Below are 57,671 nucleotides of genomic sequence, written 5' to 3' on the forward strand. Positions count from 1 at the left end.
TTCTATGGCCCTGAACACTTTTATATGATCCAAGTCCGTCCTTGGCGTTGTCGAAGGGGTAGGAGAGGAGTGACATCGACACAGGAGAAGCATATAACACTATAACACAAAATAACTAGCGATGTATAAATATGAGTGGAAGGGTATTTTCTTTGAAAACGCTGAAAAACTAGAAGCGTTACCCTAATTTTGTGTTTAATATAATTTCAGAAACTTGTTAGAGAAAAGAAAACAATTACCCCAAGAACAATGTATAGATGCAGCAAATTTCATTTATTGTTTGGAAGCGGTTCATGAAATAGAAACGGAAAAGGTTACCGAAGCACAAGAAAGCTTGGAACAATTGGCCAAGAAATATGGCATAGCAAGCATATATAAAACCTGTGACACTATTGAGGGACTGGAAGATTGCCTAAATGCACTTGTTTTGGATGATCATAATTTTAAAGACTATGAAATCATCTACTTAGTTATAACCGGTGAATCAAATAGCATTTGCCTAAACGACTACTATTATAGTTTACAGGAAATTGCGGAAATTTTTGAAGGAAGGTTAAAAGGAAAGATCTTACATTTTTCGAATGCAAAAATCCTGGATTTAGACGAGGAGGAAGCACAATATTTTTTGGATATCACTGGTGCAAAAGGTATTTCTGGCTATGGAAATGCATTTAATGGAATAAGTAGTGCAAATCTTGATAAGGCATTCTTCAACTTATTCAAGGAAGATGATAATATGTTGGACGTTGTAGAAGAGTTGCACCAAAGACATTATAATGTCTGCAAATTGCTTGATTTTAGGTTGTATTATTAGAGCTAGGCAAAAAGGTTCTTCGCAAAAGGTAATGGAATACGCTGCCGCCCAGACGACGATAGGAGCGAAGAGTAATGTGTATGGAATGATTAAAATGCCTTTGCACAGCCATTGCATCTAGAATTTAATATATTACCACCTCATGATAATCCTGTCTTTCCTGAAATTATGCACCCACAGATGGTTTTATATTTCAGTGTAGGACTTATTATTAAACCATTTGGAAACGAAGACCACGATTAATTATGGAAACAATTGAACAATTTTTAGAATCAAAAAATATTCGTGTTACAGCCATGCGATTATTAATATATAAGTTTCTTTCCGAAAACAATGCAGCTGTAACACTAAGTAATATTGAAAATGCTTTTGAAAAGGCAGATAGAACTACCCTATACAGAACTATAAAAACCTTTGAGGAAAATGATATTGTACATCAGATTGATGATGGCACGGGAATAACCAAATATGCACTATGTGAACAAGGCTGTTACTGTGATATAAAAACCGATTTACACTTGCACTTCCATTGTAATAGTTGCAATGAAACCGTTTGCTTAACAGACCATAAGATACCTCAAATAAAAGTTCCTGAAGGCTTTGTTTCGGAAAATGTAAACTTGGTTGTAAAAGGTATTTGCGATAAGTGTAGTGGGCTATAAATGCACTTCCATTGCACTAGCTATTAAACTAATTTTATCCGAAAATTAAATTGGATATGAAGTTTAATACTAAAATACCTAAACATCTTAAGCAGGCATATAATGAAGAATTGATACAATACAGTTCCTGTTTAGAAAATAAGCAATATAGTAGTGCTTGGTATCATTTAGAGCGTAGTCATATCATAGGTCAATCTTACCCCATTGAACATACCTATTCACATTGGTTGATGCTAAAGTTTGGGGTGATGGACAAGAATACGAAAGAAGTATTTGGACAAATCCTTAGATTAATTGTTGGCGGTTGGAAATCGTTCATTAACCACATACCGCTAGGCAATACAGGAGGTACAAATGTACCACCATTAAGACCTATGCCTATTCCTGATGATATAAAAGAATTATTCAATACAAAATGAGAAAAAAGAAAGTCAATTTAAGAGATTTAAAACCAGATTCAGAAAAAGAGCATAGTCACGATGATGGGCATAATCATAATAGCACTGAGAGTGTTTCCAGATTAAAAACCTATATTCCTGCTATCATAAGTTTTATAATGCTTATCGTAGGTATTACCATTGATTATTTTGATGCTTTACCATTTTTTGAAGGTTGGGTGAGAATTATTTGGTATACCATTGCTTACATACCCGTTGGATTTCCAGTAATAAGTGAAGGTTGGAATAGTATTAAAAATGGAGAATTCTTCACGGAATTTTTTCTAATGTCCATAGCAACCTTGGGTGCTTTCGCCATAGGCGAATATCCAGAAGGTGTGGCTGTAATGTTGTTTTATGCCGTGGGCGAATTATTTCAACATGCAGCAGTCAATCGAGCAAAAGGAAATATAAAAGCATTGCTCGATGTTCGGCCTAATGAAGCGCTGGTGAATCGTAACGATGACTTTATTTCGGTTAACCCTGAAACTGTAGAAATAGGAGAAAAGATTCAGGTGCGTGTCGGGGAAAAAGTGCCATTAGATGGCATTTTACTTTCAGATAAAGGTTCTTTTAATACTGCTGCCCTTACGGGGGAAAGTAAACCTGATACTGTCCAGAAAGGAGCGTCTGTTTTTGCAGGAAGTATTAATCTTGATGGTGTTGTAGAAATTGAAACGACTAAAGAGTTCAAAAACAGCTCGATTGCTCGAATACTGGATATGGTTCAAAATGCCACAGCTCGAAAATCCAAAACAGAACTATTTATTAGAAAATTTGCACGTATTTACACGCCTATTGTGGTTTTTCTAGCTATAGGACTCACCTTGTTGCCTTATTTCTTTGTTGATGATTACGTTTTTAGAGACTGGCTCTATCGAGCTTTAATCTTTCTTGTAATCTCTTGTCCCTGTGCACTTGTTATTTCAATTCCCTTAGGATATTTCGGTGGACTTGGCGCAGCATCCCGTAACGGTATTTTATTCAAAGGAGCTTCTTTTCTTGATACTATGACCAAAGTTAATTCTATGGTTATGGATAAGACCGGAACGGTAACCAAGGGAGTTTTTAAAATAAAAGAGGTTGTAAATGATTCAGCTTACGAGAAAGCGGACTTTATGAAGTACCTAATGGCAATTGAAGAACAATCTACACATCCCATAGCAAAGGCCATTATGGAATACAAAGTAGAAGGAGCAGACTATGTTGCCAGCGAAGTATCTGAAATTGCAGGAAAGGGACTGAAAGGAACGATAAACGGAAAAACCGTGCTTGTAGGAAACAAAGCTTTAATGACTTCAAATGCTATTGCCGTTCCTTCGGAGACAGATACTATTGTTGAATCAATAGTTATGGTAGGAATAGACGGTAAATTTGCTGGCTATGTAACTATCGCAGATGAGTTGAAAGAAGATGCACAACAAGCTATCAAGGAAATCCGCAAATCAGGCATTTCTAAAATCATAATGCTTTCGGGCGATAAAGATTCCATTACGCAACAAGTTGCAAAAAAATTAGGTATCGATTGGGCAAAAGGCGGATTACTCCCAGAAGATAAGCTCAACGAAGTAGAAAAACTCAAAGCACAACCAGATACAAAAGTTGCTTTTATAGGTGATGGTATCAACGATGCACCTGTATTGGCTGCAAGTGATGTCGGCATAGCAATGGGAGGTCTAGGAAGTGATGTTGCCATAGAAACGGCAGATGTAATTATTCAAAATGACCAACCATCAAGGATTGCTCGTGCCATTAAAATAGGACGCTCTACAAGACGTATCGTTTGGCAAAATATCTCATTGGCTTTCGGAATAAAAATCATAGTTCTTATTCTTGGTGCTGGTGGACTTGCAACAATGTGGGAAGCTGTGTTTGCTGATGTGGGTGTAGCATTGTTAGCTATTTTGAATGCAGTTAGATTGCAGAGAATGAATTGGAGTTAGCACATACATCAATTAATAATTGGGTAAAAGATTAGTACTTTGTTTCAAATAGAATCTCGATGTTAAACTCGGTCTAAGAGAATTTTGGCAAAACACGCGAGAAAATAAATGCGACCCACGAAGTATTTATTTTTAGGCGAGACGGAGCGCTGGCAATTCAACTAAAAGTTCTCTTAAAACTATACCACTTAATAGAGTAGCCGAAAGGTTTCTTCCTAGGGTTTCTAAAAATTTGAAATTTTCGAAAATTTTTTTTCTGTATAGAAATATTGAAACTACGTAAATTAAAGTTGATGACCCGCTTGTAAGTTTTAATCGATTCTCAAAGCTTGAGGGATATTTTATATAATATAGAATTATAGCTTACACGTGACAATTGAAATTATCCTATGGATGATTTTAATTGGCGGCGAGATGGCGCGTTGGCAAAAGAACACTCCAGTAAAACGGCTTTGACATAATTATTGACGATATAGAACACTGGCGTGTCGCTATATCTATAATTATATCAAATACGCGGTATGCGCCGTTTAACGATATAAACATATTTGTACTATAATTTATATTATGTAAAATAGTATATTTTGGAACTTATGTGTAATACCGTTTATCGAATAACCGGGTATTCCACCGTTCAAACCTATTTACATCCCCTCCGACTGATTCTTATCAGTTCATATCACCCAATTCCAAAATAAATTTGTTTCCTAAATAATTAAATCATGAAAAATGTAAGTTCCCTTTCCTTCTTCGCATTACTTTGCGTTTTCCTAGTACTAAGTTGTAACGATGATGATGTTACCGAAGCCGTAATCCTCCAAAGTGTTGAATATCCCATTTATGATATTTCCGGCTCCAATATATCCGGCACGGCAACTTTTACCCAAGAAGATAACGGCTCTACTCATGTATTGATTGAGCTTGTGGGTGCCTATACCTCCGAAAATCCGGCCTATATCAGATATAACAGCGCTGCTGAGGGCGGTACTGTCGCTATAACCTTAATGACCTGTGAATGTGCCATTAGCAACACCACCATAACCCAATTAAATAATGGTAGTTCTATCTCCTATGACGGATTAACCCATCTCGACGGACATATTACCATTCATAACGGTCAAGGGTCCACTGCCCCTATCGTTGCCGTTGCCGATATCGGTGCCAATGCCAACTAACGATTTTTCCTTAAAATGGGCCGTAACATTCCATTGATATTGCCATCACATTTTATGAATTATAGGAAAGTGTTTTAAACCCATACTTTATACCTAAGATTGTGATTCAATGGTTTTGATGATTCCCAATTCTTGTTTTTTTGAATAAATTAACATTTAAAAAGTGTTCTACGTCGGAATTTTCCACCTTTTGGTAGAAAAGTCATATTCAAACACAATATCATTAAAACCTATTTTACATCTTTGATACAAATATTTAACACTTACTATATATGAAAATTAAAAGTTCCCTCGCAGTCTTAAGCTTGCTATGCCTATTGGTTTTTACTGGATGTAAAAAAGACAACGTAGCAGAAGCGGTTATTCTTCAAAGCGTTGAATACCAAATTTATGATGTCTCCGGTTCCGGTGTTACAGGAACTGCCACATTTACCCAAGAAGACAACGGTTCTACCCACGTTTTAATCGAATTGGATGGGGCGTCTACTGCCACCAATCCTGCTTACATTCGCTTTAACAGTGCTGCTGAAGGTGGCGATATTGCCATTACACTTGCTGTCTGTGAATGTTCTATAAGTAATACCACCATTACCCAGCTGAACAATGGAAACAGCCTTACTTATGAAGGTTTATTGGCCTTAAACGGACATATAACCATTCACGATACCAACAATAACATTGTAGCCGTAGCGGATATTGGTGCCAATGCCAATTCATAAGAGAGAACATAGTTATATATTTAAAAAGCCTGGAATATGATCCAGGCTTTTTTTATTCTTTCTGATTACCCTTCCTCAATGCGTATATTTTGAACGGGCCAATCCCATATACTCTTCCACTCCACTTTTTAGGGCATTGAATTCCGAATATTGATCCTTTACTTTTTTTATACAACCGTTCAAAGGTTCCGCTTGTTTTTTTATAGAGTCGATAATCTGCTTATTACGCTCCTTAAAAGTATCCAACCCATTTTTTAAAGCCTCTATACGGGTATATTCATTATAAGTTTGAGGTTCGCAATTGTAGGAATTCAAATTCTTTCGTAATTGGTTAACATCCCTTAAATTACGTTCCAATCGATGTACCAATGTGTTTTCTTTAGGTTCAAGACCTGCTGAACCCCTTGAATTTAATAATGTTCTCATAGGCTTTGATTTTTGGGGTTAAACAAAAACTATTTCAATTCCCTTAAATTACGAAATAATCAGTAATTCCATTGAATTTAAATTACTGATTATCAATATTTAACTGTTTTTTAGTATTCACTTAATATTCTCTAATAAAAAAGCATAAAAAAACCTTCTCGAAAGAAGGTTTTACATCCTGTTTGGTTAAAAGGTTTATTGATTGTCGGTTTCGTCCTCAAACTCAATATCGGCCATAGCCTTGTTCAATTCATTTGAAAACGGACTTTTGGAAAGGACTCGCAATAGTCGCTGTCTACGCCTCTCGGAAATATCCAGCGTGTCCAATACACTTTTCCTCTTGGCAATTAAATTTTTGTGTTTTTCCTTTAACTGTTCACGCTCATCTACACTTAAAATCATATCCGGCTCATATTGTTCCATGACCGTATGTTTTTTTACCAGTTCTTTGGTAGGTTCGTAATTCTGCGCTAACATTCCATTGGTTCCCAATACAAAGCACAGGAAACCCACTGCATTTAGTGTTCTTTTTTTCATTTTTATGTACATAGTGTCTCGCAGAACAAGTTACCAAAAATATGTTCTGCCGTTGAAACCCTTAGATTGTTTACAACGGAAATTAATGCCATACATCGATAAACTTCCTTAAAATAGGCCGAGTAAGAGTCTATATGACCGATCTTTCAATTAGGAATACAATCAAAATTGCATAAAAAAGCCGATACAATCGCTTCATTAATGAAACGGTTAATATCGGCACTTTATCCTAACCTAAAATACTTCTTATGGCTGCAACTTCATTTTGGCCTTCAAGTATTTTTTATATTGCCCTTTATGCAGTAAAGCGGCCATATCTTCATTTTCCTGACCGTTCAATTGCTTTAACATGACCGTTTTATCCGCTGGGGATAAGTTCATCTTTCCGATTTTGGATTTCTTCAATAAATATCCGGCAATGGTTTGTTCAAAATCGGCCATTTGTCCGGCTTCAAGTCCCAATTCCGCTGTATACTTTTTAGTCAATTCCTTTGCCTTGGCCTTAATAAGGCCTTCCCCATCTTGAGGTAGATTGTTGGCACTTCCCAATTGGGTCATCAATAAAGCGGTAAATAAAAAAATAACATGTTTCATTTTGCTGATTTTTATGGTATGTGTTTAATAATCCGTCATTTTATAGTGATGAAAAGGTATAAAAAAAACGGGTTATGATAGTGGCGATTCCACCATTTTTTATTCCAAGTACAATATTCACGCCAAAAATTGATAACTGCAAAGGTATTATTATCCAATTTGAAAAATACTACTTAACTTCGTCTCTTGTAAAAATTGAAATATTATGCTAGTTTGGGGATTGTTCATTGCCTTGGTTATCGTGTTTCTGGCACTTGACCTTGGTGTTTTCCATAAAACGGAACATGTTATAAAAAGTAAGGAAGCTGGTTTGTGGACAGCTGTTTGGGTTACCGTTGCTCTTGGCTTTAGTGGAGTGATCTACTGGTTGTTTTCCTCGGGAATGGTTGAAAACCCTACTGGTTTAACACCGAACAATGCGGTTCTTAAATACATTACCGGATACCTTATAGAATTATCATTGAGTATCGATAACGTTTTTGTCATTGCCGTAATCTTCCAGGCTTTTAAAATTCCGGCCCTCTATCAACATCGGGTCTTGTTCTGGGGTATTCTTGGGGCCATAGTCTTTCGCGGACTTATGATTCTGTTCGGGGTTGCATTGATCACTAAATTCGATTGGATCATCTACGTTTTCGGGGTCTTTCTACTTTATACGGCGTTTAAGATGTTGAAATCCGATGATTCACATTTTGATCCTAAAAATTCTTGGATATTCAGACAGATAAAAAAAATCTACCCGATAACTTCTACCATCAACAACCATGATTTCTTTGTGAAACGTATGGGAATCAATGCGGCCACTCCCCTATTCGTGGCCTTGATCATTATTGAGTTGACCGATGTTTTGTTTGCCTTGGATAGTATCCCGGCCATTCTAGCGATTACGGCAGACCCCTTTATCGTATTCAGTTCAAATATCTTGGCCATTTTAGGATTACGATCTATGTACTTCCTTATTTCCCGTATGTTGGAAAAATTCAGGTACATCAATTACAGTCTTGTTGTGATCCTGGCTTTTGTGGGACTTAAGATGTTGTTCTCTCACCATATCGAATTGCCCGAATGGGTTTCTTTGACCGTTATCTCGGTATCATTGGTTGCCGGTATCATTGCATCATTGGCAATCCCGGAGGAAAAGAAATAAAAAATCCCGACACTTTTGTGTCGGGATTTTTTATTATTTAAGTCCTTTACGTATTTACCCTTTGGTATTCTGTTGGGCCTCTTCCTTAAGTTCCTCACTGGCAACAATGGCCAATTCTACCCTACGGTTTTTAGATTTACCCTCTGCAGTGGTATTATCTGCCTTTGGTTGGTTTTCACCATACCATTTTGTGGTAAACCGTGTTGCACTTATTCCTTGCGCAATTAAGTAATTGGTAACCGATTCTGCACGTTGTTGCGAAAGTTTCATATTATAATCCTCTGGTCCGGCACTATCTGTATGGCCTTCTACCAAAATGTTACTTTTAGGATACTCTTTGAAAATTCCGGCCAATTTATCCAATGTCGCAGCGGATGTTCCTTTTACATTCGATTTATTCGTATCGAAATAAACCCCTGCATCCTCGGTAAAAGTTACATTGATTCCCTCTCCTACCCGAGTCACTTCCGCGCCTGGTATTTCTTCCTCGATTCGTTCGGCTTGGCGATCCATACGATCTCCGATATAACCTCCGGCAACACCACCGACTACAGCCCCGATAATGGCACCTAAAGCGGTATTGTTCCCTTTTCCTATATTATTACCTAAGACGCCACCTATTACAGCTCCTCCACTGGCACCGATTACGGCCCCTTTTTGCTTATTGTTCGCATTTCGGGTAACACTGCAGCCCGATGTGACCAAAGCCATACACAATAATACATAAACGCTTTTTCTTGCAATATTTTTCATCTGTAAACTATTTTGATTTAATTAATGACTACCTCTTTAGGTTCTTTAAATACCTGAAAATGGTTAGTCCATTATATTTGTTTTATTTTTTGGTGAATTTATATACGATGGTAACTTGTTCACCATCTACCTGATTGTTCGATTTCAAGGTCATTTCGGTAGCGGTCAAATAATCTATATTCAACCGATAGCCCAAACCACCATCAATATCCTTATTCTTTTCATCAATGAATTTAAACTGTAATTGACTGGTATAATTCTCTTCCCGATCTACTACCGACCATCGAATATACCGATCGCCGCCATTACACAGACTCGACGGGGCAATCGTATACCGACCGGTACTATTATTGTCCCTAAAAAACCAATTACTGCCTTCAAAACAGATATCCTTGGCATCATTAAAAAGAATCGAGGAAAAATTACCGGTGTTGTTCTCGTAGGATACGTCTTCCAATATCCAAGTACCGCTTAATAGATTTCGTTTTTCACGTGCTACTTTTGAAACGGAACAGGATGATATAAGCAATGCTACCACCCCAAAGAATACTATTGATTTTTTCATGTTTTTATTTTTGGGTTACAGCATATATATACGTTCCCAAAAAGGTCTTGGATGTAATTTTTGATTGAATTTTTAACGTAATCGATAAAATGCAATGCCCTTATTTTAATATGCAAGTAGCTCTAACAAGGCACTTTCGAACCTACCTTTGGACAAGTAATTGTCTTCTAATGTTTTGGCAAATGGTATCGGGGTTTCTAAACTTGCTACACGTTTAACGGGTGCATCAAGGTGTTCAAAACAATTTTCCATCACCATGGCTGAAATATCACTCGCAATTCCACCAAAGAGACTATCTTCTTGAAGAATAATGAGTTTTCCCGTCTTTTTCACGGACTCATACACCGCGTTTATATCCAAAGGTTGTAATGAACGTAGATCAATGACATCCGCTTTTATATCTTTATTGTTTTGCAAGGTTTCCAAGACCCAATGTACTCCCGCTCCATAACTCACAATACTAATATCGTCTCCTTCTTGCAATAAACTGGCTTTGCCAAGCGGAAGGGTATAATAATCGGTTGGTACATTTTGATATATACTACGGTATAATCCCTTATGTTCAAAAAACAATACCGGATTTGGATCATTGATTGCTGTGGCCAACAACCCTTTCGCATCATAAGGAAAAGCAGGGTAAACCACCTTTAAGCCCGGGGTATTGGTAAACCAAGCTTCATTCGTCTGTGAATGGAAAGGGCCAGCTGCCACACCTCCGCCACAAGGCATACGAATGACCACGTCGGCATTCTCACCCCAACGGTAATGCGATTTGGCCAAATAATTGACAATGGGATTAAAACCCGAGCTCACAAAATCGGCAAATTGCATCTCCATAACGGCTTTCATACCATGGATTGAAAGTCCCATAGCCGCAGAGACAATGGCCGACTCGCAAATCGGCGTGTTTCTGACCCGTTCCTTCCCGAAGGCCTCGACAAACCCTTCGGTTATTTTGAAAACACCACCATAATCCGCGATGTCCTGCCCCATGATTACCAAATTGTCATGGCGTTCCATAGATTGCCTTAAACTTTCCGATATAGCATCGACCAATCGAATGTTCTTTATAACAGGACTTGGTTCAAATGATTTGTAATCAACATTTTTATATACGTCATTTAATTCCTTACTTTGATCAAGAACGACTTCATCTTCGGCAAAAGCCATTTTCAAATTTTCGTCTATTTCAGTAATAATCCGTTTTTTATACACTACATCATGCTCTTCGGTAAGTATGTTTTCATCCCGCAAATATTCTGAATAATTTTCAAGGGGATCTTTAGCCGCCCAGCGATCCATCAATTCCTGCGGAACATATTTGGTACCACTGGCCTCTTCATGGCCACGCATGCGAAATGTCTTGAACTCTACCAAAACGGGACGTGGATTCTCCCGAATACTTTTACACAATGCATCGATCTTCGTATACACCTCAAGTATATTGTTCCCATCCACAATATGCGACTCCATTCCGTATCCCTTGCCTTTATCGGCCAAATGTTCACACTTGAATTGCTCGGAAGTCGGTGTTGAGAGTCCATACCCATTGTTTTCTATGCAAAACAACACGGGTAACCCCCAAACCGCTGCAACGTTCAGTGCTTCATGAAAATCCCCTTCACTGGTAGCTCCTTCCCCGGTAAACACCGCTGTTACCTGCTTTTTTCCCTGTAAACGACCGGCTAAGGCAATCCCATCAGCAACCCCCAATTGTGGACCCAAATGCGATATCATACCAACGATCTTATATTCTTGGGTGCCAAAGTGAAAACTGCGGTCTCGCCCATTGGTAAACCCATTGGCCTTTCCCTGCCATTGCGAAAAAAGTCGGTTCAATGGCAAGTTCCGGGTCGTAAACACCCCAAGGTTACGGTGCATGGGTAAAATATATTCCTCATTGTCCATCGCAGCTGTGACGCCAACTGAGATCGCTTCTTGTCCTATACCGCTGAACCACTTTGATATTTTGCCCTGACGTAATAAAATCAACATTTTCTCCTCGATCATACGAGGTTTCAACATCGAAACATATAGCTTCAGTTTCAATGCATCACTTAGATCATATTTACCGTAATCCATAGATTTAAAAACAAGAGGTTGATGATTATCCATATAAATGTAACAAAAAAGAAAGGAGGACCATCAAAACGGACAACCCTTTCAATTCAACATTAATTTGTAATTTTGATTTCAGCAAAAAACTCAACTATGAACGCAATACCCAGTGTGGATTTACAGGATTTTGTTTCCGATGACCCTCAGAGAAAGCAGAAATTCATCACGGAAATCGGCAATGCCTTTGAGCAAATCGGCTTTGTAGCCTTAAGTGGACACTTTCTTTCCGATGCCTTGGTCGATGACCTATATAAAGAGGTAAAGAACTTCTTTGACCTACCCCAAGAAACAAAGGATAAGTATGAGATTGAAGGTATTGGCGGGCAACGTGGCTATACTTCCTTCGGAAAGGAACATGCCAAAGGCCGAAAAGAAGGTGACTTAAAGGAATTTTGGCATTTTGGCCAATATGTGGTAGATAACCCAAAATTGGAAGCCGAATATCCGGATAATATTATAGTGACCGAACTGGAGAAATTCAATACCGTAGGAAAAGAGACGTTTAAGATGCTCGAGAAAACGGCTAAATACGTTTTAAGGGCTTTGGCCTTACATTTAGATTTGGATGAATACTACTTTGACGAATTTATATTGAACGGCAACTCCATTTTAAGGCCTATCCACTATCCACCTATTACAACAGAACCTAAAAATGCCGTCAGGGCAGCTGCCCATGGGGATATTAACCTCATCACCTTATTAATGGGCGCCCATGGCCGTGGATTACAGGTAAAGAACCATGAAGGGGAATGGATCGATGCCATTGCAAAGCCCGATCAATTGATGATCAATGTGGGCGATATGCTATCCCGGCACACAAACAACAAATTAAAATCAACCATACATCAAGTGGTCAACCCTCCAAAAGAACTATGGGGTACCTCCAGATATTCCATTCCCTTCTTTATGCATCCGATCAGTGAAATGCCTTTGAACTGTTTGGAAAACTGTGTAGATGACGAAAACCCCAAACAATTCGAGGATATTACCGCTGGGGAATTCCTCCATCAAAGATTGATAGAATTGGGATTGATAAAAGAATAGTATATGGATTTAAGCGATCAACTCAAGAATCTTTTTCCTGATCATAAACCATCGGAAATTGAACCCGAAAAGCCAAAATCGGATATTTGGATGCAAGAAGATCCCATCATTTGTAAGTATGAGAAGCGAAAGGGAAAACCTATTACCATTCTGGAAGGCTACTCCGGTGCGGACAGTGATTTCAAGAAATTGACCAAGGAGCTTAAAACGAAATTAAGCGTGGGCGGTTCGTACAAGGATGAACGAATAATAATCCAAGGTGATTATCGCGACAAGATTATGCAAATGCTTAAAAACAAAGGGTTTAATGTGAAGCGCGTGGGAGGATAACCCCAGTAACACCTAAAGTTAATTTTGGGGGGTTGCGTACTTTACTGTTAATTTTTTTTGTAATTTTCAATTTAATATTACTTTTATTCGCCAAAACCTAAAACGAAACCTAAAGATGAGTTCCCTATTACATATAACCAATGGTGATAGCCTGACCGATAGGTTAAGGTCCATAGACCTGAAAGGAGATATAATAACGTGGCGCGAAATGCTATGTGAAGGTAAGACCTTGACCAATGTTGGAAGCGAAACTTTCTGGAAAACCCGATTCGAATTCCTGAATAAAAACTACAAGGTTTCCAAATCCTGGTTCATTGAAAAGACTTTAAAAGAATACCGTTCCCTTTGTAACCATAAACAACAAGATGAAATCGTACTTTGGTTCGAATACGACCTGTTCTGCCAAATAAACATGCTGGCGGTCATCAGTTGGTTGAAAACCCATCGTAAATACGCTAAAATTTCATTGGTTAGTTGTGGCAAAGAGGACAATACCGATAAAATGTACAATTTCGGGGAACTGAAAGATGATTACCTAGTGCATCTTTATGAACAGCGGACCGAATTAAAACAAGACGATATCGAATATGCCGATTATGTATGGCAATTATATTGTAGCGACAACCCAATACGTTTAGAAAACCTTACGGATTTTGACAACTATAGGTTCGACTATCTTTCCGGGGCCATAACGGCTCATTTGAAAAGATTCCCGACCATTAGGAACGGCCTCAACGATCTTGAAAACCATATTTTGCAACTATCGGTCGACCAAAAGCCAAAATCAAAGAAGGAATTGGTTACCACCGTACTGTCCGACCAAGGATTATACGGTTTCGGGGACACCCAGATCGATAGGATCATAACTACCTTAAAACCCTTGTACCACACCTTCAACCCCGTTCGTTTAACCAAAAAAGGAAAGGAAATATTAGAAGCGCAAACAAGTTATTATGCCTGTATACAAGATAACGATGCGTATTTGGGAGGTGCACTGAAGTACAACTACCTTTACAACACTGAATCTAACAGAATTCTAAAATTATAACATGTTAGAAGCTTCCGAGCTCATCCTGAATGCTGATAACAGCATTTACCACCTCAATTTATTGCCAGAAGATATAGCGGATACCATTATAGTCGTGGGCGATCAGAATCGTGTTGCCCAGGTTTCCAAACATTTTGATATCATTGAGCTCAAAAAAGAAAAAAGGGAATTCGTTACCCATACCGGAAAGCTGAACGGTAAACGATTGACCGTTTTATCTACGGGAATAGGAACGGACAATATAGATATCGTATTGAATGAATTGGATGCCCTTGCCAATATAGATTTTAAGACCCGTAAGATCAAAAAACAGTTCAAACAACTGAAAATCGTACGTGTAGGTACATCTGGCGCCGTTCAAAAAGACATTCCGGTCGATTCCTATGTTTTAAGTGATTACGCCTTGGGATTTGATGGGGTTTTACATTTTTATGAGCATGAAGGACTGTGTGACGACGAATTTTCAAAGGCATTTGTGAAACACACCAACTGGTCAGATAAAAAACCATGGCCCTACCTCGTCCAATGTGATACGACGTTACGTGAAACCTTAGCATCCAATCGTATACGATATGGCGTAACCGGAACAAATTCAGGATTTTACGGGCCACAAGGTCGTAAACTTCGTTTAAACTTGCAAGACGACACCTTAAACGACAAAATGACCTCTTTCCAATACAAGGATTTGAAGATAACGAATCTGGAAATGGAATCTTCGGCCATATACGGACTAAGTAAACTCCTAGGACACCAAGCCGTTTCCCTAAATTGCATTATTGCCAATAGGGTGTTGGGCGAATTTTCCGAGAATCCACGAAAAACCATTAACGGTTTGATCAAGTACACTTTGGACAAGTTGACAAAGTAACCATTGGTTATTTACCTAAAAGCTACAACTGAAGTTCCAAAAAGATAATATCTTTGAAAAGAAAGGATATCTTTCGTTATAAATATTGCACTTCATAGCCATCTAAAATGAAAAAAGTAAAGATCGTCGGCGTTCCCGAACATTTCAATATGCCTTGGCACTTAGCCATCGAAGAAGGGGCCTTTGAAGAACGGGGAATTGACCTGGAATGGACGGATATTCCTGAGGGAACCGGTAAAATGTGCCAAATGCTTCAAAATGAAGATACCGATTTGGCCATTATCTTGACAGAAGGACTTGTTAAAAGCATTACCGAGGGGAATCCCTCAAAAATAGTTCAGGAATATATTGCCTCGCCCCTACGCTGGGGCATACATGTGGGTGCTAAGAGCTCCTATACATCCATTGACGATTTGGTAGGCAGTAAGGCTGCGATAAGTCGATTTGGTAGCGGAAGCCACCTTATGGCCTATGTCAATGCACAAAGCGAAGGTTGGGATACCGAAAAACTTCAATTTGAGGTCATCAACAACCTCAATGGTGCCATTGAAGCCTTAACAGAAGGTACGGCCGATTATTTTATGTGGGAACACTTCACCACCAAACCCTTGGTAGATAAACAAATATTCAGGAGATTGGGCGATTGCCCCACCCCTTGGCCCTGTTTCGTCATTGCCGCTACGGATAGGTTCATTGAAGAAAACACTTCCACCTTAAAACACATTCTGGAAATCATAAACATCTACACGGCAGATTTTAAACGCATTCCCAGTATTGACCGCACTTTGGCCAACCGTTATGAACAACAGCTGGAAGATATTCAGGAATGGCTATCATTGACCCGCTGGAGCCAATCTCAAATAAGTGAAGAAACCATAAAAGGCGTACAAGAAACATTGCTTCAACTACAATTGATCCAGGAACAAAAACCTTTTCAGGACATTACATTTACCAAAAGCTAGCTCATTATTTAGCCACGGGCATCTTTAAATACCAGTGTTGCAACCTACATTAATGGCCATATGGAAATCTCAAATAATTGAGTCCAATATATTTGACAATCAATTGATTTTGTGATAGTTAATATGATTACATAGAGTTTTAATTTAAAATTTAAATCTAAAATTTTAAACTATTTTTAATAATTAAGGACTTGACAGGCCATTGATGGGTTATTAATTTTGTGGTAGAATTGTAACTGTTTGTTTATTCATTTAATTTCTTTCTATCATGAAGAACAAAGACATTTCACCACTTAGGTTTTTATCCGTATTGTTTTTTCTATTACTTGCCCCCTCCCTATTTTCACAGACTTATTATGCCTTACAAATAGACCGCAATATTCGCTTCAAGGCAGCTGACATTACCGCAAAATACCAACCGAGATTGGTTATGGGGCCAGAACAGGCATTGGAATTCCAATCAACTGTAGCACGTTTTCTGGTCAAGAAAAAAGCGGTTGTGGAAGATGATACCCTTTCCCCAATGGCCAAATATGAATTATTAAAACAATTATCCAGTAGGGAAACCTCGGAAATGGCCGATGTGTTGGAATCATATCGTTGGCAGGAATACATGCGTATCAAAAATGAGATTCAACCCATTCCTAAACCTGAAAAAGCAATAGAATTAAAGGATGCTATTGTCATTCATTGACCGCAATCATTTCAATTTGGATAGCAAGGCGTTTACCAGTCAATCGGAGTTTTACCCATTTTCCGTAACAGCGTATTTGTGGCACTGAAATGTTTGTTGCCGAACCAATACCCGCGGTTTGCACTTAGAGGGGAAGGATGCCCCGAGGTAAGGATGTGATGCTTGTCTACATCGATCAATTTTGATTTCTTCTTGGCATAGCCTCCCCAAAGCAGAAAAACAATATCTTCCCTTTCTTTGGATATTGCCTTGATCACGTTATCCGTAAAGGTTTCCCAGCCTTTTCTTTGATGGCTACCCGCTTCATGGGCCCTGACGGTCAAGGTTGCATTCAAGAGCAACACCCCTTGATCTGCCCAACGTTCCAGATTACCGCTTTTAGGATAAGGTTTTCCTAAATCGGCCTCTATTTCCTTAAAGATATTGATTAATGAAGGTGGGTGCTGAATACCATCGGTTACGGAAAAACAGAGTCCGTTCGCCTGGTTGGGCCCATGATAAGGATCTTGCCCGATAATAACCACCTTGGTCTTTTCGAACGGACTATGGTCAAAGGCCGCAAAAATCTGTTTACCCGGTGGGTAGCAGGTATAATGCAGATATTCTTCTTTGACAAACTTGACCAACCCTTTAAAATAAGGCTCTTCAAATTCGTGCTCTAAAGGTTTTTTCCAACTTTCCTCTATGCTTACGGTCATAAAAATCGGTTTCTATCCATACCGTATCAGATACGGATAATGGTTTTAAACAATTCCAAAATTAGACAAAATTGTAGGAAACCTGTGCAGCAATGACCAATCCAATAGAAAGAAAGAACCCATTACCAACTCATTGATTGTCTGCCAATCTCAAACTCACATTAGTACATAAGAAAAATATACCACCCAGTATTTAAATAGAATAATAAAGCTGTTGCTCCCTGAAACCCTAATTACATGACAAAAACAATAGCTACAATGATTCTCGGAATAGGCTATCTTATTTCGAAACTTGTTGATCCAAACGCCTTTTTTGGTTTGCTCTATACTTTAATGTCTTCAAATACCGTAAAGCATCGTTTATTTCGTAATCAGTATAGGATTTTGAAGCCCATTGTATCGCGGATTCCAAATCCCCGTTGATCTCATTGCTTATGGCCATATTGTAACAGGCACGACCTGCGACTTTCTGGTCTCTATTCTGGGTTTCCAATTGCCAAAGTTCAGCAGCACCATCCCAATCACCGGCTTGGGCCCTTCGCTGGGCGATTTTAAAGTTATCGGTCCCGCGCACAAAATAGTCCCTATTCACCCGATGTTTATAAGGCAAAATACGCTCGGCATATTCCATTCCCATATATTTACTCCTATCCAAAACCGCTTCTTTTCTTCCCATAATCGCCTCATAGGCTTTCATGGGGTTTATGCCTTTCCCTACAGAGACCACTGGATTGTTATAAACCAACTCATCGGCTATACGACGGCTATAAGGATCATAGATCCGCCATCCGTTCTTCACCAAGGTATTCAAAGTTAGTTCATGTGCAGGTACCATGGCTTTGATACCCAATTCATTGGGTAACTCCATCGTACTGGACTTATAAGTCACCTTAGTGTCGGTATCGTAGAATGCCAGGGAATAAATGGCATCAACCTTAAACTCCTCACATAGCGATTCTATTTCTTGCCAGTTCAAAGTAGACGGGAACACCCCTAACCCTTTCTGCAAACCTGTTTTCCCTTCAATAATCACGACTTGGTCAAAATTCGGGTTTTGCTGTAGTTTTTCCTTTAGGGCAAGAATTGCGGCTTTGGAACCTTCTTCATCCAAATGCAGTCCCTCCACAGATAACAATTTATCTACTTGATCGGCAATTTTATGCTCTTCCGCAGGCAAACTACGGTTGATAATACCGATTCGGGTCACGTCTTTCGATAAGTTTACGGGTGCCGGTTCAATAGCGCTCATGGTCAAATTGTTCGTTGCACTACAACCAACAAAAAGAAAGGCTATAAAGGTAGAGGCGATTAAGGGGTTACGATTGGTCATTGGGTTTAATTTTGAATACAACGTAAAAATGATGGCGTGTCGTATAATAAAGGGCGCTTTTTCCTTTCAGGATCAATCAATAAAGTCATGAACATATATGGTTTCGACGTCTGGCATACAAAAGTTCGCCATATCATCCCTAAATCATACCTTTGCAATCGATTTATAAAGGCAAATGGGTAAGATTCATTCAAAAACACTTCAAGATTTAGAATTCGATACGGTATTGAAACAGCTTTCGGTACGTTGTACTACCGAGTTGGGGAAGCAAAGGGCTATGGACATCACCCCTTTACCGGATGCCGAAACCATTCATCGTGAGCTTGGACAGACCTCAGAATACCTTTCTTCCCTGATCAGTGACAACCGAATTCCAAATCATGGATTCGATAGTATTGACGGCGACCTCAAATTGCTAAAAATCGAGAACACCACTCTTGAAATAAGCGGTTTTCGGCGTATCGGCAACATTTGCAAGACCGTTGCCGACCACAAAAAATTCTTTAAGAAGTTCAAGGAGTATTTTCCATTGTTGTCCCAGGCTTCCGAAGATATAGCCTTGAATATTGAAATACCGGCCCATATTGATGCAGTAATTGACCGTTTTGGAGAAATCAAGGACAATGCCTCCGATAAATTATTCAGCATACGCCAAGAAATAAACGAGGTAAAAGGGAAGATCAACCAAAGTTTCAGTGCCGCCCTGAACACGTATAAATCTTCCGATTATCTGGATGATATTCGCGAGTCTGTCGTTGAAAACCGTCGTGTTTTGGCAGTAAAGGCCATGTACCGCAAAAAAGTGAAGGGAACGGTTATGGGGTCTTCCAAAACAGGAAGCATAGTTTATATAGAACCTGAGGCTTCTTTACGCTATAGCAGGCAACTCAACAATCTTGAATTCGATGAGCGGGAGGAAGTTCAGCGAATACTCAACGAACTTACGGACCGTATTAGACCGTTTTCACCATTTTTAGCCGATTACCAGGATTATCTGGCCCATATGGATATTACGGCGGGAAAAGCCAAGTACGCCTCGGAAATGAATGCCTTATTGCCAAAAATCAGTGAAGACCGTAAGATGTTCCTAAGGGATGCTTATCACCCATTATTGTATTTAAGCAACAAGTTGAAGCGTGCAAAAACATATCCACAGACCATAGAATTGCAGCCGGACAACCGCATAATCGTTATTTCAGGTCCCAATGCCGGAGGAAAAAGTATTACCTTGAAAACCATTGGATTATTACAGGTAATGCTGCAAAGCGGTTTTTTGGTACCGGTTCATGAACGTTCTTCCATGTGTCTGTTCAATAAGGTATTGACGGATATCGGTGACAACCAATCCATCGAAAACCATTTAAGCACCTATAGCTACCGATTAAAGAACATGAACAACTTCTTACGTAAATGCAATAGCAAGACCTTGTTCCTAATCGATGAATTCGGTACCGGTAGTGACCCCGAGCTTGGCGGGGCTTTGGCCGAAGCCTTTTTAGAAGTGTTCTATGAACGTGGAGCTTATGGAGTCATAACCACCCACTATGCCAACTTGAAGGCCTTGGCCAATGAACTGCCCCATTGCACCAATGCGAACATGCTCTTTAATTCCAAAACCTTGGAACCTACATTTCAATTGGTATTGGGACAGGCCGGTAGTTCGTTTACTTTTGAGGTGGCACAAAAGAACGGCATCCCCTACTCCCTCATCAACAAGGCAAAGAAGAAAATAGAGCGCGGAAAAGTCCGTTTTGACGCTACCATAGCCAAACTACAGAAAGAACGCAGCAAAATGGCTGAAACAGGCTCAAAACTGCAGGAAGAAGAGTTGAAAGCAAGGGAAGAAGCCCAAAAATTGGAAACCCTGAATACCAAGATCAAGACCAAGCTGGAAAATTATCAGGAATTGTACGACCACAACCAGCGGATGATCTACTTAGGGAATAAAGTCAATACGGCCGCAGAGCGATATTTCCAGGATAAGAAAAAGCGGGTATTGGTTTCCGAATTGTTGCGGATCGTAGAGACAGAGAACAGTAAGCGTAAAAAGAAACCTCCCAAGGAAGCCAAGGCCGCACGGGTCAAAAAAGCCCAAGTTGCCCAAGAGGTGGAACAGAAAGTTAAGGTAATCCGTGAAAAAAAGAAAGTAGCCAAGAAAAAAGCGGTCATTGCTGAAAAGAACAAACCACGCCCGGTTTTCAAGATCGGGGACCGGGTCCGGATGATAGACGGAAAAGCCGTAGGTAGTATCGATAACTTGGAAAAGAACAAGGCCATTGTCAACTATGGACTGTTTACCACCAATGTAAGTGTTGACCAGTTGGAATTGGTAGAGGCGAAAAAGTAGCCCATTTATAATAAATTACGCTTAAACAACCTTCGCATTGAAGATCAGTGTTTAAAAGTCAATAAAAAGTACAGATGAAAACATTACCCTTATTCACCATACTCCTATTTTTCGCGATGCACCTTACCGGTTGTAGCCCTTCAAACAATGAAACACCGAAAGTACCTGTAGAATCTGTGGAGGAAGAGACCACTGAAGAAGAAACTACCGAAGAAGAGATCCCTGAGGAAGAGATCCCTGAGGAAGAGACCCCTATGGAAGAGCCTTCCGAAACGGAAAATATCGTTTGGAAGAATTGGTATTTATCCGTCCCCTTAAACAATGGAAGCGGAAAAGCAACTTCTATTTTCTACGAGGATATTGTAAATAACAGCTTAACTGCCGCCGCATCGGAATATTTTTATCAAAATGAAGATGGTTCCTATACCATGTTCACCAAGTTCACGGGCTATACCACTTCCCGTCAGGCCGGTCTCGATGACGGAAAATATTGCAGGACCGAGTTACGTGAATTCTGGCAAGGAAACCAAACGACCGATGACAACTGGTTTATGGATGAAGGCACCCATATCTTGGAGACCACCCTAAAGGTTGATTATGTTGAAGGGAACGGGCGGACCATCGTGGCACAAATTCACGGGAAGGAAACCGAAGGATTGGAAGGATCCCCGGCCACCGTTAAGATTCGATGGAATAGTGGGACCATACAATTGGACCATTATGTAAAACCCGATGCGGGTGAACCATGGACCAGTGCATTCGACACCAAAGTGGATGTGGCCCAAGTAGACAATGAGATCTTTACCTTTAAACTGAAAGTGGAGGGTGGAAAATGTTACTATGCCTTGGTTTGCGAAGCCAAGGACATCAATATCGACTATACGTTGATGTACGATTATGTGGGTAACGGCTATGCCCACCAAAATTACTTTAAGACCGGAAATTATTTTGGCTGGAACGACGATTATGGGAAAACCGCCCAAGTGGTGCTTTACAAAGTTGTCACCGACCATTTTTAAGACACCTACCAAATTTGATTATCAACGAGTTACCTAAAATCGTATATGATATTATAACATCACCTAATATAAAATAACAGCCGACACCAAGCTGTTGAATCACAACTTAAGGTGCCGACTGCCTTTCAAATAATTTTTTTGATCAATTACAACTAACGCTTTTAAAGGTATACTCCGTGCAAAGGCCTAAAAAGGTTTTGGAACAATATGCTTCATAGCATTTTTCGCTAGATAAATAATTAAGATTTTGTTCACCCAATGTTTTCCAAACTAAATCCCAATATTGAAATTGGATTTTTACGTCATAAGCCCCATCTGGTGGCGAAGAGGAGAAAAATACGTTTTTGTCATTCACTTTCTTGTAAGACGTATATTTTACCGTTTGGCTACTCCCTTTCTTATAAGCAAATCTAAACTGAACATCAACTCCTATGGTTTTCTTTAAACTAGCATTTTTATGGACATAATCACTGGTTTCACAGCTCTCTAAGCGATAATCAGTGTTATAACCCATTTTTGCCACCCTATTGTCTTTCAAGTATTTTACGGTATAGGCAATTGGTGCCCCAGGATTGTCGCGACTGTAAAGAGAGCCTTCCGTAATGACATAATTAAGTCCGCCGGATGATGCGACATCACTTCCGGTAATTACTTGGGAAGCTATCTTTGCATTACCTCCAATAGTCACTACATTAATGGTCGATTGCTCCAAAATGCTTTTGTATTTACCTTCTATATCCGCTTCTACATTTTTACCCAAACTGGCATATTCCAAGGCTGCCTCTAGGGCCACGCTGGTTTCCGTACTTGTGGTTTCCATTCGGATCATGATAATCCTTCCATAGGAAACGGAGCTTACATAGGCTGGTGGTGTCGACGATCCCATCAAGGATTCTACTTTGGCCAAATCCACATCGCTGCCGAAAACATCGGAGGGCTGATCAGGTGTTACCATACTTATATCATAAAATACTTGACGATAGAGTATTGCTGCAACCCTCTTTGAGGTTGAGGTATCGTAGCTAAACTGGGATTCAAAAGAAGACCCACTTACCCATTCGGCACTTACCCCCAGATCAAGACTCATTTGTTCCGACGAATAGGTAGTAGTAGACTCGTAGTATGCCCTAGAGGCTATTTCGTAACCTTGGGGGGCAATATCATTATTCCAATATTCCAGACCACCATCTATGCTTGACTGTACATTTTGATAAGTTGGGTTGGCCACCTCAATATTACCGGATTCACCGATACCAGGAAGATCCAATCTTAAGGTCGCTGGGGCCCTGGTAATTTGTAAGGGTTGTGGTGCGCCATCTAACATTTCCTGATTTCCGATGACCAAGGCACCGGGATAAACAACCCCCAATGCCGGATCAAAAATGGCCACGTCCTCAAAATTTGAGCGAATATCATATTCATTGACCTTACATGTAGTAGTCTTACCGTTCGATGTATTACTCTGATTACTTATTACTTCGGAACTGGAACCCGTATTTGATTGAACGTTCAATAATTCATCAGGATCATAATTTAAGTTCACGACATATGAATTGATTTTTTCCGCCTCTTCCCCTGAAATAGGTTCTGGTTTATCCCCATCTACAGGGTCGGAGTCTTTGCTACAGGAAAAAGTAACAATAAGCATAAAGGCCATTAATACTGCAGGCCACATTCCATTTTGGTTGACTGTTGTTTTCATAATTATTAAGTTTTATTTAGGATTCAACACTCCCAAATTAGAGGAGAAGAAGGCCCAAGCCTAAAATTGACCATGGACAAAGTATGGACGGAATATATATATCTGGTAAAAAAAAGCCATGGACGGTTATATATTAAACAGTAAGTCAATAATTTCCTAAACCCCATAAAAACAGGGCTTTACAAAGATTATTATTGAAAATGGATTTAAAAAAAACATAGACTTCCTATGGACAAGCCCCTATTTTGATATTGACCACCTCTTTCTTTAAGAAGACATTATGTGTATCTTGTTTGTAAATCAAAGAGGTTAGTCCTATGGCAACAACAAAGTATTTAATGGCCACTTTTATGTTTTTCATCCTTATTGGGAATGCCCAGGATCGAAAAAAAGAATTAGATAGTTTAATATTACACGCCCAATCATTGCCCGATGACACTCTAAAGGCTAAAGTATTGTCAAGAATACATGAGCGAATGATGTTTATGGATGCCGAGCGGGCAAAAGCCTATGCACAACAAGCATTTGATCTTTCAAAAAAAATTGGTTACGAAAGAGGTATTGGCAATGGTTACCTACAATTTGGCAATTATTATTACAATCAATCTAAAAATGATTCTTCCGAAATATACCACAACCTTGCCCTAAAGAAATTCGAAGAGATCAAATCTGTAAAAGGTCAGATTTTTGCCTTGCACTCCTTGGCTACAATTGAAATGGAAAAAGGTGATTATGACAAAGCCATTGTATTGACCAAATCCATATTGGATATGTACAATGACGATAACCGAAAGAATTCTGATTTAGGAAAATTTGACCTACGAGGTTCAGAATATGAGATATTGGGAGAAATATACTTTGAAAAAGGGAATTATAAAATTGCACTTGAACATACACTAACAGCCTTAAGATTTTTTGAGGATAAGTCAGATGAAGTAAGAACTGCTGATGCTTTGAAACAGTTGGCCGATATAGAATTTCAACTTGAAAATTATGATTCCAGTATCGAATATGCCGAAAAAGCAATATCTATATATGAGAAACACGATGACAAGATTTATATGAGCTATGCCTATAATACCGCTGGTTTGGCTGCCGAAGAATTGGGTGATTCTCATTTGGCTCACAAACACTTCGATACGTCTATTATTTTAGCCCGTGAAATGAATGTGCAAACAATGATATCACAATCTCTAAATGATTTAGCAAGACTACATTACAATAAGGGGGAATATTCAAAATCCAGAATATTGCTAAAAGAATCCCTTGCACTTTCAGAACTACAGGATATTAAGTTAAACCAGACAGAAGCACTTCAGGAAATAGCGAATCTCGACGTCAAAGAAGGTAAGTTTGAACAGGCTTTAACCCACATAAATAAGAATATTGCCATTTCAAAAAAAATCGGGGCCCTACCCACTTTACGAGATGCGTTAAAAACGAGGGCAGAAATTAGAAATGGCCTAAATCAATCCAATCTTGCTTACAGGGACCTTCAAGAATACCAATTTTTAAACGACAGCATATTCAATATTAAAAAATCCCAACAAATTGAAGAGTTGAAGGCTATCTATGAAACTGAAAAAAAAGAAACAGAAATAGCCCTGCATAAAGAAGAAATCAACACCCTTAATGAAAAAGCAAAAGTGGATAAACTTACCAAAGGTCTATATGCAGGTGGAATGTTCACTTTTGTAGCCGTATCCGGTTTATTGTTCTTTGGTTTTAGACAACGGATGAAAAGGAACCGTATAGCCCGTGAAAAGCAAGAAGAAATTTACAAGCAAGAGATTGCATACAAAAAGAAAGAGCTTACGAGCCAGACCCTTCACCTTGTACAAAAGAATACCTTCATCCAAGAGTTGATGGAGAACCTACAGAACATCAAAAACTCACCCGAGAAGTTTAAAATGGAGTTTAGACGTATCGTAATGCTTTTAAAGAAAGAAAATGCATCTGACAAGGACTGGGAAGTCTTTAAGACCTATTTTTCAGAGGTGCATAATGACTTTGATCAAAAACTGAAGACCTTATCTGAAGTTATTTCGGAAAAAGAGATTCGATTGGCGGCCTTTTTACGCATGAACCTGACCACGAAGGAGATTGCCGCCACGTTGAATGTTTTACCGGACAGCATATTAAAATCAAAGTACCGGTTAAAAAAGAAATTGGGCTTGAACAAAGAAACCGATTTAACCCAATTCTTAAATTCGCTGTAAGTATGCTGTATTCAATACACAATATTTAATCGTATACGATTATCACTCGTTTATTCCCTTAAGTTTTTGGCATGTATTATTAGAATAAATGCATAAAAAAATTGCATACCGAACGTATTCAATATCTTTACCGCCTAAGATCTTACCCAGATAAGCAATGAATAAAAAAATCATTCTTTTTGATGGCGTTTGCAACCTATGCAACCGAACGGTGCAGTTCGTGATCAAACACGACAAAAAAGATGAATTCCGTTTTGCTACACTTCAAGGTGAGATAGGGAAACAACTGGTTAAAGAACGCCATATCGATACCGATACTGTTGATTCCATTATTCTAATTGAACCTGGAATCGCCTATTACACCAAATCTACCGCTGCATTAAAAATAGGGGCTTCTTTCGGTGGAGCATGGAAACTGTTAAACGTACTGGATTTGATTCCCAGTAGTTTAAGTGATATCGTATACGATTTTGTTGCCCGTAACCGTTACAAATGGTATGGCAAAAAGGACGCGTGTATGATTCCTACACCCGAATTAAAGGCCAAATTTTTAGATTAGAACAATACCTTGCGTTGTTCCAAAAGAAAAATGATTGAGAATAGTCTTAAAGCTAGGAAAAAAGGCTTAGATTCAATATTGATAAATCGTATACGATTATAATACCCCACAGGTGCGACAATCTATCGGTTTAAGAAAATCATTGGCCCTTTCCCTAACCCAAAAGAACCTTTGCCTCTACCCTTTTCCCTATTCACGCATTCGTTGTTTTTAAATTCTAAAGTAAAAAGGAACTTGCTTCAACTTTAAAAACCAACATTATGAAAAAACTATTCCTTTTCCTGTTCTTGTTTCCGGTTATTTTCTATGGAAGCGATGTAATCACCCCTTCAAAAATCAATGAGGTTATCGTATATTTAAATGGAGCCCAAATAACTAGAAATGCAAACCTAAAACTAATTCCCGGCACCAATGAATTCACTTTTACAGGGCTTTCTTCTAAAATTGACGAAAGTAGTATACAGATAGCCGGACTTAAATCGGCCACAATACTTTCCATGGCATTTGATGTAGATTTTTTGGCACCTTCCACGGACAGCCCTGAAGTGGCTTTGTTAAAATCAAAGATCACCGTTGTAAATCGTAAGATAGCAGCATTGAAAAACACCATTTCCGGTTTGGAAGAAGAACAAAAAGTAATCAATGCTAATCGATTGGTGAGTGGTGAAAACCTTACTCTGGATTTGGAAAAGATAAAGCAGATAAGCACCTACTATCGGGAACGGATAACCACTATAAAAAACGAGATTTTCGATGCCAACATTGAAATCGATTCCCTTAAACTTGATTCCATTGCTTACCAAAAGCAAATGACCGAAATAAATAATTCTCCGGTTAAGGAACAAGGCGTAATACGTTTAAAACTAAATACTCCCATAGCATTATCCATACCCCTTCAAATATCGTATACGATTAAAGAGGCCGGTTGGATACCCAATTATGACATAAAATCAGTAAAAGTGAACGACCCTTTACTTTTAACATATAAAGCCCATGTGTATCAAAAATCAGGGGTGGACTGGAACAACGTAAAAATCACCCTATCATCAGGTAATCCAGCATTGAATGTTGCAAAGCCAAATGTATCCACAAAATATCTCGACTTTGTTAATCGGTATGCCAAACGAAACCAACATGCCATCAAAAAACAGAAATATTTTTACAATCCGACTGTCAAAAAAGTCACAGGTCAAGTCACAGATGCCTCAGGTTTGCCCCTGCCCGGTGCGAATATATTGGTCAAGGGAACTTCATATGGCACCCAAACCGATTTTGATGGTAATTACACCTTGGAAGTGGCTAACGGACAAGAATTGGTCATCTCCTATATCGGATTCGTTACCTACGAAGTTCCTATTTACTCCTCATTGATCAATTGCCGTTTGGAAGAGGATGCCCAACATTTGGATAAAGTAGTTGTCATAGGGTATGGTATTTCGGGAGCTTCTTCCGGAGTAAGGGTCAGAGGTGCATCCAGTACTTCAAACTACACGAAAACCCCTGAACCCGCTACCCCACTCTATATAATTGACGGGGTACCTGTTGAAGGCTTTATTGAAGGTGATTTGGATGAAAGCGAAATTCAGTCTATCGAAATACTCAAGGGTTCCAATGCCGAAGCACTTTATGGGAACAAGGGCAGAAATGGCATAATATTGATAACCACCAAAAAGAGCAACATAATAGAAGGCATATCCAATACTCGATTTGAAATAAAAAAGCCTTATTCCTTAGCGTCTGACGGGGATATTACGGCCATTGAATTGAATTCCTTCAATCTTAAGGCCCATTATGAACATTTCGCGGCACCGGTTATCAACGAGAATGTATTCATGACCGCAACTTTCCAAGATTGGGAAAAACATAATCTTTTGCCTGGGGAAGCCAATATCTATTTTGAAGGTAGATTTGCCGGTAAAACGACCATCGACCCCTATACGACCAAGAAAAAAATGACTTTATCGTTGGGTATAGACCCGAACATTACCGTAACCCGTACTCAAAACCGGAATTTTAAAAGAAAGTCATTTACAGGAAGTAACCGTATTCTGGACAGAACCTATGAATTAATGGTGAAAAACAACAAATCAGTCCCCATCCAATTAAAACTTATGGATCGCATTCCAATTTCCCAAAATAAGGAAATAAAGATAGATGATATACAAACTAATAAGGCCACCCATGATGCTAAAAAAGGTTTATTGACCTGGGAGCTTCAATTGGCACCGAAACAGAGCAAAACGGAATCTTTTTCCTTTAAGGTCAAATACCCGAAATACAAGTCTATTTCAATTTAAGGATAGTTCTCATAAAGAAGTGTGAAAAGCTCCTGAAATCGAACATGATCCACTAATTTTGCACCACTCATTTGGGGTTCGTTGACTTTTGATAGCGGACCCTAAAATTGTATAGGATGAAAAGTATATCACATTGGATTTTCGATTTTTTGGTTGATCAGGGACTGTCAGAATCATGGGCAGGGACCATAAATATGATCATTTTGCTCTTGGTCGTTTTGATCGTACTTTTTGTTTTGGATTATTTTTTAAGAAAAATGATTGTCGGTATATTCAACCGACTTTCACTTTTGTCCAAATCAAAATTCGATGACCTGATGGTAAAAAACAAAGTACCAAGGAACATCGCACATATTATTCCCGTTGTTTTGGCTTATAAGGCCATTCCAGAAATATTCCAAGATTTTCATAACGCAGAAATTTTCTTCTCCAAAACCATTGAGGTCTTTGGCATTGTTTTATTTCTATGGGTCGTTCGCAGTTTATTGAATACGTTCAAGGACTTCCTGAAATCCCTTGCCAGTCTTAGGGACAAACCAATTGACAGCTACATTCAAGTTTTCATGATATTTGCTTGGTCTATAGGTTTATTCTATGCTTTTTCGATTATTTCAGGTATTGAATTATGGAAATTCCTTACGGCATTAGGTACCGCATCAGCTGTAATCATCCTTATTTTTAAAGATACCATCTTAGGTTTCGTAGCCAGTATTCAAGTCTCGATCAATGATATGGTCCGTATTGGGGATTGGATTACTTTTGAGAAATACGGAGCCGATGGGGATGTGATCGAAATTAACCTTGCTACGGTAAAGGTTCAGAACTTCGACAAAACCATTACCACCATCCCGACCTATGCCCTTATATCAGACTCCTTTAAGAACTGGAGGGGAATGGAGGATTCGGGAGGAAGACGTATAAAAAGGTCCCTTATCATAAAACAGGATAGTATAAAATTCTTAACAAAGGATGATATCGAGGCACTTAAAAAAATTGAATTGATCCGTACATATCTAACGAATCGAAGTAAAGACATTGATACTTACAATACTGAAAAAGAAATCGATAAATCGCTCTTGATAAACGGAAAAAACCTAACAAATGTCGGTGTTTTCAGAAAATATATCGATAGGTACATCAATTCCCATTCTGGAATAAACAAGGACATGACCATCATGGTACGGCAATTACCACCCTCTTCCCAAGGATTGCCCATAGAGATTTATGCCTTTAGCAGCGATAAACGATGGGCGAACTATGAATATATCATGGCCGACATATTCGATCATTTATTGGCAGCCGTCCCTTATTTTAAACTTGAAGGTTTTGAATTGCCAAGTAGCACCAATTTTAAGGCATGAATTTATTATTTAGATGAATAACCCCGAATAAATTCCCTTAAGGCGAAATATTACATAATCAAGTCCCAAAAAGAAGGTAATCCGGTATTTGATATGGCAAAAGGATATTACCTAACTTCATCTAAATGATCATCCCAATTCTGAACATGGGGTTTTCCTAATTTACCGACTGACTTGGCCACAACCGTAGCTACAGTGGCATCACCCGTTATATTTATTATGGTTCGGCACATATCCAATGGTCTATCCACAGCGAATATCAATGCCAAACCTATAGCCAATTTATCAGCTGGAAAACCAACGGATTCCAATACGATGACCAACATAACCATTCCTGCTCCAGGAACCGCCGCAGAACCGATAGAGGCCAATAAAGCTGTAAGAACTATAATCAATTGGGCAGCCAGACCTAACTCAAAGTCCAATGCTTGAGCAATGAATACGGCTGCTACACCTTGATACAGACTTGTACCATCCATGTTAATCGTAGCCCCAACTGGCAATACAAAACTAGATACCTCCTTATCTACACCAATATGTTCTTCTACCCTTTCCATAGTTACAGGCAGTGTTGCGGCACTTGAACTCGTTGAAAATGCCAACAATTGGGCCGGACTGATTTGTTTAAGAAACCAAAACGGATTTAGTTTTGCATAGGTAGAAACAATGAAAATGTAGAAAACGACCATTAAGCAAAGTCCCAGAACTACAACCCCCGCATATTTAAGAAGGGCAAAAAGCAAATCCGGGTCACTCGAAGACACCACTACACTTGCCAAAAGGGCAAAAACGGCAACCGGGGCGGTCAACATAATCAAATCAACCATTTTTAGGACGACGTCATTCAGTGCGTCGAAGAATTTCTTAAGGGGTTTAGCCTTTTCCTCTCCGATCAATAACATTGATATTCCCATGAAGATCGTGAAAAAGATAACCTGAAGCATTAAACGGTTATCACTCATAGACCTAATGGCATTATCAGGTACCATGTTCTCCAAAAAACTCAGGGGTCCGGCCTCCTTTTGCCTAGATGCCTCAGCAATTTTTGAGGTAACCCCACTATCATTGGCATAAGTTTCGGTCAATCGGTCTATAGTCTCTTGGGAAATCCCTTCACCAGGTTGCATGATATTGACCAAAATCAAACCAATGGTTATGGCTACTATTGTGGTACACACATAAATAACAATGGTGCGTATTCCGATATTCTTGAATTTTGAAATATCCTTTAAATCCGAGATACCTTTTATTAGAGAAGCAAGTATCAATGGAATCGCTATCAGCTTCAGAAGTTTTACAAAAATCGTTCCTAAGGGTTTTATCCAATCAGAGACAAATTCACTTCCCCAACTAATCTGTGTCATGGCAAATCCAAATAAGATCCCGAGGATCATTCCGATTAAAATTTGCCAGTGCAATTCCATTTTCTTCATAAGCCTTTGTTTAAATGAATTGGAAATATACCAATTTGTTGGGAAAGGCGGAAGAAGTGACTATGAATTTATGGCCTTTGCAAGTAAAAAATAATCTGCCAATACCAGTGCTGTCATAGCCTCAACAATAGGTACGGCCCTAGGAACTACACAAGGGTCGTGACGACCTTTACCCTTTGTTGTTACCGTATTCCCTTCTTTATCAATGGTTTGATACGGTTGAATCACGGTAGCAACAGGCTTGAAGGCTACATTAAAATAAATATCCATACCATTACTTATCCCTCCTTGGATACCACCGCTAAAATTTGTTTTAGTCGTACCATCTGGATTGAATGCATCATTATGTTCACTACCTTTCATCATTACCCCTTCAAAACCGCTTCCGTATTCAAAACCCTTAACAGCGTTAATAGACAGCATGGCTTTGCCCAATTCGGCATGTAGTTTATCAAAAACAGGCTCTCCTAAACCAATCGGTACATTTTGGATTACACAAGTAATAACCCCGCCAATAGTATCCCCTTCTTTTCGAACATCCTTAATATAATCCTCCATTTTGGCCGCCATTTCTGTATCGGGACATCTTACAGGGTTCGACTCTATTAAGGAAAAATCCAATTCCTGATAATTTTTTTCCAATTTTAAACCGCCCACTTGGGAAACAAAGGCATTTATTTTCATCGAGGATAAAAACTGTTTGGCTATGGCACCGGCCACTACCCTACTGGCTGTTTCACGTGCCGAACTTCGACCACCACCTCTATAATCACGGAAACCATATTTTTTATCATAAACATAATCGGCATGGGAAGGTCTGTATGAATCCTTGATATGGGAATAATCCCCTGATTTTTGATTCGTATTATGAATCGCAAAACCGATGGGGGTACCTGTGGTCTTACCCTCGAAAATTCCCGAATAGAATTCTACCGTGTCGGGTTCCTTTCGCTGGGTCACAATGGCAGACTGGCCAGGCTTACGACGGTTCAATTCATTTTGTATTTCCTCCAGATCAATCTCTATTCCCGGGGGACACCCATCTAAAACGCCACCTATTGCCGCACCATGTGATTCACCAAATGTGGATAATTTAAAAAGGTTTCCGAAAGTATTCCCTGCCATGCGATTATATTAAGTTCATAGAGCGCCAAAGATAAATGTTAATGAACGGATTCAAAAATCAATTTACCAAAGCATTTTTTAAGATTGTAATAGGATGTAATGCATCCCTATCGGTGCCATCCTTTATCTGATGCCTACAACTGGTACCGTTGGCCGAAATAATGGTTGATGAATCGCTTTTTCGGATGGCCGGAAACAGTTTAAGCTCCCCGATCTGCATACTAACATCGTAATGTTCTTTCTCATACCCGAAAGAACCCGCCATTCCACAGCACCCTGAGCTTATAATGGAAACGGTATAATTCTCGGGCAAGTTGAGGATATCAAAAGTTACTTTTTGGTTGGATAAGGCCTTTTGATGGCAATGGGCGTGTATTTTTATGGTTTTTGCCTCTTTGGTAAACCTTTCCGATGTTAAATTCCCTTTTTCTATCTCTTTAGCCAAAAATTCCTCAACCAAGAAAGCGTTTGCCGCAATTTCGTCCATTTCCTCTTTGTTAGGCACCAAACGCTTATATTCATCCCTAAAGGATAATATGGCAGAGGGTTCCAAACCTAGTACCGGCACGTTCTGTTCAACGAATACCTTTAATTGCTTACTATTAGCGATTGCCAACTTTTGGGCTTGTTTTAAAAATCCTTTGGATAGGTAGGTTCGGCCACTTTCAGCATAAAAAAGCTGTACTTCGTATCCTAAACCTGTCAGAAGTCCAATTGCATCCTTGCCTAAGTCCGTATCCATATAATGGGTGAATTCATCTATATACAGGACCACTTTGGAATTTGAGCCAACAGATTCATTTAAAACGTTTTTGAGATACTTATCAAAATTAAAACTTGAAACTTTGGGCATGGTGCGTTCCCTGGCCACACCTACCGATTTTTTCATTAAACCACTAAGCACCTTGGAACCATATACCGCATTTGTAAGACCGGCAACCTTACTACTCATTTTATTGAGCTTAGAATTATGCGCAAACAATTTACTTCGCAGGGAATAGCCGTTTTTCTCCTGATATTGATATAAAAACTCAGCTTTTAAACTGGCAATATCCACATTACTTGGGCATTCACTCGCACAGGCCTTGCAGCTTAAGCAGAAATCAAAAACTTCCTTAAGTTCATTTTGACTGAACCTATCGCTCGCGCTTCCCGTGGTCAAAAACTCTCGAAAGGCATTGGCCCTGCCCCTGGTCGTATCTTTTTCATTTTTCGTTGCATGGTAACTAGGGCACATCCCCCCTTTGGCAAGATGGGTTTTGCGGCAATCCCCACTACCGTTGCACTTTTCTGCGGCCTTTAAAATACCTTCACTGTCTGAAAAATCCATCAAAGTAGGTATCTCCGGTTCCTCCCTATCCACTTCATAGCGGAATGACTCATCCATGGGATAGGCATCTACAATCTTCCCTGGATTGAATATCCCTTCCGGATCAAAATAAGATTTAATCCGCTTAAGCAGTTCATAATTTTCTTCCCCGACCATTATTGGGATAAATTCCGCACGAACGATCCCATCACCATGCTCCCCACTGAAAGAGCCTCTATATTTCTTTGTGAGCTTGGCTACATCTGTGGTAATGGCCCTAAACAAAGCCACATCCTCTGACTTTTTAAGGTTTAAGATCGGCCGCAAATGAAGTTCTCCCGCCCCTGCATGGGCATAATAAACAGCATTCTGCTTATACCCTTTCATGATTGCAGTAAATTCGGATATAAAGGCATTCAGGTCTTCCAAAGCGACTGCCGTATCTTCAATACATGCCACCGCCTTTCTATCACCAACGATATTCCCCAAAAGGCCAAGACCGGCCTTTCGCAGCTCAATTGCTTTTGCAATATCCCCACCATAGAGAATAGGGTTGGCATAGCTCAACCCAGATGCGGTTATCGTAGCTATCAATTTTCCTATCTCTTGTTGCAGCTCTTTTTCAGTATTTGCCTTAAGCTCCAACATCAACAAAGCGGCTGGATCACCCTCAACGAAAAATCTATTCTGAAGCTGGGTCGTGTTATTCTTGGTACAATCCAAGATGACCTTATCCATCATCTCACAAAGATGAAGACCATGCTTCATTACGGGAATCACATCACTGAGACAATCTTCCAACGTACGGTAATGCGTGACAACCATAGCGGAATATTTGGGAGGAAGTTCATCTAATTGCACGGTGATTTCTGTTGTAAAAGCCAACGTACCTTCGCTACCTGTTAGTAATTCACAGTAGTTGAATTGTTCTTCCGGGCCACCGAAAATACCGCTTTTCAGTAAGTCATCCACGGCATAACCCGTATTGCGCCTATGAATTCCCGGTTTCGGGAATTCTTCCTTTATTCGTTCTTGTACTTCTTTGTTTGATAGTTCTTTATAAATATTTTTATAAAGTTTTCCTTCAAGTGTATTTAAAGTAATTTTCTTATCAAATTCTTCTTTGGAAAGTGGTTTGAACTCCACTTCCGAACCGTCTGACAAAATCGTCTTTAATGAAATTACCTTATCACGGGTTACCCCATACTGGATTGATGTTGTACCTGAAGAATTATTGCCGACCATACCCCCTAACATACAACGGTTGGATGTTGATGTGTTTGGCCCAAAAAACAATCCGTACGGCTCTAGATATTGATTGAGCTCATCACGAATGACACCGGGCTGCAAGGTTACCCGTTTATTGGCTATATCAAGATCGATGATTTCCGTGAAGTGTTTCGACACATCAACAACGATTCCGTCACCTACACACTGGCCAGCCAATGAAGTACCTGCCGTCCTAGGGATTAGCCCCACCTTGTTTTTCGAAGCGTAGGCAATCAATTTCTTAATATCCCCTATATTCTTAGGAAATGCCACAGCCAAGGGTATTTTTCGATACACGGAGGCATCGGTGGCATATAATGTGGTACTTAGATTATCGGTCAATAGTTCCCCAGCTAAACCTTCCTTCAATAAATCCATATGCTCCATAATTGGCCTGGTACGATTTTGGTTGCAAAATTAAGATATTATTTTCAGCAAAATAAAGAATCGTTATTTTTACAACTCTAAAATCAAATCTTATGAAATTTTTAAAAACACTTACGTTAATTGCTTTTTTCGCTTCATTTTCCTTTGGTTTCGGCCAAGAAATCTCAGAGCATGCCATAGGTCTTCGAATGGGGGACAGTGATGGTTTTGGTGCAGAAATATCTTACCAAAAATCAATATCCAGATACAATCGCCTCGAAGTGGATTTAGGCTGGCGCGATAACAAAAACTACAATGCCTTTAAATTAGCAGGTATATACCAATGGGTATTACCTTTGGACGGCAACTTCAACTGGTACTATGGAGTTGGTGGGGGATTAGGAAATGTTGATATCGACTTTGATGACGACAACGACGGGTTGTTCATCTTTGGAGCGGGCGATATAGGAATTGAATATAATTTTGATATTCCGTTATTAATATCGTTGGACTTTAGACCTGAGATCGGTTTAATTGGTTATGACGGTTTCTCTGATAATTTTGACTTTGATATTGCCCTAGGAATACGGTACCAATTCTAAAACACTGACATTCAAAAAGAAAGAAAGCACTGAACATTCGTTCAGTGCTTTTTATTTATGGGCACTAATAACTACATTTGCAATTCATATAAATAAATATCGAATGAGAAACATTTTTTTAGCCATAATCGTCTTAGGATTAATGGCAAGCTGCAATTCTAAACCGGAAGGCTATTCAATAAACGGAACACTTACTGGTGATGTTGCCGATGGTACCGCCGTCTATTTGAAAAGAAGTGGAGAGAACAATCGCCTGGTTGAAGTGGATACCGCCGAAGTAAAAGGCGGAACTTTTGTTTTCGAAGGACAGCAAAACCAACCTGAAATGCATTACATTTTCATAGACCAACTGGGCGGTTACGCCGCTACTGTACTTGAAAATGGCGATATAGAATTCACTGCCCACAAAGACAGTCTTGGCTTGGCAAAGTCTACTGGCACCCCGCAAAACGAATTTCTATATGACTTTCAAAAAAACTCAAGAGAAGTATCCCAGCAAGCAATGAACATTCAAAAAGACCTAAAGGCCGCATCAAACAGTAGGGATACGGTTCTGATAAACTCATTGAAAGAAGAGCTGAACGATCTAAGGGGTGAATATGAAGAATTTGAATTGGGCTATATCAAGGACAACCCCAACGCCTTGATTTCCGCTTTACTTATAGATAGGGCCATAAACACAAGGACATCGACAACGGAAGAACTACAAACCCTATTCAACGGACTTTCTGCCGAAATCAAAGAGACCGAAGCTGCAAAAAAAGTTAAGAAAACACTGGATGAATTAAAGAAGCGTGAAGAAAACTCCAAAAACACAAGCGTTGGAGCCGTGGCTCCTGATTTTTCAGCCCCTTCGCCTAGCGGGAAACTTTTGGCCCTAAACGATGTTAAAGGAAAAGCAACGTTAATCGATTTCTGGGCAGCTTGGTGCAGACCTTGCCGGGCAGAAAACCCAAACGTGGTAAAAGTTTACGACAAATACAAGGAAAAAGGCCTGAGTATCATAGGCGTTTCACTGGACAAAACAGCTGAAGCATGGAAAAAAGCCATTGAGGACGACGGATTGGAATGGCACCATGTTTCCAACATCGCCTATTTTGACGATGCCATAGCAAAGCTTTATAATGTTGACGCTATTCCTGCTACTTTTTTATTGGACGAAAACGGGGTTATCGTAGCAAAAAACCTTAGAGGTCCTGCTTTAGAGGCCCGTATATCGGAAATGCTGAATTAAGCACATTACTTCTTTTTAAATAAAAAAATCCCTTCCGTTTAACCGGAAGGGATTTTTTTATTTAGTAGTTTGCTAAAATTTGTTTCTTACATCATCATAGTTTCCTGATACATTTACAGTTCCATTTTTTACGACCGAACCAAAAATATTAACTACGGAGTCATTTCCGATAAATTCCAATTTCGCCCCATCATTCAAAATAAGGTCTCCATAAATAGTAAGGTTCCCCTCGACTATAAACGTTGCCCCTTCATCAACCACCACATCTTTTCTTTTATTGTTTCTTCCAACAACCAATGTACCGTACATTTCGAAAAGAGCATCACTATAAACATCCACTCCATTGTTAACGGTCCACGAACCACAAAGCAACAAGGTACCGGCAACTTCAATATTAGCGAATCTTTTTGAGCCACTATACCCCTTATCTTCACCTAACCTTACATTTAAATCAGAACTGCCCGAATAAGTCGAAAGGGAACTACAACGGGTAGACAAACTTTCGCTTGTCCTATTCAATTTGATAATTTGCAACCCACTTTTTCCTGAAGCCGCAAAAATATAATCGTCTTTTGATTCTACATAGTTTATAGAGCCTTCTAACTGAATAACCCCGTATAAATCGGCATCATCCCCATTGTCTTCGGAAAGACAAAGTCCGGAACCACCATTGGCCATGAGTATCATTTCCTCGTTCAAAGCAACTGCATTGGTCTCACTTCCCTCTGTCGAAGTTGCGCTAGGGTCGATCAACACAGGTAAATATTCGATTAAAGAACCACTAGCCACATTATATAATCCGGCGCCTATTGAACCCTCGGAAACAATCACCTTGCCATCTTTGAAAGCCAAAGTTCGCTTTGTCGCTGCACCAAAATCAGTATTTATAGGTATTTCTTTTATTACATTTAGATTATCATCCAGTATGCTTACTCCGCTACCAGCATCAAGAACAGCGAATTGACCATTGTCCATTTTCACAGACCTCAAGTCCTGAAATGGGGCTTCATTTAAAATACTTAAGTCACTTTTGTTATAAATGGTTACGGTACCATCGCCACCGCTTGAAACTACCACGGTATTAGAAGTTACTTCTATATCTGTACTATTGTAACCCTCCTGAAAACCATAATCGATTCCAGCATTTGTATACATCCTTCCTCCTGAAGCCGGGATTTTTGCAACAAAAGAATTTGAAGTAGCCGTAACGGATTTTTCTGAATCAACCCCTCCGACTGCATAAATATACCCATCACTATATTCAATAGCATTTAAATCAGCATTTACATAATACAATCTAGAAGTAACTTTCGGATCAGTAGGATCACTTACATCAATAATGTCTATACCTCCGGCATAATCATCTTCAACAGTATTATAGGAAACGTACGCATAATCTCCATCTACATGTACGTGAGAAGCAGTTAAGTCCTCACCTCCACTATAAGACGGGGGGTCAATTTGTGCGATCAAGGTAAGCGGGTAATCACCAGCCTCATCGACTTTGGAAGCACTGGCTTGTTTTCCTGAAATATTAACTTCCTCTGCAATTTCCAGTACTCCAGCATAATCAAAACTTACACTGTTGTCTAAAATCTGTTCGTTGCCTTCTAATTGTATATCGTCCTGAAAATCACTAAAGACCGTAGTTTCATCACTACAAGACATAATCAATAAGAAAATTGAACAAAGTAGTAGGTTTACTTTTTTCATTTTAAAATTTGGTTTTGGTTTAGATTTAGGTTTCTATATTAACGCCAAAATTACATAATGCGTATATTCCCAAAGTAATATTTACAATGAAATACCAATAAACAAGAGGAACGGTAAAAACCACATTGAATCTTCGCCCTTTCCTCCCTTTTGTTGATCAATTCTAGATTTTCCCAAGCTTTTCCATAATGAAAAGAATAACTATTGGAACGGCAAGAAGTATAACCATCATCGTGTCGGTTACCAAAAGATCAGGTTTAAACAATAATGTTGCTACATAACCCCCCATAGCTCCTCCAAAATGAGCGGTATGCCCAATGTTACCCAATCGTTTTTTCATGCCGTATATGGAATACAATAGATAACCAATACCGAGGACATAGGCTGGTAAGGGTATAGGAATGAACATAATCCCCAAACGCATATCCGGTTGCAACAAAATTGCAGTATACAATATGCCCGTAACAGCCCCACTCGCGCCTACCGCACTATAATAAGGCTCATTCTTATGAAAAACCAGTGCCAATAGACTCCCCGCTACAAGACTTATAAAATATATGCCTACAAATTTTATGGGACCAAACCAATTTATGACCACATCGGCGAAAAAGTAAAGTGTAAGCATATTCATGAACAAGTGGGACATATCCACGTGTAAAAACCCTGAAGCAAGCATTCTGTCCTTCTGTCCGCCCTTTATCCCCCCTATACTGAATTTATATCTTTCAAAAAATCCAGTGTCGTTAAAACCTTTTAAAGATGCTATTACATTAGCCGCTATAATGGCGATGGTAGCGATGTTTAGATTATACATGTACTTAGGCGTTATATTTCGAGCCAAATATAGCTATATTTGCGCTTTACTACGTAATACATGCAACTACTTGCCTTTATTTTAATATACCCTTTATTATGGGTAATTTCAATCCTTCCACATCATATATTCTATGGGTTTTCCAATGCCGTATACTTTTTGGTGTATCGAATAATCGGATACCGCAAAGATGTGGTACGCAATAATCTAGAATTGGTTTTCCCCAACAAACGAAAAGAAGAATTGACCGCAATTGAAAAAGGCTTTTATCGCCACATGTGCGATATGTTCCTGGAAATGGTCAAAGGCATGAATCTTTCCAAAGAAGCTTTTCGAAAGAAATACAATGTCCTTAATGCCGAAGTACTTCGTGAAATCGAAAAAGAAAAAAGCGTACTGATCCTCTGCTCCCACTATGCTAATTGGGAATGGAATGTAAGCATCAACAATTACGTAGAATCCAAAGGATATGCGGTATATCAAAAAATCAGCAATTCTTATTTCGACAAACTGGTCAGAAAGATCAGGGCAAAATGGAACACTTCTTTAATCTCACAACAAGAAACCACCAAAACGGTGATACGTAACCATAAGAACAATATCCCTGCCATATACGGTATGGTCAGTGATCAATCGCCACAAGTAAAGAGAGCCCATTATTGGAAAGAATTCATGGGTGTAAGGGTCCCCATATTCAACGGGGCCGAAACCTTGGCCCGGAAACTTGATCTAGCTGTGGTCTTTTTAAAAGTCAGCAAGGTAAAACGTGGCTATTACCAAGCCGAGTTCATACCCATTACCCTATCAGGAAGCAGCACTGAAAAAAACGAGATTACCGATAAGTTCATTGAACTTACCGAACTTCAAATCAAAGAAAGACCGGAACACTACCTGTGGACGCATCGTCGATGGAAACACCGCGGCAAAGAACCAAAATAATCTTTTCGACACCTTACCTAGGTTGGTTGATTTAAATACCAGCTATACTCTTGATCTCACCAATAATACGATCCGCAAGGCCATCAGCCTCATTTTGACTTTTAGCTTCCGTATAGATTCGGATTATAGGTTCGGTATTCGACTTACGTAAGTGCACCCAATTTTCAGCAAAATCGACCTTTACACCATCAATGGTAGAGATTTCTTCCTCACTATATTTATCCGCCATAGCTTTCAAGATACCATCCACATCCAATTCAGGAGTCAACTGAATTTTCTTCTTACTCATAAAATAGCTCGGATAGCTATCGCGTAATTCCTTGACCGTTCCCCCTTTTTCTGCCATCAACATCAAAAACAACGCCGTACCCACCAAAGCATCACGGCCATAATGGCTCTCAGGATAAATAATTCCACCATTTCCTTCACCGCCTATAATCGCCTTATTCGCCTTCATTTTGGTCACCACATTCACTTCACCTACAGCGGCAGCCTCATAAGTACCACCATGCTTTTCGGTAATATCCCTTAAAGCCCTGGAAGACGATAAATTAGAAACAGTATTCCCTTTCGTTTTACCCAGTACATAATCCGCACAGGCCACCAAGGTGTATTCTTCCCCGAACATCTCCCCATCGTTACTGATAAATGCCAAACGATCCACATCCGGGTCCACTACAATACCAAAGTCCGCTTTTTCTTTTACAACAAGTTCACAAATGTCCCCCAGATGCTCTTTTAACGGCTCGGGATTATGAGGGAAATGTCCATTTGGATCACAATACAACTTTACCACTTCGACCCCTAAGGTTTCCAACAACTTAGGGATTGCAATACCTCCGGTAGAATTCACTCCATCTACCACTACTTTGAATTTTGCTTTTCGAATCGTATCGGCATCCACCAATGATAGATCCAAAACTTCATCAATATGAATATCGATATAGGCATCATTTTTGGTTACCTCACCAAGATCATCCACATCAGCAAATACAAAATCCTCACTTTCCGCAATCTCAAGGATTTTAGCCCCTTGTGCCGCATCTAAAAACTCCCCTTTTTCATTAAGTAACTTTAGGGCGTTCCATTGCTTAGGATTATGACTTGCGGTCAATATGATTCCACCGTCCGCTTTTTCCAGAGGAACGGCGATTTCAACGGTTGGTGTCGTAGAAAGATCCAAATCTATTACATCTACACCTAAGCCCACCAGTGTTGAAACCACAAGATTCTGGATCATTTCACCTGATATCCTAGCATCTCGACCAATAACAACTTTTAAATCATCTTTCTTTGAATACCCTTTTAACCATATACCGTAAGCAGCCGCAAATTTCACAGCATCAATCGGGGTTAAATTGTCCCCTGATTCACCTCCGATTGTACCTCGTATTCCAGATATTGATTTAATTAGTGTCATAATTTGTTAAAAGTTTTTTTGCAAATATAAAAGACTAATACCAATCCTAACCTTCAATTTGGTAAATTCGACCTTATGAATAAATTTATAGTCCAATGAATTTCCTGGCACATATATACCTTTCTTTCGGTGATGATGAAATTGCGATAGGCAACTTCATTGCAGACAGTATTCGTGGCAATAAAATAGACCACCTACCAGATCGCATACAAAAAGGGGTTATCCTACACCGGGAAATAGACACTTACACCGACTCGCACAGTATCCCTAAAATCAGTAGTAAGCGATTACACAAGAACTACAGTCATTATAGCCGGGTCATCGTTGACATTTATTATGACCATTTTTTAGCAAAGAATTGGAAAAACTATTCGGACACCCCCTTAAAAGTTTTCGTGAATGATTTTTACGACCTTTTAGAAAACAATTACACCATATTACCCAATGGCGTACAACGGATGATGCCCTATATGATCAGTGACAATTGGCTCTACAATTATTCTAAAATGGAAGGAATAGACAGGGTTCTGAACGGCATGAACCGCAGAACAAAAAATAAATCAAAAATGAATTTCGCTATTTTGGACCTTGAAGAACATTACACGGATTTTGAAAGGGAATTCACAGATTTTTTTAATGAACTAATCACCTTTTCAAAACATAAATATAAATCACTATAGCCTAATTTTCAATTATCAACCATTATTAATATGAAGCTTTACTTTAGATTATACCTTTTACTTCCCTTCCTAATTATCCTAATAAATTGCAAAGAACAACCGGCCAAACCTACCGGAGTGGTAACCAACAAAGCCATGGTAGTAACCGCCCGCGAAGAAGCATCGGCCATTGGCGCCGAAATACTAAAAAAAGGAGGCAATGCCTTTGATGCTATGGTAGCTACCGAAATGGCCTTGGTCGTCGCCTATCCGTTTGCAGGGAATCTCGGAGGTGGTGGATTTATGGTTTACCGTAAAAGCAATGGGGATTCGGGCGCAATTGATTATAGGGAAAAAGCCCCTTTATCGGCACACAAGGACATGTATTTGGACTCGCTTGGCAATGTTATTCCAGGCAAAAGCACCGTTGGGGCAACTGCCGTAGGGGTGCCCGGTACGATTGCCGGAATTTTTGAAGTTCATGAAAAGTTCGGGAGCTTACCCATAAAAGACATACTTGAACCTGTTATAACCTTGGCCGAAAAGGGAGTTGTCGTAACCGAAAAACAAGAAGCACGCTTAGAAAAATACGGAGAACAGATACTTAAAGTAAATGGAGATAAAACATTGTTTTTCAACACATGTAAAAAGGGAGACACTTTAAAATATTCAGCATTGGCAAACACCCTTAAACGTATTTCCCAAAATGGTCGTGATGAATTTTATAAAGGGGAAACAGCTCAGAAGCTTACTTCATTTATTCAAGAAAAAGGAGGTTATGTCACAATGGCAGACTTGGCCAAATACAAAGCGGAATGGCGACAACCTATTACGTTCAATTACAAGGGTTTGACTATCATTTCCATGAGTCCACCAAGTAGTGGTGGCGTTACCATGAACCAGATTTTTAAAATGATTGAACCTTATCAAATCTCGGAATTCGGCCATAATTCCACCAAAACCATCCAATTATTTACCGAAGCAAGTCGTAGGGCCTACGCCGATCGTAATTATTTTCTAGGAGACCCAGACTTTGTAGATATACCTTTAGATGTACTTTTAAGCAAGAAATACCTTGAAGAAAGAATGCAAGATTTTACTTTCGATAAGGCCACCTTATCTTCTGATATAGAACGAGGTAAAGTTCAAACTAATGAGAGTTCAGAGACTACACATTATTCCATAGTGGACGAAGAAGGCAATGCCGTTTCGGTAACCACGACCCTTAATGGCGCATATGGCTCCAAATTGTATTGCGACGAATTGGGTTTTTTCCTGAACAACGAAATGGATGATTTTAGCTCTAAGCCCGGGGTTCCCAATATGTTCGGCCTTATAGGAGCGGAAGCAAACAGTATTGCGGCCGAAAAAAGAATGTTGAGTTCCATGACCCCGACCATTGTTGAAAAAGACGGAAAGCTATGGATGGTAGTAGGCAGTCCTGGGGGCTCAACTATAATAACAGCAGTAGCACAAACCATTCTAAACACCTACGAATTTAAAATGAGCATGCAGGAAGCGGTCAATGCGCCTAGGTTCCACCATCAATGGTTACCCGATTATATAATTTTTGAAACTGAAGGGTTTTCAAAGAATGTCAAAGAAGAATTAAAATCCAAAGGATATATTATAAATGAAGGCAGAACACCTATTTTAGGAAAGGTAGATGCCATCCGGGTCTTACCTGACGGAAGATTGGAAGGAGGAGCGGATAAACGCGGTGACGACACAGCAGTTGGCTTTTAAATAGTGTGCCTTTAAATTATAGAACCCCAAAAATGTTTAGAAAATCAATTAAAATATTAATCGGTCTTGTTGCCTTACTAGCAATAGCATCTATAATTACCTATCTTATCTACAACGAACCCTTACCGAAAGGTCAAACTGGCCCTGAAGCCGATGCTTTAGCACAAAAGATGTTAACTGCGATCAACAATGAAGCTTATAAAAACACCCGGTATCTGGAATGGGGTTTTCGAAACGGTGAACATACTTATAAATGGGACAAGGCTTTGGGTAAGGTCAAAGTATCATGGGACGATATAATGGTCGACCTAAACCTGAGCCAAACCGAAAAAAGTAGGGTATACGATAAAGGTGAAATCATATCAGAAACGCAAGAACGGGACAAAACTATTAAAAAGGCCATAGATTTATTCAACAATGACTCCTTTTGGTTGGTAGCTCCGTTCAAGGTCTTTGACAAAGGAGTTGAACGCCGTATCGTGCCTATGGATGATGGCACAAAAGCACTTCTGATCACTTACACATCTGGCGGAAGCACTCCTGGAGACTCTTACTTATGGGAACTACAACCCAATGGTTTTCCGATAAGTTTCAAACTATGGGTAAAGATCATTCCTATCGGAGGGCTAAAAGCCACTTGGGACGACTGGCAATTGACCGAAAGCGGTGCATTTTTACCCAAAACCCATAGTCTAGGTCCAATTAAATTGGATATGGGTAATGTAAAAGCTTATAATCAGGATTAATATTCCTTGGTTTGTTAGTTTTAGAGTATTCACATCTTTATTTTTATAACTCTTTAGCCAATCTATAAAGCCAATGCCGGAAAAAAAGAAATTCGGAACGTTTGCTGGGGTATTTACCCCATCGGTCTTAACGATTTTAGGCGTGATCATGTATATGCGTCTTGGCTGGGTCGTAGGCAATGCCGGACTCTTGGGCACAATAGGTATTATCATAATTTCCCATGTTATAGCAGTTACTACAGGATTGAGTGTTTCTTCCGTTGCAACCGATAAGAAGATAGGTGCCGGCGGAATTTATTATGTATTGTCCCGAAGCATGGGCATTCCAATTGGTGGTTCTATTGGTATTGCCCTATATGTTGGTACCGCTTTTTCCATTGCTTTATACCTCATTGGATTCTCTGAAAGTTTCAACTCTTATTTCGGATACGGAATGACGGTAAACGATTATAGAGTTACCGGTACTATAGCTTTGGTAGCTTTGACCATTTTAGCTTTGATAAGCACATCAGTTGCTTTAAAAGCCCAATTTTTCATTTTGGCCGCCATTGCCCTATCCTTGATTTCCGTTTTTTTGGGAACCAATGAATTCGCACCTCAGGCTGTACCTTTATTTTCGACTGAAGACGCAGTTCCTTTAGAAGTCGTATTTGCAATATTCTTTCCCGCTGTTACAGGGTTTACCGCGGGTATTGCCATGAGCGGCGATCTAAAAGATTCCAAAAAATCGATTCCGATAGGCACCTTGGCCGCTATCGGCACTGGGTTAACGGTTTATATTCTATTGGCCGTTTTCATTGCCTTCACGGTTAATCCTGAGTTGCTGAAATCTGATTACAATATATTAATGAAAATTGCACTTTTCGCACCTGCCGTTGTCGCTGGTATTTGGGGAGCGACCTTATCTTCCGCTTTGGGCGGGATACTAGGTGGTCCACGCATTTTACAGGCCATGTCAATGGACAAAGTGACCCCTAAAATATTCGGCAAGGGCAAAGGTGAGAACAACGAGCCGGTAAATGCCCTTTTATTGGTTTTCATCATTGCCGAATCTGGCATTCTTATAGGGAAGCTGGATGTTATCGCCAGAGTGGTTTCCATGTTCTACCTCACGGCTTACGGATTCATAAACATATCCTATTTTCTGGAAAGTTGGGCAAATCCCGACTTTCAACCTTCCTTCAAAATAAAACGTTGGATCGGCCTTCTTGGTTTTATTGCTTGTTTTTTGGTCATGTTCAAACTCGATATGATTGCCATGATGGTAGCCCTAGGCGTAATCACTGCCTTATATTTTGCACTACAACGCAAAGAGGTGAAAGTGCAATCCAATGATGTATGGCGTAGTGTTTGGGAGAACGTTGTCAATAAAGGACTAAAAAAGATTGATGACAAAGACGATGAAAACACGAACTGGAACCCCAACATTATTCTCTTTAGCGGTAAAAGTGACCACCAGAAATACCTCCTGGAGCTCGGGAAAACCGTATCGGGAAGGACAGGCATCGTAACCAACTTTAAACTGATCCTTGACAAAAACAATGACACACCATTACGAAAAGTGGAGCAAACGGTCAGGGATGAAAATTTTAAGGAACTTGGTATTTTTGCAAGACAGATCAAGGTGGACAATATCTATTCTGGAATAACCAATATCGCCTCTACCTTTGGATTTTCAGGGGTTGAACCCAATACCATAATGATGGGATGGCCCAAAGGATTGGAAAATTCGAAAGAATATTCCAGAATGACGGAAACCCTATTACATCTGGATTACAACCTCTTGTATTTGGATTTTGACCGAAAATCGAAATTCGGGGATTACAAATCGGTCGATTTTTGGTGGCGTGAAACCGACAGTAAAAATGCTGAAATGATGCTGAACATTGCCCGGTTCATAATAGCCTCCCCAAGATGGGACAATCCGGATATCCGGGTCCTTTTCGTTAACAACAACAATGTATCCGTTGAACTTATTCACGATAAAATAGCAAAATTAGTGGAAGACCTACGTGTTAATGTGCAAATAAAGATCATCAACAATGCCGTGGAACAAAAGCCATTTTATGACATCATTGCCGAAGAGTCCGGCCAAACCAACCTAACCTTAGTCGGCATTCCCGATTATAAAATTGAAAAGCAGGCCGAGTTCGTTATGAAGACCAATCATTTGTTCCAAACAATAGGCTCTACCCTACTCGTTAAGGCAGCCCATAATTTCAATGAGCTGGATTTGGATTTAATCCAAAATGAATTGAACACGGTTGATGAATAGTTTTTCTGTTTGAAGGGTTATTCTATTATTTCACAATTAGAAAGCTCCTCAATTATCATTATTTTTAAACTAATAAAACATTCCGCAATGACATTCAGTATATTACAAAAAGAAGAAATAACCCCTGAAATCAGCAAACAGATAAGTGAGCTGTTCAATGTATTGAATGCCGAAATCAGTCAATGGGATATTGACCAGGTCTTATCACAAGGCAATGAATTTATCCTTGCATGTTCATGGGAGAATGATGAGTTGATAGGAATGGCCTCGTTGGCCACATATAAGGTCATCTCCGGTTATAAAGGTATGGTTGAAGATGTTGTGGTTTCACCCGAACAACGAGGTAAGGGAATTGGCCGAAAATTAATGGAATTACTCATCAAAGAAGGACAAAAACTGCATCTATCCGAAATACTACTTTTCAGTGGTCACCATAGAAAACCCGCAATAGCACTATATACGAGTTTGGGTTTTAATTTAAAGAACAGTGGGCTCTACACCCTTAAACTATAAATTAATTATTCCCTTGATTGAATTGACTTTTCAATTCTTCCATAGACTCCTGCAACTGCCTTAAAAGTCCTTTTTCCGTTGTCGCATCTATTCCAAAGGTAATTTTACTGTTAACCTGCCAAATTTCCTGAATCTGATGCGGTTCTATCTCGTAGGGTGGATAGGTTTCGTTCAAGGATATTAAAATGATATTGGTGGAAGTGGGGGCTTTTTCAATTTTTTTAACCAAGACCGAATCCTGCAAAACGATCACATATATTTTATTAGGACTAACATCGGAAATATCCTCAACAGCTTTTGCCAACACCCATTCCCCAGGTTTAAGGTTGGGCAACATACTATCACCTTCAACTTGAAAACCGCGATATGTGGCATTCCGGAATTCTGGAAGCGGTATATCAAACGCCGGCAACTGTTTATACCAACTGGTATCTTGAATGTTCTGAGGGTAACCAGCGGCAGCTTTGGCATTGACCAGCACCATATTTTCGTTATCGGATGAATTAACGGTCACTACTTTAGGAATAACACTTGTATTAGACGGCTCTAAATACTGCTTATCACTTTCTGCAAATAACCATAGGGGATTAATTTTAAATTGCCTTAAAAGTTCGGCAACCACCTTGCCAGATAATTTGGTCCTACCCCGTTCAATATCCGCCGTGGTATTGCTAACACCCAAAACCTTGGCGAATTCGGCCTGGGTAAAGCCCAAAGCCCTACGAACTTCGGTAAACCGCTTCAATGTAAGTTCATTTTCCATACCCAAAGATACATAATTTGGAATATATCCAAAATATTTCTGGATTATTTCCATAATTAGGAATTATTCCATATTTTTGGATTATATACTAATTGAGAGATGGAAAAAAACATAATACAGGACAGTCTTAGCTTTTTTGCCTTTGTAGGCACAATGGATGTCCTTTCCGGTAATAAGATGGTAAATCCAGAGTTAACACCAACAATCACGAGGCGTAGAAAAAAAATCAAAAAAGGTGCTGACAAGAATGGATATATAAGTAAGAGCGTTCAACTAAGTTTATTTTAAGGAATATGGAGAATTCTAGGGTATTGATTTATGATGGGAGTTTCAATGGTTTCCTGACCGCAATTCATTTTGCACTGGAAAACAACATTGACGTTCTAAGTTTTCAAAAAAACAAATCTGGTCAAGAAGGACTTTTTTCAGACCAGCACACTATTTCAACTGTAAGGGAAAAAGCCCAAAATATGTGGTACAGCATTGAAAAGAAAAGTCACGCAGCAATCAGAAACATATACTTTGCCTTTTTGAGTGAGACCAACGGTATTGAATTTATGTTATATCAATATATAAAGAAACTTTATGGAATGTTCGATATTGAAACCTTGGAACAAACCGCTATTATCGAAGCGAAAATAAAGAAACTGTCATTACAGGTAAATCGTGAAAAATCCTATATTGAAAATTCCCTGGTTTTTGAGACCACGGACAGTTCTGTTTACATGACCGAGTTAGAACCCGGTTTCAATATAATACCATTGATCTCACGGCACTTTAGATATAAATATCCAAAGCACCCATGGATCATTTATGATAACAAGCGCAAATACGGCGTATATTATAATGGTATTTCCCTTGAAATGGTTTCGGAGCATACCAAAAACAATTACCTAAAAGTGAAAAAGGTATTAAAACCTTACCAAGAAAACAGTTATCGAATGGCCATGTAAATAACTTATAGACTATTTTGACCTTTCTCCGACGAAATGATCACTCTTATTCTGAAAGAGAACATTAAATGTAGTGAGGCTACCGTAAATCCGGGTAATATATTGTTGTAAATCAACCTTTTCTTGATCATCTAAATTTTTACTTGCATTGATTTTCTGTTCCATGACCCGAACCCTATCACGTACCATTACGATTTTATGGAAAAACGTGTCTATGGGCATTTCCTTATCGGACAAATTTGACTCCCCCGGCTTTAGCACCAACGAACCACCTTTCCATTTACTCGCCAATGCCGTTGCATTGCCGGTATCACTCCACCTTCTTAATATGGATATAAGACTAAGTTCCACATCTGAAAAACTTACGGTATCAACCTCGTCGGATACTGCTTCAATGACCTCGAATTGCGAATCTATTTCAATGGTCTCTAAACCTCCATCGATAAAAGTTACCCAATATTGTTCTGAAGTAAGATTGGTCACTACGCCTTTTCCGAAATCCGGATGATCGATCCGGGAACCTATTCCTAATAATTTCATAAATCGAATACTTTATTTTTAACCAAAATTAACTTTCAGAATCCATAAATCAAAACTAGGGCAACTTCCTTTTTAAGGGTCAAAACCCTACCTTTGCAACTTTGCCGTGAAACAAATGACGAACTACGAGGAGAATATTGAGGTCAAAGGCGCCCGCGTCCATAACCTTAAAAACATTGATGTTACCATACCAAGGGAAAAATTGGTGGTAATCACTGGCCTATCGGGCAGTGGCAAGTCATCCCTTGCTTTTGATACGATTTATGCCGAAGGCCAACGTAGATACATAGAGACTTTTTCGGCATATGCCCGTCAATTCTTAGGCGGCCTTGAACGCCCGGATGTTGATAAAATCGACGGACTATCACCTGTTATTGCCATTGAACAGAAAACCACATCTAAATCCCCACGTTCAACGGTAGGTACGATCACCGAAATTTACGACTTTCTTAGACTGTTATTTGCTCGGGCCGGGGATGCATATAGTTACAATACCGGCGAAAAGATGGTCAGTTATAGTGACGAACAGATCAAAGAGCTCATCATAACCGATTATAAGGATAAAAAGATAAATGTACTTGCCCCGATCATAAAATCGAGAAAAGGGCATTACCGGGAATTGTTCGAACAAATAGCGAAACAGGGCTTTGTTAAAGTCCGGGTAGATGGCGAAATCAAGGATATTGTAAAAGGGATGAAGGTTGACCGTTACAAAACCCACGATATAGAAATCGTCATCGATCGCCTTAAGATTTCCGAAAATTCGGAATTGGATAAACGAATGACCGAAACCATCAATACCGCAATGTACAGTGGTGAAAATGTATTGATGATTTTGGAGGAAGGCAAAAAAGAACCAAGATACTTCAGTCGTGACCTTATGTGTCCGACCACTGGAATCTCCTATCCTACCCCCGAACCCAATACGTTTTCTTTCAATTCACCCAAGGGAATGTGCCCCAATTGCAATGGCTTGGGACATGTGCATGAAGTTAACGAATCGAAGATCTTTCCGAACAAAAAACTTTCCATCCATGCTGGTGGAATCGCCCCATTGGGCCCTTATAAAAAATCTTGGGCCTTTAAACAGATTGAAACCATAGCAAAACGATATGGTTTTGAGCTGCAAGACCCTATTCATAAAATTCCAAGTGAAGCCATGGATATCCTTCTGAATGGCGGACAGGAAAGTTTCGATGTGGAGTCAAAGACCCTTGGTGTAAAACGTAACTACAAAATAGATTACGAAGGCATATCCAACTTCATCAAAAACCAATTCGAAGAATCCGATAGTACTTCGATAAAAAGATGGGCCAAGGAATACATGGACAAGATTACCTGTCCCACTTGCAACGGCTCAAGGCTTCGGCAAGAATCATTGAACTTTAAAATCGACGAAAAGAACATTGCTGAAATCTCTAATTTGGATATTGCTGAAGTTGCCACTTTCTTTGAAGGTTTAGAGGCCAAACTAACGGGGAACCAATTAAAGATTGCCGAAGAAATAATAAAAGAGATAAAAACCAGGATACGTTTTCTTTTGGATGTTGGGTTAGATTACCTCTCATTGAACCGTAGTTCCAAATCACTCTCCGGTGGGGAAGCACAACGTATACGTTTGGCCACGCAAATCGGTACTCAATTGGTAGGCGTACTTTATATTTTGGACGAACCCAGTATAGGCCTGCACCAGAGGGACAATAATCGGTTGATCAGTTCTTTGGAAGCACTTCGAGATATTGGAAACTCCATTATCGTGGTCGAACATGACCGGGATATGATCGAAAGGGCCGACCATGTCATTGATATTGGCCCAAAAGCCGGTTATCATGGGGGCGAAATCATTTCCGAAGGTACACCTGATGAATTAAAAAACCACCATACGTTAACCGCGGACTACATTACAGGGGTAAAGGAAATTTCAGTTCCGAAAAAACGAAGAAAAGGGAACGGTAAAAAAATAACCCTTACCGGTTGTACGGGGAACAACCTTAAAAACGTATCAATTAGCATCCCTTTAGGGAAAATGATCGGGGTAACAGGAGTTTCGGGCAGCGGTAAATCAACCTTGATCAACGAGACCCTCTACCCTATTATGAATGCACATTATTTTAATGGCGTTCGTAAACCCATGCCTTATAAATCAATAAAAGGGTTGGAGCATATCGACAAGGTAATCGACATCAACCAAAGTCCGATCGGGCGTACCCCTAGGTCCAATCCCGCGACATATACAGGTGTTTTTAGTGAAATTCGTTCCCTTTTCACCAAAACCCCTGAAGCCGCTATTCGAGGGTATAAACCAGGACGATTCAGTTTCAATGTAAAAGGCGGAAGATGTGAAACTTGCCAAGGAGGTGGACTACGTGTAATAGAAATGAATTTTCTTCCCGACGTATATGTAGAATGTGAAACATGTAATGGTAAGCGTTTCAATAGGGAAACCTTGGAAATCAGGTATAAGGGAAAATCAATTTCCGATGTATTGGAAATGACCATAGATGATGCCGTGGAGTTTTTCGAAATGATTCCAAAAATCCATCGAAAATTAAAAACAATTCAAGATGTTGGCTTAGGATACATATCTTTAGGGCAACAGTCCACCACATTATCAGGTGGAGAGGCACAACGTATAAAATTGGCTACGGAACTTTCCAAACGGGATACCGGCAATACTTTTTATATCTTGGACGAACCTACAACAGGTCTTCACTTTGAAGATATTCGCGTACTTTTAGACGTTTTGAACAAATTGGTAGAAAAGGGCAATACAGTATTGGTCATAGAACACAACTTGGATGTGATTAAAGTGGTGGACCATATTATAGACATAGGATATGAAGGTGGCAGAGGTGGCGGTATGGTCGTTGCCGAAGGTACTCCTGAAGAGGTGTGTAAAAACAAAAAGAGTTATACGGCACAATTTTTAAGACCCGAATTGGGTTTTGATAAGCAGAAAGCATAATATTGATTAAAAAAGTAGTGGCAGTCATAACATGCTGCCCAAAAAGTTATAAAACAGAATGAGAAAAGAACAACATTTTAAAGGTTGGAATGAAATAAAAACCAACGATTCATGGGCCATATTCAAAATCATGGGAGAATTTGTAAGTGGTTTTGAAAAAATGAGTGAAATAGGACCTTGTGTCTCTATTTTCGGTTCTGCAAGAACAAAAGAGAACACAGAATATTACAATCTTTCCGTCAACGTGGCCAAGAGCATTGCCGAAGCCGGTTATGGAGTAATCACAGGCGGAGGCCCCGGTATCATGGAAGCTGGAAACCGCGGAGCATATTTGGCTGGCGGCACCTCTGTAGGGCTGAATATAGACCTCCCGTTTGAACAACATGACAACCCTTACATCGATAGTGACAAGAGTCTTGATTTTGACTATTTTTTTGTTAGAAAGGTAATGTTCGTTAAATATTCCCAAGGTTTTGTCGTAATGCCGGGCGGATTCGGTACATTGGATGAACTCTTCGAAGCCATTACCCTGATACAGACCAATAAAATTGAAAAATTTCCCATTATATTAGTGGGCTCCAAATTCTGGGGCGGGCTTATTGATTGGATAAAAAATACCATGCTCAGTGCTGGGAACATCAGTCCAAAAGATATGGACCTTATAAAATTAGTTGATACAGAGGGTGAAGTGGTAGAAATTTTGGATTCTTTCTACAAAGGACGATCTTTAAGCCCGAATTTCTAAATCGAATATTTGAAAAAGAACGTATTTTTTAATTCCATTTTTGGTTTTCTTGCCTTTTTTACAGGCCTGCAAATTGCTCTTAGCCAGCACACGAACACTCTTTCTGTTCGGCTGAACGGGGAGACAAAGGAATTGAACATACAGCAAGAGTTCATTTATGTAAACTCTTCAAAATCCACTTTGGAGGAACTCTATTTCAATGATTGGGCCCACGCCTATTCTAACAAGAACACAGGACTTGCCAAAAGATTTGCCCAAGAGTTCAAAAAAAGCCTTCATTTGGCCAAAGACAATGAACGGGGCCGAACTACTATTCTCAGTGCCGTAGACGATGAGTACAGGGGTTTGCGCTGGGAACGAACAGCAGAAAAAGACCTGATAAAGATAACCCTGAACCAACCATTGCTCCCGGGAGAAAAGGTTCAATTGTTCATGACGTATACCGTGCAATTACCACCTGATAAATACACCCCATATGGCTACAATAACAGGGATGAATATTATCTTAAGGATTGGTATCTGTCACCAGCCGTATTTGATGGCAAATGGAACCTTTACTCCAATAAAAACCTTGAGGACCTATACACCGATATTACTAGGACAACGGTTAATTTCAGGTATCCTGGCAATCTTTTCCTAACCACGAATTACAGAAACCTCGGAACTTCGAATTTTCCAAACGGCAAACAGACCCAATTAGAATCCATTAAGCAAAAGAACTGCGAAATAATATTAAGTCCGTTTCAAAAATTCAAAACACACGTTACCCCATATATGACGGTGGTTACCGATTTACAATCACCTAAATACGACGATATATCACAAGGTATTTCAATAGACAAGGTATCTAAGTTCATTTTTGACAACCTTGGCAAATACCCTCATGCCCAATTACTGGTAAGTCAAAAAGATTATAATAAAAGTCCTTTATACGGCCTTAATCAACTCCCCTCTTTTATAAGACCTTATGAAGAGCAGTTTCAATTTGAAATGAAATTCTTGAAAACGGCATTGAATAAATTCTTAACGGAGACACTTTATCTAAACCCGAGAAAAGAACAGTGGCTCAAGGATGCCATTGCCAACTACTTGATCATAGAATATGTAGAGACATTTTACCCAGATCAAAAACTGTTGGGCAAATTATCCAATATATGGGGTATTCGAGGATTCAACATTGCGAAAATGGATTTTAATGAGCAATACCCGTTCCTGTATATGTTAACAGCTAGGAAAAACCTAGATCAAGCCCTTACAACCCCGAACGATTCCTTGATTAAATTCAACCAAAAGATCGCGAACAAATATAAAGCCGGAATGGGCCTTTCCTATTTAGCCGATTATATAGGTAAGGATAAAATAGATACAAGTATCAAAACCTATTTTAAACACTATTCCTTAAATTCGGCCAAGGTGCTGGATTTTGAATCTATTTTAAAGCGATCTGCCGATATAGATATTGATTGGTTCTTCAGGGATTACCTTTCAACGGATAAAAAGATCGATTTCAAAATAAAAAAAATCATCAAAACCGATGATTCCTTGAAGGTTACTTTAAAAAACAAAGAAGGCACCAATGTACCCATTTCGCTTTTCGGCATTAAAAAAGATTCAGTGGTTTCCAAATATTGGTTTACCGATATAGGATCCCAAAAGACCTTCACCATTCCTAGAGGGGAAGAAGATCGATTGGTACTGAATTATGACCATAAGATTCCCGAGTTCAATGAACGGGATAATTGGAAATCCTTAAAAGGCTTTTTATCAAGCAATAAAAAATTACAGTTCCGTTTCTTCAAAGATGCCGAAAACCCGTATTACAACCAGGTTTTTTATGTACCTGTCCTTAACTTCAATATTTATGATGGATGGTCTCCCGGAATGCGAATTTACAATAAGCCCTTTTTAGAGAAACCTTTTGTTTACGACTTTGCCCCTTCCTATGCAGCAAAGGAAAAATCTTTAGTTGGGTACGGAAAATTCAATTATCGTAAATACCTGAGCAAAAGTGGTCTATACGTTGCGAATTACGGTTTTAGGGGCTCAACATCGCACTATCAAGAAAATTCACGGTACACCACCATTACACCATCGATCGGTTTTGGTTGGCGTCCTGATGACTTAAGATCCAATAAGAGGGATTTCCTTAGTTTACGATATGTAAATGTCTTCCGTAGTTTGGATGATAATTTGGAAAATATTGAAACCGATCCCGATTACAGTGTTCTGAATGCCCGTTTTACACATAGGGACAACGGTATCATAGATTATCTTTCTTGGTTTGCAGATGCCCAGTACAGTAAAGATTTTAGCAAGTTGTCTTTTGAACTTGAATACCGAAAACTATTCGAAAACAATAGACAGTTCAATTTTAGGTTTTTCGCAGGTAAATTTCTACACAACACCATAGAACCCGGTTTAAAATTCTTTGATTTTGCCTTGGATCGGCCCAATGACTACCTTTTTGATTATAATTATTTAGGAAGATCAGAAGAAACAGGTATCTACAGTCAACAGATCATTATCGCCGAAGGCGGTTTCAAATCTAAATTACAGAACCCTTTCGCCAATGATTGGATGGCCACAGTGAATACCAGTATCAATATTTGGCGCTGGGTTGAGTTTTACAGCGACTTCGGATTTATGAAAAGTAAGAACATCAAAGAGCGCATGGTCTATGACTCAGGGGTTCGTCTGAACCTTGTCACCGATTATTTTGAACTCTATTTCCCCTTATACTCAAATAATGGCTGGGAAGTTACACAGCCCAATTATGAGGAAAAAATCAGATTTATCGTAACCTTAAGCCCAAAGACCTTAACAGGCTTATTTACCCGAAAATGGTTCTAATCCCTTGCCATATTCCTAATATTCATCACATATTTTTTATAATTTATAAGCATTTTATTTATAATCGTGCTTTTCTTTAATGATTGTTAAATACTTAAACCCATTTCTAAATTGCAAAATTCCTTATGGTTTGGTACTTTTGTAGAAAGTCAAACCACAGTATATGGATACATCCCCAAAATTGAGTTCCGACATTTCTTTTGATGACTTTAGAACCCAGATTCTACAAGATTACAAAATAGCCTTTACCAGCAGAATTTGTAGTCTTCTAGGAAGAAAGGAAGTTCTAACCGGTAAAGCCAAGTTCGGTATTTTTGGGGATGG

The 57,671-nt window shown here is 39.3% G+C and carries 49 protein-coding genes (1 of these 49 running past the window's edge); 32 read left to right on the forward strand and 17 right to left on the reverse strand.

The genetic code is table 11. The features are described from left to right. The first annotated feature begins 214 nt into the window (after positions 1-214). The 6 genes from GJ691_RS17170 (at position 215) to GJ691_RS17195 (ending at position 5,750) form a co-directional block, all read left to right on the forward strand. Complete coding sequence (locus tag GJ691_RS17170) at positions 215-814, forward strand: DUF6642 family protein (protein ID WP_154369155.1); 600 nt, start codon at positions 215-217, stop codon at positions 812-814. Between the two features lie 245 nt (positions 815-1,059). Beyond that, on the forward strand, positions 1,060-1,476 hold the full coding sequence (locus tag GJ691_RS17175; RefSeq protein ID WP_154369157.1) for a Fur family transcriptional regulator: 417 nt from the start codon (positions 1,060-1,062) through the stop codon (positions 1,474-1,476). A gap of 56 nt (positions 1,477-1,532) precedes the next feature. Further along, positions 1,533-1,895: a DUF3703 domain-containing protein gene (locus GJ691_RS17180; RefSeq protein ID WP_154369159.1), complete on the forward strand. Its 363-nt coding sequence runs from the start codon at positions 1,533-1,535 to the stop codon at positions 1,893-1,895. After that, positions 1,892-3,856: a heavy metal translocating P-type ATPase gene (locus GJ691_RS17185; RefSeq protein WP_154369161.1), complete on the forward strand. Its 1,965-nt coding sequence runs from the start codon at positions 1,892-1,894 to the stop codon at positions 3,854-3,856. Before GJ691_RS17180 ends, GJ691_RS17185 begins: the two co-directional genes overlap by 4 nt. 722 nt (positions 3,857-4,578) lie before the next feature. Next, positions 4,579-5,031, forward strand: a complete 453-nt coding sequence (locus tag GJ691_RS17190; RefSeq protein WP_154369163.1) for a hypothetical protein — start codon at positions 4,579-4,581, stop codon at positions 5,029-5,031. Between the two features lie 272 nt (positions 5,032-5,303). Beyond that, positions 5,304-5,750 (forward strand): hypothetical protein, encoded by a 447-nt coding sequence (locus GJ691_RS17195; protein WP_154369165.1) that lies wholly within the window; start codon positions 5,304-5,306, stop codon positions 5,748-5,750. A gap of 75 nt (positions 5,751-5,825) precedes the next feature. On the opposite strand, the gene GJ691_RS17200 is transcribed toward GJ691_RS17195, so the two are convergent. The 3 genes from GJ691_RS17200 to GJ691_RS17210 all read right to left on the reverse strand — a co-directional run bounded on the left by GJ691_RS17200 (position 5,826) and on the right by GJ691_RS17210 (position 7,307). Further along, entirely contained in the window at positions 5,826-6,176 is a 351-nt protein-coding gene (locus GJ691_RS17200) for a hypothetical protein (protein WP_154369167.1), read from the reverse strand. Between the two features lie 195 nt (positions 6,177-6,371). After that, positions 6,372-6,713, reverse strand: coding sequence for a hypothetical protein (locus GJ691_RS17205; protein ID WP_154369169.1), 342 nt, complete (start codon positions 6,711-6,713; stop codon positions 6,372-6,374). Between the two features lie 246 nt (positions 6,714-6,959). Further along, complete coding sequence (locus GJ691_RS17210; RefSeq protein ID WP_154369171.1) at positions 6,960-7,307, reverse strand: hypothetical protein; 348 nt, start codon at positions 7,305-7,307, stop codon at positions 6,960-6,962. A gap of 205 nt (positions 7,308-7,512) precedes the next feature. On the opposite strand from GJ691_RS17210, the gene GJ691_RS17215 reads away from it, so the two are divergent. Further along, the gene (locus GJ691_RS17215) at positions 7,513-8,454 is read left to right on the forward strand and encodes a TerC family protein (protein ID WP_154369178.1); all 942 of its coding nucleotides are present in this window, start codon (positions 7,513-7,515) and stop codon (positions 8,452-8,454) included. Between the two features lie 54 nt (positions 8,455-8,508). On the opposite strand, the gene GJ691_RS17220 is transcribed toward GJ691_RS17215, so the two are convergent. From GJ691_RS17220 to GJ691_RS17230, 3 genes are all read right to left on the reverse strand, one after another. Beyond that, positions 8,509-9,207, reverse strand: coding sequence for a YiaD family glycine zipper/OmpA-like lipoprotein (locus GJ691_RS17220; protein ID WP_154369180.1), 699 nt, complete (start codon positions 9,205-9,207; stop codon positions 8,509-8,511). Positions 9,208-9,289: 82 nt separating this feature from the next. Continuing rightward, positions 9,290-9,772 (reverse strand): lipocalin family protein, encoded by a 483-nt coding sequence (locus tag GJ691_RS17225; protein ID WP_154369182.1) that lies wholly within the window; start codon positions 9,770-9,772, stop codon positions 9,290-9,292. A gap of 105 nt (positions 9,773-9,877) precedes the next feature. Beyond that, complete coding sequence (locus GJ691_RS17230; protein ID WP_154369184.1) at positions 9,878-11,854, reverse strand: alpha-ketoacid dehydrogenase subunit alpha/beta; 1,977 nt, start codon at positions 11,852-11,854, stop codon at positions 9,878-9,880. Between the two features lie 129 nt (positions 11,855-11,983). On the opposite strand from GJ691_RS17230, the gene GJ691_RS17235 reads away from it, so the two are divergent. The 6 genes from GJ691_RS17235 to GJ691_RS17260 all read left to right on the forward strand — a co-directional run bounded on the left by GJ691_RS17235 (position 11,984) and on the right by GJ691_RS17260 (position 16,836). Continuing rightward, positions 11,984-12,934, forward strand: a complete 951-nt coding sequence (locus tag GJ691_RS17235; protein WP_154369186.1) for an isopenicillin N synthase family dioxygenase — start codon at positions 11,984-11,986, stop codon at positions 12,932-12,934. Between the two features lie 3 nt (positions 12,935-12,937). Beyond that, positions 12,938-13,264, forward strand: coding sequence for a translation initiation factor (locus GJ691_RS17240; protein WP_154369188.1), 327 nt, complete (start codon positions 12,938-12,940; stop codon positions 13,262-13,264). Between the two features lie 115 nt (positions 13,265-13,379). Further along, positions 13,380-14,312, forward strand: a complete 933-nt coding sequence (locus GJ691_RS17245) for a DUF1835 domain-containing protein (protein WP_154369190.1) — start codon at positions 13,380-13,382, stop codon at positions 14,310-14,312. Position 14,313: 1 nt separating this feature from the next. Beyond that, a complete protein-coding gene (locus tag GJ691_RS17250; RefSeq protein WP_154369192.1) occupies positions 14,314-15,180 on the forward strand; it encodes a nucleoside phosphorylase in 867 nt (288 codons plus the stop codon). A 107-nt stretch (positions 15,181-15,287) separates the two neighbouring features. Further along, entirely contained in the window at positions 15,288-16,142 is an 855-nt protein-coding gene (locus tag GJ691_RS17255) for a substrate-binding domain-containing protein (RefSeq protein ID WP_154369194.1), read from the forward strand. A 268-nt stretch (positions 16,143-16,410) separates the two neighbouring features. Next, positions 16,411-16,836 (forward strand): hypothetical protein, encoded by a 426-nt coding sequence (locus GJ691_RS17260; RefSeq protein ID WP_154369196.1) that lies wholly within the window; start codon positions 16,411-16,413, stop codon positions 16,834-16,836. Between the two features lie 32 nt (positions 16,837-16,868). Here GJ691_RS17260 and GJ691_RS17265 read toward each other — a convergent pair whose 3' ends face one another. Next, on the reverse strand, positions 16,869-17,534 hold the full coding sequence (locus tag GJ691_RS17265; RefSeq protein WP_154369198.1) for a uracil-DNA glycosylase: 666 nt from the start codon (positions 17,532-17,534) through the stop codon (positions 16,869-16,871). Positions 17,535-17,814: 280 nt separating this feature from the next. Further along, on the reverse strand, positions 17,815-18,864 hold the full coding sequence (locus GJ691_RS17270) for a DUF6340 family protein (RefSeq protein ID WP_154369200.1): 1,050 nt from the start codon (positions 18,862-18,864) through the stop codon (positions 17,815-17,817). A 175-nt stretch (positions 18,865-19,039) separates the two neighbouring features. Here GJ691_RS17270 and GJ691_RS17275 point away from each other — a divergent pair, with 175 nt between their 5' ends. After that, on the forward strand, positions 19,040-21,211 hold the full coding sequence (locus tag GJ691_RS17275) for an endonuclease MutS2 (protein ID WP_154369202.1): 2,172 nt from the start codon (positions 19,040-19,042) through the stop codon (positions 21,209-21,211). A 74-nt stretch (positions 21,212-21,285) separates the two neighbouring features. Beyond that, positions 21,286-22,230, forward strand: a complete 945-nt coding sequence (locus GJ691_RS17280; protein ID WP_179955165.1) for a polysaccharide lyase family 7 protein — start codon at positions 21,286-21,288, stop codon at positions 22,228-22,230. A gap of 142 nt (positions 22,231-22,372) precedes the next feature. On the opposite strand, the gene GJ691_RS17285 is transcribed toward GJ691_RS17280, so the two are convergent. Beyond that, on the reverse strand, positions 22,373-23,932 hold the full coding sequence (locus GJ691_RS17285) for a thiol-activated cytolysin family protein (protein ID WP_154369204.1): 1,560 nt from the start codon (positions 23,930-23,932) through the stop codon (positions 22,373-22,375). A gap of 317 nt (positions 23,933-24,249) precedes the next feature. On the opposite strand from GJ691_RS17285, the gene GJ691_RS17290 reads away from it, so the two are divergent. The 4 genes from GJ691_RS17290 to GJ691_RS17305 all read left to right on the forward strand — a co-directional run bounded on the left by GJ691_RS17290 (position 24,250) and on the right by GJ691_RS17305 (position 30,368). Continuing rightward, positions 24,250-26,151 (forward strand): tetratricopeptide repeat protein, encoded by a 1,902-nt coding sequence (locus tag GJ691_RS17290; RefSeq protein ID WP_154369206.1) that lies wholly within the window; start codon positions 24,250-24,252, stop codon positions 26,149-26,151. A 157-nt stretch (positions 26,152-26,308) separates the two neighbouring features. Continuing rightward, positions 26,309-26,710, forward strand: a complete 402-nt coding sequence (locus tag GJ691_RS17295) for a thiol-disulfide oxidoreductase DCC family protein (protein ID WP_154369208.1) — start codon at positions 26,309-26,311, stop codon at positions 26,708-26,710. Between the two features lie 260 nt (positions 26,711-26,970). Beyond that, positions 26,971-29,007: a DUF4139 domain-containing protein gene (locus GJ691_RS17300; protein WP_154369210.1), complete on the forward strand. Its 2,037-nt coding sequence runs from the start codon at positions 26,971-26,973 to the stop codon at positions 29,005-29,007. Positions 29,008-29,123: 116 nt separating this feature from the next. Further along, positions 29,124-30,368, forward strand: a complete 1,245-nt coding sequence (locus tag GJ691_RS17305; protein WP_154369212.1) for a mechanosensitive ion channel family protein — start codon at positions 29,124-29,126, stop codon at positions 30,366-30,368. Positions 30,369-30,475: 107 nt separating this feature from the next. Here GJ691_RS17305 and GJ691_RS17310 read toward each other — a convergent pair whose 3' ends face one another. Genes GJ691_RS17310 through GJ691_RS17320 form a run of 3 tightly spaced genes read right to left on the reverse strand, consistent with a single transcriptional unit; the run spans position 30,476 to position 35,882 of the window. Next, complete coding sequence (locus tag GJ691_RS17310; protein ID WP_154369214.1) at positions 30,476-31,801, reverse strand: dicarboxylate/amino acid:cation symporter; 1,326 nt, start codon at positions 31,799-31,801, stop codon at positions 30,476-30,478. 60 nt (positions 31,802-31,861) lie between these two features. Then, positions 31,862-32,926 carry a chorismate synthase gene (gene aroC, locus GJ691_RS17315; RefSeq protein WP_154369216.1) on the reverse strand — a complete coding sequence of 355 codons (1,065 nt, stop codon included), beginning with the start codon at positions 32,924-32,926 and terminating at the stop codon, positions 31,862-31,864. A 58-nt stretch (positions 32,927-32,984) separates the two neighbouring features. After that, positions 32,985-35,882 (reverse strand): FAD-binding and (Fe-S)-binding domain-containing protein, encoded by a 2,898-nt coding sequence (locus GJ691_RS17320; RefSeq protein WP_425481750.1) that lies wholly within the window; start codon positions 35,880-35,882, stop codon positions 32,985-32,987. A 101-nt stretch (positions 35,883-35,983) separates the two neighbouring features. On the opposite strand from GJ691_RS17320, the gene GJ691_RS17325 reads away from it, so the two are divergent. Beyond that, positions 35,984-36,472, forward strand: a complete 489-nt coding sequence (locus GJ691_RS17325) for a hypothetical protein (RefSeq protein WP_154369220.1) — start codon at positions 35,984-35,986, stop codon at positions 36,470-36,472. Positions 36,473-36,575: 103 nt separating this feature from the next. Continuing rightward, positions 36,576-37,706 carry a TlpA disulfide reductase family protein gene (locus tag GJ691_RS17330; RefSeq protein ID WP_154369223.1) on the forward strand — a complete coding sequence of 377 codons (1,131 nt, stop codon included), beginning with the start codon at positions 36,576-36,578 and terminating at the stop codon, positions 37,704-37,706. A gap of 72 nt (positions 37,707-37,778) precedes the next feature. Here GJ691_RS17330 and GJ691_RS17335 read toward each other — a convergent pair whose 3' ends face one another. Both GJ691_RS17335 and GJ691_RS17340 read right to left on the reverse strand, forming a co-directional pair. Then, positions 37,779-39,419: an LVIVD repeat-containing protein gene (locus GJ691_RS17335; RefSeq protein ID WP_154369225.1), complete on the reverse strand. Its 1,641-nt coding sequence runs from the start codon at positions 39,417-39,419 to the stop codon at positions 37,779-37,781. Between the two features lie 163 nt (positions 39,420-39,582). Then, positions 39,583-40,233 (reverse strand): rhomboid family intramembrane serine protease, encoded by a 651-nt coding sequence (locus tag GJ691_RS17340; RefSeq protein WP_154369227.1) that lies wholly within the window; start codon positions 40,231-40,233, stop codon positions 39,583-39,585. A 60-nt stretch (positions 40,234-40,293) separates the two neighbouring features. Between GJ691_RS17340 and GJ691_RS17345 the strand changes: the two genes are divergently transcribed. Continuing rightward, the gene (locus GJ691_RS17345; protein ID WP_154369229.1) at positions 40,294-41,172 is read left to right on the forward strand and encodes a lysophospholipid acyltransferase family protein; all 879 of its coding nucleotides are present in this window, start codon (positions 40,294-40,296) and stop codon (positions 41,170-41,172) included. A 31-nt stretch (positions 41,173-41,203) separates the two neighbouring features. Here GJ691_RS17345 and glmM read toward each other — a convergent pair whose 3' ends face one another. Further along, on the reverse strand, positions 41,204-42,592 hold the full coding sequence (gene glmM / locus GJ691_RS17350; protein WP_154369231.1) for a phosphoglucosamine mutase: 1,389 nt from the start codon (positions 42,590-42,592) through the stop codon (positions 41,204-41,206). A gap of 95 nt (positions 42,593-42,687) precedes the next feature. Here glmM and GJ691_RS17355 point away from each other — a divergent pair, with 95 nt between their 5' ends. From GJ691_RS17355 to GJ691_RS17375, 5 genes are all read left to right on the forward strand, one after another. Further along, on the forward strand, positions 42,688-43,272 hold the full coding sequence (locus GJ691_RS17355) for an acyl carrier protein phosphodiesterase (protein ID WP_154369233.1): 585 nt from the start codon (positions 42,688-42,690) through the stop codon (positions 43,270-43,272). 30 nt (positions 43,273-43,302) lie between these two features. Next, the gene (gene ggt, locus GJ691_RS17360) at positions 43,303-44,997 is read left to right on the forward strand and encodes a gamma-glutamyltransferase (protein ID WP_154369234.1); all 1,695 of its coding nucleotides are present in this window, start codon (positions 43,303-43,305) and stop codon (positions 44,995-44,997) included. Between the two features lie 32 nt (positions 44,998-45,029). Then, positions 45,030-45,743, forward strand: a complete 714-nt coding sequence (locus tag GJ691_RS17365; RefSeq protein WP_154369236.1) for a hypothetical protein — start codon at positions 45,030-45,032, stop codon at positions 45,741-45,743. A 73-nt stretch (positions 45,744-45,816) separates the two neighbouring features. Next, positions 45,817-48,018, forward strand: coding sequence for an amino acid permease (locus GJ691_RS17370; RefSeq protein ID WP_154369238.1), 2,202 nt, complete (start codon positions 45,817-45,819; stop codon positions 48,016-48,018). 87 nt (positions 48,019-48,105) lie between these two features. Then, positions 48,106-48,531 (forward strand): GNAT family N-acetyltransferase, encoded by a 426-nt coding sequence (locus tag GJ691_RS17375; protein WP_154369241.1) that lies wholly within the window; start codon positions 48,106-48,108, stop codon positions 48,529-48,531. Between the two features lies 1 nt (position 48,532). Here GJ691_RS17375 and GJ691_RS17380 read toward each other — a convergent pair whose 3' ends face one another. Beyond that, on the reverse strand, positions 48,533-49,294 hold the full coding sequence (locus tag GJ691_RS17380) for an XRE family transcriptional regulator (RefSeq protein ID WP_154370055.1): 762 nt from the start codon (positions 49,292-49,294) through the stop codon (positions 48,533-48,535). 293 nt (positions 49,295-49,587) lie between these two features. Between GJ691_RS17380 and GJ691_RS17385 the strand changes: the two genes are divergently transcribed. Beyond that, positions 49,588-50,247 carry a TIGR03915 family putative DNA repair protein gene (locus GJ691_RS17385; protein ID WP_154369243.1) on the forward strand — a complete coding sequence of 220 codons (660 nt, stop codon included), beginning with the start codon at positions 49,588-49,590 and terminating at the stop codon, positions 50,245-50,247. A gap of 12 nt (positions 50,248-50,259) precedes the next feature. Here GJ691_RS17385 and GJ691_RS17390 read toward each other — a convergent pair whose 3' ends face one another. Then, entirely contained in the window at positions 50,260-50,787 is a 528-nt protein-coding gene (locus GJ691_RS17390; protein WP_154369245.1) for a hypothetical protein, read from the reverse strand. Positions 50,788-50,902: 115 nt separating this feature from the next. Between GJ691_RS17390 and uvrA the strand changes: the two genes are divergently transcribed. The 4 genes from uvrA to GJ691_RS17410 form a co-directional block, all read left to right on the forward strand. Beyond that, entirely contained in the window at positions 50,903-53,752 is a 2,850-nt protein-coding gene (gene uvrA, locus GJ691_RS17395; protein WP_154369248.1) for an excinuclease ABC subunit UvrA, read from the forward strand. Between the two features lie 58 nt (positions 53,753-53,810). After that, a complete protein-coding gene (locus tag GJ691_RS17400) occupies positions 53,811-54,497 on the forward strand; it encodes an LOG family protein (protein ID WP_154369250.1) in 687 nt (228 codons plus the stop codon). A gap of 9 nt (positions 54,498-54,506) precedes the next feature. Further along, positions 54,507-57,347: a gluzincin family metallopeptidase gene (locus tag GJ691_RS17405; protein WP_154369252.1), complete on the forward strand. Its 2,841-nt coding sequence runs from the start codon at positions 54,507-54,509 to the stop codon at positions 57,345-57,347. A 163-nt stretch (positions 57,348-57,510) separates the two neighbouring features. After that, a protein-coding gene (locus GJ691_RS17410; protein ID WP_154369254.1) for an alpha-ketoacid dehydrogenase subunit alpha/beta crosses the window boundary here: on the forward strand, positions 57,511-57,671 show its 5' end (the start). 2,251 nt of this gene lie beyond the right edge of the window; only the first 161 of its 2,412 coding nucleotides appear in the window; the start codon lies at positions 57,511-57,513; its stop codon lies off the right edge, out of view.

Source organism: Maribacter luteus (genome assembly GCF_009674825.1).
GTDB classification, from domain to species: Bacteria; Bacteroidota; Bacteroidia; order Flavobacteriales; family Flavobacteriaceae; genus Maribacter_A; species Maribacter_A luteus.

Coding starts and splice junctions, on each gene's coding strand:
- uvrA (WP_154369248.1), top strand. CDS start 50,903: ATGACGAACTACGAGGAGAATATTGAGGTCAAAGGCGCCCGCGTCCAT.
- GJ691_RS17210 (WP_154369171.1), bottom strand. CDS start 7,307: ATGAAACATGTTATTTTTTTATTTACCGCTTTATTGATGACCCAATTG.
- GJ691_RS17305 (WP_154369212.1), top strand. CDS start 29,124: ATGAAAAGTATATCACATTGGATTTTCGATTTTTTGGTTGATCAGGGA.
- GJ691_RS17230 (WP_154369184.1), bottom strand. CDS start 11,854: ATGGATTACGGTAAATATGATCTAAGTGATGCATTGAAACTGAAGCTA.
- GJ691_RS17295 (WP_154369208.1), top strand. CDS start 26,309: ATGAATAAAAAAATCATTCTTTTTGATGGCGTTTGCAACCTATGCAAC.
- GJ691_RS17310 (WP_154369214.1), bottom strand. CDS start 31,801: ATGAAGAAAATGGAATTGCACTGGCAAATTTTAATCGGAATGATCCTC.
- GJ691_RS17250 (WP_154369192.1), top strand. CDS start 14,314: ATGTTAGAAGCTTCCGAGCTCATCCTGAATGCTGATAACAGCATTTAC.
- GJ691_RS17355 (WP_154369233.1), top strand. CDS start 42,688: ATGAATTTCCTGGCACATATATACCTTTCTTTCGGTGATGATGAAATT.
- GJ691_RS17225 (WP_154369182.1), bottom strand. CDS start 9,772: ATGAAAAAATCAATAGTATTCTTTGGGGTGGTAGCATTGCTTATATCA.
- GJ691_RS17380 (WP_154370055.1), bottom strand. CDS start 49,294: ATGGAAAATGAACTTACATTGAAGCGGTTTACCGAAGTTCGTAGGGCT.
- GJ691_RS17390 (WP_154369245.1), bottom strand. CDS start 50,787: ATGAAATTATTAGGAATAGGTTCCCGGATCGATCATCCGGATTTCGGA.
- GJ691_RS17345 (WP_154369229.1), top strand. CDS start 40,294: ATGCAACTACTTGCCTTTATTTTAATATACCCTTTATTATGGGTAATT.
- GJ691_RS17240 (WP_154369188.1), top strand. CDS start 12,938: ATGGATTTAAGCGATCAACTCAAGAATCTTTTTCCTGATCATAAACCA.
- GJ691_RS17340 (WP_154369227.1), bottom strand. CDS start 40,233: ATGTATAATCTAAACATCGCTACCATCGCCATTATAGCGGCTAATGTA.
- GJ691_RS17260 (WP_154369196.1), top strand. CDS start 16,411: ATGAAGAACAAAGACATTTCACCACTTAGGTTTTTATCCGTATTGTTT.
- GJ691_RS17220 (WP_154369180.1), bottom strand. CDS start 9,207: ATGAAAAATATTGCAAGAAAAAGCGTTTATGTATTATTGTGTATGGCT.
- GJ691_RS17265 (WP_154369198.1), bottom strand. CDS start 17,534: ATGACCGTAAGCATAGAGGAAAGTTGGAAAAAACCTTTAGAGCACGAA.
- GJ691_RS17300 (WP_154369210.1), top strand. CDS start 26,971: ATGAAAAAACTATTCCTTTTCCTGTTCTTGTTTCCGGTTATTTTCTAT.
- GJ691_RS17320 (WP_425481750.1), bottom strand. CDS start 35,882: ATGGATTTATTGAAGGAAGGTTTAGCTGGGGAACTATTGACCGATAAT.
- GJ691_RS17400 (WP_154369250.1), top strand. CDS start 53,811: ATGAGAAAAGAACAACATTTTAAAGGTTGGAATGAAATAAAAACCAAC.
- GJ691_RS17280 (WP_179955165.1), top strand. CDS start 21,286: ATGAAAACATTACCCTTATTCACCATACTCCTATTTTTCGCGATGCAC.
- GJ691_RS17175 (WP_154369157.1), top strand. CDS start 1,060: ATGGAAACAATTGAACAATTTTTAGAATCAAAAAATATTCGTGTTACA.
- ggt (WP_154369234.1), top strand. CDS start 43,303: ATGAAGCTTTACTTTAGATTATACCTTTTACTTCCCTTCCTAATTATC.
- aroC (WP_154369216.1), bottom strand. CDS start 32,926: ATGGCAGGGAATACTTTCGGAAACCTTTTTAAATTATCCACATTTGGT.
- GJ691_RS17235 (WP_154369186.1), top strand. CDS start 11,984: ATGAACGCAATACCCAGTGTGGATTTACAGGATTTTGTTTCCGATGAC.
- GJ691_RS17290 (WP_154369206.1), top strand. CDS start 24,250: ATGGCAACAACAAAGTATTTAATGGCCACTTTTATGTTTTTCATCCTT.
- GJ691_RS17245 (WP_154369190.1), top strand. CDS start 13,380: ATGAGTTCCCTATTACATATAACCAATGGTGATAGCCTGACCGATAGG.
- GJ691_RS17205 (WP_154369169.1), bottom strand. CDS start 6,713: ATGAAAAAAAGAACACTAAATGCAGTGGGTTTCCTGTGCTTTGTATTG.
- GJ691_RS17370 (WP_154369238.1), top strand. CDS start 45,817: ATGCCGGAAAAAAAGAAATTCGGAACGTTTGCTGGGGTATTTACCCCA.
- GJ691_RS17365 (WP_154369236.1), top strand. CDS start 45,030: ATGTTTAGAAAATCAATTAAAATATTAATCGGTCTTGTTGCCTTACTA.
- GJ691_RS17185 (WP_154369161.1), top strand. CDS start 1,892: ATGAGAAAAAAGAAAGTCAATTTAAGAGATTTAAAACCAGATTCAGAA.
- GJ691_RS17180 (WP_154369159.1), top strand. CDS start 1,533: ATGAAGTTTAATACTAAAATACCTAAACATCTTAAGCAGGCATATAAT.
- GJ691_RS17255 (WP_154369194.1), top strand. CDS start 15,288: ATGAAAAAAGTAAAGATCGTCGGCGTTCCCGAACATTTCAATATGCCT.
- GJ691_RS17275 (WP_154369202.1), top strand. CDS start 19,040: ATGGGTAAGATTCATTCAAAAACACTTCAAGATTTAGAATTCGATACG.
- GJ691_RS17285 (WP_154369204.1), bottom strand. CDS start 23,932: ATGAAAACAACAGTCAACCAAAATGGAATGTGGCCTGCAGTATTAATG.
- GJ691_RS17375 (WP_154369241.1), top strand. CDS start 48,106: ATGACATTCAGTATATTACAAAAAGAAGAAATAACCCCTGAAATCAGC.
- GJ691_RS17330 (WP_154369223.1), top strand. CDS start 36,576: ATGAGAAACATTTTTTTAGCCATAATCGTCTTAGGATTAATGGCAAGC.
- GJ691_RS17335 (WP_154369225.1), bottom strand. CDS start 39,419: ATGAAAAAAGTAAACCTACTACTTTGTTCAATTTTCTTATTGATTATG.
- GJ691_RS17215 (WP_154369178.1), top strand. CDS start 7,513: ATGCTAGTTTGGGGATTGTTCATTGCCTTGGTTATCGTGTTTCTGGCA.
- glmM (WP_154369231.1), bottom strand. CDS start 42,592: ATGACACTAATTAAATCAATATCTGGAATACGAGGTACAATCGGAGGT.
- GJ691_RS17200 (WP_154369167.1), bottom strand. CDS start 6,176: ATGAGAACATTATTAAATTCAAGGGGTTCAGCAGGTCTTGAACCTAAA.
- GJ691_RS17325 (WP_154369220.1), top strand. CDS start 35,984: ATGAAATTTTTAAAAACACTTACGTTAATTGCTTTTTTCGCTTCATTT.
- GJ691_RS17385 (WP_154369243.1), top strand. CDS start 49,588: ATGGAGAATTCTAGGGTATTGATTTATGATGGGAGTTTCAATGGTTTC.
- GJ691_RS17190 (WP_154369163.1), top strand. CDS start 4,579: ATGAAAAATGTAAGTTCCCTTTCCTTCTTCGCATTACTTTGCGTTTTC.
- GJ691_RS17195 (WP_154369165.1), top strand. CDS start 5,304: ATGAAAATTAAAAGTTCCCTCGCAGTCTTAAGCTTGCTATGCCTATTG.
- GJ691_RS17270 (WP_154369200.1), bottom strand. CDS start 18,864: ATGACCAATCGTAACCCCTTAATCGCCTCTACCTTTATAGCCTTTCTT.